Origin of the sequence: Mycoplasmopsis gallinarum DSM 19816, assembly GCF_000621085.1 — a bacterium.
Taxonomy (GTDB): Bacteria; Bacillota_I; Bacilli_A; order Mycoplasmatales; family Metamycoplasmataceae; genus Mycoplasmopsis; species Mycoplasmopsis gallinarum.
In genome coordinates this window covers 1-57,671 of sequence record NZ_JHZE01000005.1, presented here as the reverse complement: position 1 = coordinate 57,671, position 57,671 = coordinate 1, and the positions used below count along the sequence as shown (strand labels likewise).

Here is a 57,671-nt window from a genome sequence, read left to right as displayed (position 1 = left end):
CTCAATTATCAACGAACTCATTATTTTAAACAAACAAGCTAAAACTATGCTTGAAAGAGTAAATGATGATTTAGTTGAAATTTAATTCAATGATTGCAAAGCTAAATGCTTTGCTTTTTTTATTGAGATAATAAAAAATCATAAAGTCCAATACTTTATGATTTTTAAATTATTAATCTTCGTCTTTAACTTGAATATTACGACGTTTGATAATTTCATCAGCAATATTTTTAGGTGCTTTTTCATAGTGATCAAATTGCATTTGGTATGTACCACGACCTGAAGTCATACTACGTAAGTCGGTTGAGTAACCAAACATTTCACTAAGAGGTACTAAAGCACGAATAATGCTTGCACCATCATTTCTAGTTTCATTTTCTTGTAATTGACCACGACGACGAGTTAAGTCACCCATAACATCACCGAAGTAATCTTCTGGAATAACAACAGCTACGTCCATAATTGGTTCTAATAATACTGTTCCTAATTGATCTTTAGCTCTAGTTAAAGCTTTAGAAGCAGCAATTTTATAAGCCATTTCTGATGAATCGACATCATGGTATGATCCATCATAAAGAGTAGCTTTAATATCAATCATTGGGTAACCAGCTAAAATACCGGCTGCCATTTTGTCTTCAAGACCTTTTTGAATTGGTTTAATGTATTCTTTAGGAATTTTACCACCAACAATTTTGTCGATGAATTCAAATCCGCCATCTGGGTTTGGTTCAAATTTAATTCATACGTGACCGTATTGACCTTTACCACCAGATTGTTTAACGTGTTTACCTTCAACTTCAGCACTCTTAGTAATAGTTTCACGGTATGAAACTTGAGGGGCACCAACTTTAGCCTTAACGTTGTGTTCTCTTCTTAAACGATCAACAATAATATCTAAGTGTAACTCACCCATACCAGCGATAATAGTTTGACCAGTTTCTTCATCTGTATAAGTTCTGAATGTTGGGTCTTCAGCAGCTAATTTTTGTAAACCTAATGCTAATTTTTCCATAGCATCTTTTGATTCAGGTTCAAGTGCTTGTGAAATAACAGGTTCTGGGAACACCATTTTTTCTAAAATGTAGTGTGGTGATTTTTCGCCAACTAAAGTATCACCGGTTGTGGTTGATTTAAGACCAACAGCGGCATTAATATCACCTGCATAACATTCATCAATTTCTTGACGACTATTAGCATGCATTTGGATAATACGTCCAATTCTTTCTTTTACATCTTTAGTTGAGTTATATACATAACTTCCTTTTTTAAGTACTCCGGCATACACACGGAAGAAAGTTAATGAACCAACAAATGGGTCAGTCATAATTTTGAAAGCAAGAGCAGCAAAATCATGATCATCAGTTGCAGGAATATCTAATTCTTCACCATTTAATTCTGCTTTAATTGCAGGTACATCAAGTGGTGATGGTAAGTAGTCAACAACTGCATCAAGCATTTTTTTAACAGCTTTGTTTTTGAAACTTGTTCCACAAACTACTGGGAAAAATTCTGAAGTTAAAGTTGCTTTTCTAATTACTCTTTTTAATTCTTCTTCTGATGGATTAACACCTTCAAGAATTTGCATCATGAAGTCATCATCAAAAGTTGAAACAGCATCAATTAATTCTGCTCTTTTTAATTCTGCTTGTTCTTTTAAGTCAGCAGGAATTTCAATTTCTTTAGCAATTTCTTCAGCATTTCCGTCATAAACGTAAGCTTTCATTTCAACTAAATCAACAATTCCTGTAAAGTTGCTTTCAGCTCCAATTGGAATTTGAATTGCAACTGCATTAGCATTTAATCTTTCTCTAACTGATCTAACTGACATAAAGAAGTCAGCACCAGCTTTATCCATTTTGTTTACATAAACAATTCTTGGAACTTTATAGTTAGTTGCTTGTCTTCAAACAGTTTCAGTTTGAGGCTCAACCCCACTTTGTGCATCTAAAACTGCGACAGCACCATCTAATACCCGTAATGAACGTTCAACTTCAACTGTAAAGTCAACGTGTCCCGGAGTATCGATAATGTTAATTCTTTTTCCTTTTCAGTAGGCTGTAGTAGCAGCTGAGGTAATGGTAATACCTCTTTCTTGTTCTTGCTCCATTCAGTCCATTTGGCTTGCTCCATCGTGAGTTTCACCAATTTTGTGAATTTTACCTGTGTGAAGTAAAATTCTTTCTGTTGTAGTAGTTTTTCCCGCATCAATGTGGGCCATAATACCGATGTTACGGTAGTCTTTTAATTCATATTCTCTAGCCATAATATCTTAATTTCCAATTATCATCTAAAGTGAGCAAAAGCACGGTTAGCTTCAGCCATTTTGTGGGTGTCTTCACGTTTTTTGATTGCTCCACCTGTTTTATTTGATGCGTCAATAATTTCATTAGCTAAACGCACATCCATAGTTTTTTCATTTCTTAAACGTGCGTATTGAACTAATCATCTTAATGATAAAGTTTGTTTTCTTCTTGCAGAAACTTCAGTTGGAACTTGATAGTTTGTTCCACCAATTCTTCTGGTTCTAACTTCTAATTGAGGAGTAATATTTTCAATTGCTAATAAAAATACTTCCATTGGGTCTTTGTTAGTTTTTTCTTTCACAATTTCAAATGCAGAGTAAAGGATTTCTTGAGCGATAGATTTTTTACCGTCTAACATAATGGTGTTAATTAATTTTGTAACTACTACTGAGTTAAAAATTGGATCAGGTAATACTTCTCTAATAGGTGCACTATTTTTTCTTGACATAAATTCTCCTTAATAATAACTAAGTATTAGTTTTTCTTTTCTTTTTTGGTTCCGTATAATGAACGGCCTTGTTTACGGTTATTAACACCAGCTAAATCTTGGGTTCCACGTACGATGTGATATCTAACCCCAGGTAAATCTTTAACTCTTCCTCCACGAATAAGCACAACTGAGTGCTCTTGTAAGTTATGTCCTTCTCCTCCGATGTATGCGGTTACTTCCATTCCGTTTGATAATTTAACACGGGCATATTTACGCATAGCTGAGTTAGGTTTTTTAGGTGTCATAGTTGCCACACGAGTACATACACCTCTTTTAAAAGGTGCTGGCAACTTACGAGATTTTTTAGTAAGAGTATTTTGTGATAAGTTCAAAGCAGGTGCTTTTTGTTTACGAACTTTTGATACTCTACCACTTGTAACTAACTGGTTAGTTGTTGGCATTGTTATTCCTTTCGTTGTTCTTAATAAATTAATATAAAATAATACTATATAAAAGTATGCTTTAAATTATAAAACAACTTACCCGGTGTGCTAATAAAAAAATAGAAATTTTTTATATGCAAAAAATAGTAAAAATTTTAAGCTTAAATGCTGTAAATTTTATTTAGTTTTTTAATTTATTTTATAATTATTATGAGGTTTAAAATTTTTTTGAGATTCGTTTTAAACCTCACTATTTTATAATTTATCATGTGTCGGGTTCTGTTTACAGAACCCTTTTTTATATTTACAACAAATAAATCAAAATTAATTCATTTATATAAATTAATATAAAGACATTCTTATTTATAGAAATAAAAAATTTATAATTAATTTTAAGATGAAAACAACAAATAAATATCCAAGAATTGTCATTAATGAAACTAAATTTAAACAAAATATTCGAAGAGCAATAGAAATTTGTAAAGAAAGCAATATTGAAGTTTTAGCAGTAACTAAAGGTTTTGTAGGCAATCGTAGAATGGCAGAAATTTACAGTGAATGCGGAATTAAAATGTTTGGAGATTCACGAATTGAAAATTTTAAAGTTTATAGCGATATTCCAGGTCATAAGCAATTATTGCGTTTACCTCAACTAGAAGAAATTCCCGAATTATTAACATATTGTGATTCATCTTTAAATGGTGATTTAAAGATGATTAAAGCAATTAGTGATTATGTAGTTAGTCACAATTTAAAGCCACATAAAATTGTCTTGATGATCGATTTAGGCGATCGTCGTGAGGGAGTATTACCTGAAGATGTAGATTTTACAGTCCAAGAAATTCTGAAATTAAAAGGAGTTGAACTTTTTGGTTTAGGCTGCAATTTTGGATGCTACGGAGCTAGAATTCCTTCAGTAGAAGCTATGAATTTATTTATCCAAATTAAAAATGAAATTGAAGCTAAATATCATATTACTATTTCACATATCTCTGGAGGTAATTCTTTAAGTTTACATATGGTTTGAGAAAAAACTATGCCTAAAGAAGTTAATGTTTTAAGAATGGGCTTCAGTATGATATTTGGCACTGAAGATAAATATCGTCTAACCATCGAAGGAATGCATCGCGATGCCTTTCGTTGTGAAGCAGAAGTGGTTGAAGTAGATTATAAATCTTCTTTACCTATTGGTCCAGCTGGTATAGATGCTTTTGGTAAAGAACCTGTTTTTGTTGATGAAGGTGATATTAAAAGATTAATATTAGCAATTGGCAAATTAGACACTTCTTTTGATGATATGTATCCATATGATTCTGATTTAAAAGTTTTAGGCGGTTCAAGCGATTTAATGATTTTGAATGCAACCAAAAGTAAAAATAATTATCAAATTGGAGACATTATTACTTTTGCTTTAGATTGAGGCAGTTTGTTGTATTTATTTAATTCAAGATTTGTTGACAAAGTGTTTGAGATTTAAGTTAAAAAAATAATTTAAATTAAATAAATTTATTTGTAATATTGGAAAAATTAGGAAATTAATTTAATAATATAATTTATTTAAATAATTTTATTTTCATAAGCTTAATATAAGGGGTTAATTAGTAATGGAAAAAGAATTTAATGAAAAAACAAGAGTTCAATTGCCTGCACTAGTTCATTTAACAAGATTAGGTTATAAATATTTTGGAAAAGTTTCAAAAGAAGATGTTGGGAAAACATATGATGAGGATACCAATATTTTAATCAAAGTTTTTGGAGAACAATTTAAAAAACTAAATCCTAATTTTAAAGGCGACATTAGTCAAATTTTAGCAGAAATTAAACAAGAATTGAATAATGATGATTTAGGTCAAAGTTTTTATAAAAGATTACTTTCAACAAACACAAAATTAATTGATTTTGTAAATATAAACAATAATGTTTATCATTTTACCGCTGAATTTACTTATAAAAATGGGAATGATGAATTTAGACCAGATATAACATTATTTATTAATGGTTTGCCACTTGTTTTTATTGAAGTAAAAAAACCTAATAATGAGGGTGGAATTATTGCTGAAGTTGAAAGAATGAATGAAAAAAGATTTCCAAATCCAAAATTTAGAAGATTTATTAATATCACGCAATTAATGATATTTTCTAATAATATGGAATATTCTGCGCAAAACGGTGTTGTTCCAATTGAGGGTGCATTTTACTGTACTGCTTCAAAAAATAAAGCTTTTTTTAATTCTTTTAGAGAAGATTCAATCAAAAATGATGAATATTTTTATTATAAAAATTATTCATATTTAAATATTAACTCTGATGTTGAAAAACAAATTTTAAGTGATTTTAATAATTCAGAATTAAATACTGAAAAAGAATATAAAACTAATTTAGACATTCTTACTCCAACAAATAGAATAATCACTTCTTTGTGTAATCCTGAAAGGCTTTTGTTTTTAATTAAATATGGTATTGCATATGTAAATTCAACAAAGGAGGTAGATGGAAAAATAGTTTCTATTTATCAAAAACACATCATGAGATACCAACAAATGTTTGCAAGTTTTGCAATTAAAAAAAGTCTTGATAAAGGAATAAAATCTGGAATTATTTGACATACTCAAGGTAGTGGTAAAACTGCTTTGTCATTTTTTCTTGTGAAATATTTAACAGATTATTTTGCAAGCAAAAATAAAGTAGCAAAATTCTATTTCATTGTAGATAGATTAGACTTATTAGAACAAGCAAAACAAGAATTTGATGCAAGAGGATTGAGTGTTAAAACTGCTGATAATAGAGATGAATTAATGCAACAATTTCGAACTAGTCATTCTATGGAAGGCAATAGTGGAAATTTGGAAATTACAGTTGTAAATATTCAACGTTTTAAAGAAGATAATACCAATGTGGATTTACCTAAATATGCAACGAATTTACAAAGAATATTTATTGTTGACGAAGCACATAGAGGTTATAAACCAGAAGGTAGTTTTTTGAGTAATTTATTTAATGCGGATATCAATTCAATTAAAATCGCTTTAACAGGAACACCACTTTTAAAAGAAGAAAGAGCTTCATGAAAAGTGTTTGGTGACTACATTCACACTTATTATTATGATAAATCAATAAGAGATGGATATACATTGAAAATTATTCGTGAAGATATTGAAACATCATATAGAGAAAAACTAACTAAAATTTATGATGAATATAATCTCAAAATTCAAAAAAAAGATATTACAAAATCTCATATCATAGAACATACTAAATATGTTAAAGAACTTACTAAATATATTATTGAAGATTTAAAAAAGTTTAGATTACTTCATGATGATAATACACTAGGCGGAATGGTTATTTGTGAAACTAGTGAGCAAGCAAAAAAGATTTATAGTATGTTTAACAAAGTACAAGAAGAATTAAATGTTAATTCTACATCTCCATCTTATTTCAGGGCAGGCTTGATACTTCATAACTATGAAAATAAAGATAGTAGATCAAAAGTTATTACAGATTTTAAGAAAAACTTTACAATCGATATATTGATTGTATTTAATATGTTATTAACAGGATTTGATGCACCAAGATTAAAAAGATTATATTTTGGAAGAAAATTAAAAGATCATACTTTATTACAAGCAATAACACGTGTTAATAGACCATATAAAGATAATAAATATGGATTTATTATTGATTTTGCCGATATCAAGAAAAACTTTGATGAAACTAATGCTGCGTATTTAGAGGAACTTGAGAGATTTAATGAAATTGATAAAGATAGAATAATTAATACTTATAAATATGTTTTAGAAGATCACGAGGAATTAATTTCTCAAGTTGAGAATACAAAAGAATTTTTATTTAAATTCAATACAGATAATTTAGAAATTTTTAGTGATGAAATTTCGCAAATTACAAACAAGAAAGAATTATTAGAATTAAAAAATTTTTTAGTTTCTGCAAAAAATGTTTTTAACATTGTAAGATCTTTTGGCGATAAGGAATTGAAAGAAAAATTTAACACAATAAAAATAGAAAATATATCACAAATGATTTCTGAAGTTAGTCATCGAATTAATATTATTAATTTAAGAATGGCGATTGAACAAAATGAAAATATTAAACAAATAATCAATGAAGCAATGTTGAACATTGAATTTAATTTTAAAATAAGATCAAAGGAAGAATTAAAAATAATATCTCAATACGATTTTAAAGATAAATACGAAAAAGTTCTATCTGCTTTTAATGAAAATATTGATAAAAAAGACCCTGAATTTATTCAAATTTGAGATTTGTTTTGACAAAGATTTAAAGAAAAAAATTTCACTATAACTTCTGTGCAAGAATATAATGAAAATTTAAAATATTTAGACTCAGTCATAAAAACATTACAAGAGTTACAACGAAAAAATGAAACTTTTTACGACAAGTACAATGAAGATTCAAAATTTGTAAGAATTCATAAAAGAATAAAGGAAGAAAATAAAAAAAGAGAAAATAAATTTCTTAACCCTATTATTTCAAATAAGGATACAAAAATTCAAAATGTTCTTTTTGCTGTTAAAGAAGATATAGATAAACAAATTTATAATAGAAGTGATATTTTAAAACAAGATGAATATTTTAAAGGAAAGGTAATAAAGGCTTTGGTCTTCGCATTAGAAAATCAAAATATTGATTTTGAACAAGATGATATGTTGTTTATTGCAGATAAAATTAAATTTGAATATTTAAATCAATATAATTAAATATAAAACTTAATTTAATAATATGTATTAATCGAAAACACGAAATATTAATTGTTTATATCTCGTGTTTTTGTTTATATGGAGGTTATTTTGAACTTACAAGTAAAAGAAAAAACAATTAAACTAATTGATGAATTAAAATCAATATGCCAAATTTATGGAATGGGGAATGATGGTAATGAATATAAAATCATTACTCAAATTTTTCTTTATAAATTTATCAATGATAAATTTGGTTATGAAATTAAAAAAGTAAGTAATAAATTAAAAAATTCACAAAAATGAGATGAAACTTATAGTCAAATGGATGAAAATTCTAGGCTTAAATTATTATATAAATTAGATGATGTGCCCAAACTTGATCCTGAACATCTTATTTTCAATCTATGAAATCAACAAACCAAAGATAATTTTGCTGAAATTCTTGATCAAACAATGGTTGATATAGCTCTAAAAAATCAGGATATCTTTTTTATGCAGACATCACAAAATACTAGAATTCCTATCTTTGAAAAATTAACCATATTTGTTACTGATGAAAATGAACGTTCAAATTTTGCAAGAGCTTTAATTGATAAATTAGTGAATTTTTCATTTGAAGAAGTTTTCGATGAACATTATGATTTCTTTTCTTCAATATTTGAATATTTAATTAAAGACTATAACACAAATGGTGGTGGAAAATATGCTGAATATTATACACCTCATTCAATTGCTACTGTTATGGCTAAATTATTAGTTGGTGATAATAAAAATCTTCATAATATTGAAATTTATGATCCTTCAGCTGGTACAGGTACCTTACTTATGGCTCTTTCACATCAAATAGGCGAAGACAAGTGCACAATATTCGCACAGGATATTTCTCAAAGAAGCAATAAAATGCTTAAATTAAATCTTATTTTAAACGGCTTAATTTCGTCATTAAGTCATGCTATTCAAGGCGACACATTAGTAAATCCATATCATAAAAGTGATAATAATGAAGATTTGAGACAATTCGATTTTGTGGTTTCAAATCCTCCTTTTAAAATGGATTTTTCTGAAAATAGAGAAAAATTAGCGGCTATGCCTGCAAGATTTTGAGCTGGTATTCCTAATATTCCAAAAACTAAAAAAGAAAGTATGGCAATTTATACTTTATTTATTCAACACGTTATAAATTCTTTAAAATCTAAAACTGGAAAAGGAGCAATTGTGGTTCCTACTGGATTTATTACATCTAAGTCTGGTGTAGAAAATAAAATTTTAAAAAAAATCGTAGAAGATAGAATTGTATCTGGTTGTATAAGTATGCCATCAAATGTGTTCGCAAATACAGGAACTAATGTATCTGTTTTATTTTTCGATAACGCAAGAAATCATGACAAAGTTATATTAATTGATGCTTCAAAGCTTGGAGAAGATTATCAAGATGGAAATAATAAAAAGAAAAGACTCACAAATGATGATATTAATTTAATTATTAATACATTTAACAACCAAGAAGCAGTGAGTGATTTTTCTATTGCTGTTACTTATGATGAAATAAAAGAGAAGAATTACTCTCTTTCAGCGGGTCAATATTTTGATATAAAAATTGATTATATAGAAATGACACCTGAAGAATTTCAAGAAAAAATGAAACAATACAAAAAAGAATTGAAAGAATACTTTGCAGAAGGAGAAAAGTTGCAAAAAGAAATTATGGAGCAACTTGAAAATTTAAAATATGAGTAAAAAATACATTATGGAAGAAGCATTAGAATATATTATTGATTACAGAGGAAAAACACCAAAATCATCATTGCAAGGTATACCAACTTTAAGTGCTAAATCAGTTAAAAATAATTTTATTGATTATTCTAAATGCTACTATATCTCAAAGGAAGAATATGATAAATTTATGATTAGAGGTTTCCCTAAAAAAGGAGATATACTATTGACTACGGAGGGTCCATTAGGACAAGTAGCAAAATTAGATAGGGAAGTTGTAGCTGTAGCTCAAAGATTATTAACTTTAAGAGGAAAAGAAAAAATTTTAGATAATGATTTTTTATTGTATTTTTTGCAATCAAAAAAAGGCCAATCATTATTAAAGGTTAGAGAATCTGGGAGCACGGTGTCAGGAATAAGACAATCCGAATTTAGAAAAATAATTATTGATCTCCCAGAATATAAACTTCAATTAAAACTAGTTCATATTTTAAAAGTTATAGATAATAAAATATATTTAAATAAAAAGATAAACGATAATTTATTTAATCAATTAAGTACATTATATAATTACTGATTTATTCAATTTGAATTTCCAAATAATAACTTTAAGCCTTACAAGACTAATTTTGGAAAATTTATTTATAATGAAATTCTAAATAGAAATATTCCTGATAATTGGAAAGTTGAAACGCTACTTAACAATTCAATTTCTTCGATAATAAAACCCGGTATAGAAAAATTTAAGTATAAAACTTATTATGCAACTGCTGATATAAATAACAAAAATATATCTGAAGGAAGCAAAATTGCATATAATAATCGCAAAAGCAGAGCTAATATGCAACCTATTAAAAATTCAGTGTGATTTGCTAAAATGAAAAATAGCATTAAACATTTGTTTGTTACAGATAATATGAGTTTTATGATTAATGATGGTATTTTGTCTACAGGTTTTTATGGCTTAAATTGTAATGAATTATCTTTTGAATACATTTCATCCTTCATATTAAGTCCATATTTTGAAATTAAAAAAAATATTCTATCTCATGGAGCTACACAAGAAACCATTAATAATGATGATTTAAACTCTATTAACATACTAATTCCTGATAAAGAAACTTTGTTAAAATTTCATAAAATAACAAACCCAATTTATAAGAAAATTACTGAAAATATTTGTTCAAACAGGAAACTTCAAGAAATTAGAGATTTTCTTCTCCCATTACTTATGAATGGACAAGTAATTATTGAATAAATGCTAAATTATCGTTTATCTTACTATTTACAATAATTTTGTTATCAATTGAATTTAATAAAATCAAAATTTTCTTTTGAATGACTAAATCAGGTATAACAATAGAGGCATTATAATATGAATCTAATGTCATTTTTGGTTGTGTTGTCCCTGAAGTTTTTGAAGATAAATTTATTGATTTTAAACAAAAATATAGGTATTTTGGGTATACCAATTCAGTATTTATTTCTGCATAGTACATATTGTCGGATGCTCAAAAATTATGATTTGCATACATAATGTTAGATAAAGTCCCAACTCTTGGTAATAAAACACTTTCTTTATTAAACAAATGTTGATTTACATATGCTATTATTCCGCTTGATGAATAAACAGGAATATTTCCATTATTTAATTTTTTATAATCTTTACCGGTTTTTAATCTTAATAATTCTCTAAGTTTATACTTTTTCATTTAATTGTTCCTATCCTATATACTTTTGATGCGCTGTTTTTACATTGCTTTGTTTAACCATTGCATATTTTAAAGTAGTATCTATTTTTTCATGACCTAAAAGTTTTTGAACTTGTTCTATAGGCATCCCTTTATCAATTGCTATAGTGGCAAGAGTTCTTCTAAATTTATGGGGGTGCACTTTTTTTATATTCAATTTTTTGCCTATTTTTTTAAGTATACATTCTATTCCATTTATCCCAATTCTATTATATGGTGATTTTAACCCAACAAATAAAGCTTTATTTGTATCTTTTCTTGAATCTAAATAATTTTTCAAATGAATTTTCGTTCTTGCATCAAAATATACTATTCTTTCCTTATTTCCTTTACCAGTTACCAAACATTCTCTTTCATTAAAATCAATATCTTCTATATTTAATTTTACCAACTCTCCCACTCTCATTCCTGTTGAAGCTAAAATATCTATTAAAGCTAAATCTCTATAATTCTCCACATTATCTCTCATTATTTCCAATTCTTCATCAGAATAAGTTTCTTTTAAAGTAATAGGAGATTTGACTTTTTTTATTCTTCTTACAGGACTTTTAACAATATAATTTTCATCTTCTAATCATGAAAAAAAACTAGATAATATTCTTCTAATATTATCTATAGTAACTTTGCTAGATTTATTTTGTTCTTGATAATTGGATAAGTAATTTCTTAAATCGCTTGTATCTATTTCATTAATTGATTTAGATAAATAAGCCAGCATTAGATTAATTGTAGAAAAATAATATTTAATTGTATTTTCTGAACAACCTTCTAATTTTTTTGAATCTATAAATAACGATACCAATTGTTCATTCGTTTTTGTTTTGTCTTCTGTACCATCAAATATTGTTATTAATTCAAATTGCAATGTATTTTCAAGCATTTTTAACTGTTTATTGTTCAATGTATTTTGCATTTTTTGAATTATTTTTTTTATAATTTTGTCTTTCATTGTTTAATTCTCCAAATAATAATTAAAATTTAAGACTTTTGTTTTTTATCGATGTCTTAAAATAATTTATTTTAGTTTTAAATTATTTTAAATAAATAAACGATAATTTAGCATTTATTCAATAATTACTTGTCCATTCATAAGTAATGGGAGAAGAAAATCACGAAGTTTAACTAGTCTTTCTATTTCTCTTGTATTATTAGAAATATTATTAAATAAAGGTTTAACAAAATTATTAAATTTTTTTAATTCAGCCTTTGTTGGTATGTAAATCTTCTTGTTTCTTAAAAAATCTTTTTGCAAATGTTTTAAGCCTGTTCCTTGAAAATATTTTTTATTTAATTCTTCCTTAGTTGTTGATAATAGTAGATATAAATAATCTGTCATATCATTTTTTGAATAAATGCATCATGTATCAGTTGAATATGCAGATTTACCTATATAAAATTTGACATCTGCATTACCACCAGTATTAAGAAAGCAATATCTACCATTTACGAAATATTCCTTTCATTTTAATATTGAAGCCCCACTGGTAAAAAAAGGATATTTACCATTACAATTTTTAGCATCACTCACTTGAACTTTTGATTTGTCTGCTTCAAAAATAATATCATCTAATATTCCGTTTGGAGTTTTTTTGAAAAAGTAATTCATATAAATATCTTGAGCCATATTTGCTAAATTATCGTTTATCATATTGTTTTTATCTTTTATTTAATGAAAATAGTTATTTTTTATGATATTTATATAAAAAAATTGAAGTTTTAACTTCAAAATTAAAAATTTATTTAAAAATTTTTTTAATATTAATTAAAAGTCTTCTAATTCTATATTAATTAGAATTCAAATTGTTCTTAATAATCTATAAAAATATTAATTATATTAAAATCAAATTTATAATAAAGATGAAGGAATTATTTATATATTAGGAGGCATATTTGAAGCAACAAGAAAATTATATTAGAGAAACTTTTATGAGTGTGGTTTGAACTCACAAAATACAAGAAAAAGCAGCAGATAAACTTCTTCAAAAATATAAAATTTTTGAATTTTTTAGGGTTGTTTGCGATACATTGATAACAATAGGTATAACAACAATCATTTTTACCAATGAATTCTATATAAAAATAATTTCAGCAATAATAACTGGAATTAGTTCAACAATTGGTTTAATTTTTCGTTCTTTTGATATTCCAAATAAAATTTATAAACACAAACAAACTGCTAATTTACTTTTAACAGTTAGAGAAAGATTGAAATTATTATTATTAGAAATTAAATTGAAATACAAATCAACATCTCAAATAAAAAAAGAATATGAAATATTACTAAAAGAATTACATGAAATATACAAATCTGCCCCAAATACCACAAAAAGTGCTGTAAAAGAAGCAAGTAAATCTCTTAATATTATAAAAGATAATGAATTCAAACAAGATGAAATTAATATCAATTTACCTGATAGTTTAAAAAAATAAAGGAAATAATAAAAATGAGAAATTTAATTGATAATTGTTCAATAAATTTAGAAAAAAGAACAAAAATTTCAAATCGTTACAAACAAATAACAAAAGCCATAAACAAAGAATTTTGAAATTCTTTAAGCGAAACGAATAATAGTTTATATGTTGGTTCATACGGTAGGAATACTGCTATTTCTTCCAGCGACATAGATATACTAGTTATTCTTCCAGCAAAAGAATTTGATTGAGCAAATAATCTTAAAGGAAACTCTCAGTCTCGTTTATTGCAAGCAGTAAAATTGGCAATTAAAGACGCATATTCAACAAGCGAAATAAGAGCAGATGGACAAATAATTAAAATCAATTTTAGAGATGGAATTGTATTTGAAATTTTGCCTGCTTTCGAACAATTTGATAAAAGTTTTGTGTACCCAGACACAAATAAGGGTGGTAAATGAAAAATAACAAATCCAAGAAAAATACAAGAAGCAATGAAAGAAAAAAATAAAATGTCTAATGATTTATTAACATTTACTTGCAAAATCATTAGGATTATTAAAGACAAATATTTTCAAAGCTATAAATTATCGGGAATAGTTATAGATAGTTTTGTGTTTCATTCAATTGATCAATGACGTTTTTTGCCTTCTTATTGTGTACCAAATATTAATTTTGAAATTTATATAAATCATTTGATAACAATATTTGAACAAAATTATTGAAAATGATACATAAATGGCTTAGAAACACCCGGAAGCAAAGAATTAGTAGATTTTGAAAATAGTTCTTCTTGTCTTGGGAAAGTACTTCAATTTTGATATGATAAAGCTCGAAATCATAATTTTTAATAAATGATAAATTAATCTTCAACATAAAAAAATGAAATATTTATAATTTATGTTTTTTGTATAGGAAAATATATGAAACAGTTAAAACAGCATGAATGACTCGAACTGTTTTCAAGTTATCATCATTATAAAAAAGTTTGATTGCAAAAAATGATTTTGAAATTAAATTTCTTTCAATCAAAAGAATTAGCTTTTCGATAAAAAATTCAAAGAACTGAAAAGGTATTTTATTAGAAATTACAAAATACATAATTTAAGTATGACTAATTTAGAATCTCAAACAGGTAAATCTTATAAAAAAGCAAGAACATAGAGGACCTAAAAGAAAAAATATAACTCCAATTGAAATTGTAAACTAGGACACACTTTGGGTGTGTTTTTTATTAAAATTAAAAATAAATTATGTTCTTAAACAACACAATTTAGTAAATTAATTTCCCGAGTTTCCAAGTTGAATTTACTAAAAAAACATAAACATCTATAAATAGGGAGTTTAAAAAATTTTATTATTAAAATTAGACACATAGAAAATGCCTACAAGCAAAAAAAGCAGTGATTTTTTGTTTAAAACAATAAAATAATTATGACATAAACGAAATTTTTTATTCTTTTTTAATAAATTTTTGAACAAAATAAAAAATTTTTAAATTAATTTTCATTTTTTGTTTTGATTTTTTATGTAAGTAATGATACTTAAATAAAAGGTTAATTCCCCTATAAATAAGTACTTTATCATTGAAAATGGCATTCAACTTGGAAACTCGGGAAAAAATATAACTCCAATTGAAATTGTAAACTAGGGCACACTTTGGGTGTGTTTTTTATTAAAATTAAAAATAAATTATGTTCTTAAAAAACATAATTTAATAAATTAATTTAAATTTAAAATTTAATTTTCTGGATTTTTAAAAAATACATTAGCTATATCATCAATTCAAAAACCTACTTGGTTGTTTTTTGCTTCATTTTGTGCGGCAACAATAAGATCATAATATGTTTTTTCTAAATCAGTTTTTGCATAAAAAATAGATTCAGGAACCAAATCAATATATTGTACTCTGGATAAACCTAAACTAACCATTCTTTTCCCTCACTCATCATTTAAGTTTTCGCTAGAATTACTAAAAAATAGGCCAATTCAACGTCCATAATAGCCATTATTTATTTTTTTAAAGTAAAATACTCCACCATTTTCTATAAAAAATTCATTAAAAGTTTTTTTGGCCATTTCTGCTCATTGAGCTTCATGAATTGCTAGTTTTTGATTTGGATTATTTGGTTTTTTAGTTTCGGGGGTATCTGTTCCTCTAGTTCTATATGCTGTTATAGAACCAATTTTAATTCCTTCAGCCCGTGCTTCTTCTACTTCTGGATACTTTTCTATATTATTTTCATCAATATATTTGATTTTATAAATAGTATCGCCGTCTGCTACTATGTTATCTTGATTATATTCTAAAGTATATGAATAGCCAGTAGGCAAAATGTTTTCATTACTTTCGTTATCCCTAATTAAATAATTTTTTCAATAATTAAAAATTTGTGCTCTTAAATTAGTAAGAATTTCTAAATTTGGCGCAATTAGAGAAATTCCGTCATTTATGTCAAAAAGATTCAAAATCAAAGCGTTCATTTGATTAACATTGGCTATTAGTTTATCATAGAGATTTTTCTTTTGATTATAATTAATGTCATTAGAATCTAAATCTACATTGATAAAATGCTCATAAAGATTTTGTAAATTTTGTTTTTGTCTATATAAGCTAGTTCACATCGTAGCAATTTCTGAATTATAAATATCACTTTGCTTGTTAAATACTAAATTTAAATTATGCCAAATTTGATTAATTCTTCTTTGATTATATTTCATTGTTAAAGAATCAACATTTTGGCTTTTATTTAAAGCATCATCAATAAAATTGATGAGGTTGTTGATTTGTTTATTTAAATCGTAATTTTCCAAGTTTTCTTGAAAATTAATTACTTTTGTTTTTGTTGTAGTTAAGAAATTAAAATACTCAGTTCTTATTTCTTTATTTTTATCATCTTCTTGTTTTCGACAAGAAATAGCAACTGGAATAAGTAACGTACTTAAAATAGGACTAAATTTAAAAAAGAAAGATTTAATTTTTTTCATAGTTTAATTATATCTTTTAAGAAAAAAACACCTTAAATAAGGTGCTTTTTTCAAATCATATGACTAAAAATTTTAGTCTTTGTAAGATTTTTAAATGATAATCAAGTTATCTCTTGTTTCATAATTTTTTTAATTAAATTTAAAAATGCATTTGTAAATAAAATCATAAAAGTTGCTATTCAAACATAAGCCATTGCTGTTTCTGGTCTAAAAGCTTGTGTGTCTAAATAAAAACTAATTTGTGTTCCAATAATTAAATTACCCCTTGATAAAGCACTATAAGTAATAGAATTACGCAAGCAAATATCGAAAGTTACACATAATAGAGAAAAAAAATCATATTTAATTGAAGGCAGAACAAAGTGAAAATAAATTTTGATTTTTGATCAACCCATCATTTTTAAATTATTAATTTGTGCTTGTTCTAAATTATCCACACTTTCTCATAATTGTTTTACCAGTGCTGTTGTTTCATTTATAGATAAAATAATTAATAAAAGAGCAATTGGCGAATTAAAAATTGGATTAAAAATGTAAAAAATGGCTAAAGTTGGCATTGCTCTTCAAAATAAATTAATAAATCTAGTAAAGAAAATTATGTAATTATTACTTGTTTTAAAAGCTAAAAAAGGCAAAACTATAGTTGTTAAAAAAATCACTAAAATAACTATAAGAAAGGCAAAAGCTAAAGACTGAAAAATAAAATAAAATGGATTAGTTTCATTTTTATTTAAATCAAAATGACTTCAATTAGGGTTTCAAAAACTTTTTAAAAATCTTTGCGCAATTTCGAAATTTAGTACATTCCAATTCAAAGTAATTAACACATAAATACTAAAAACTGCAATGATTAGAAAAAGCACAATTTTAAAATAAGTTTTTCAATTATGAAAATGAAAAATTTTTGACTTGATTTTTTTCATTTCATAATTTTTACTTTTATTTTCAAAAACTATTTTTTTTAATCAAATATTAATTAATTCCAAAAGAAAAATAAAACTAATTAAAACGCTTAATGGAATTCCTAATTCATTAAAACGGTAACTATTTTCTCCTGCATATTTAATTAAAACTCCAATTCCACTTACTCCTAAAGTAGCCAAAATTGAAGCTCAACGCATATTTGATTCAAAAGAATAAAGAAATAAAGCAACAAATCGATTAATAATTAAAGGTCAAATTTGTTTATAAAAAGCATTTAACCTGCTATTGCCCTGATTTAAAGCAATATAAAAACTTGACCAATCTAAATTTTCTAAAATTTCTAAATAATATTTGTGTAATCAAAGCCAAGAAAATCAAGCAAAAATTGCAAATAAGGCAAGTTCTGCATTTAAAAATTTAGTAAAGAAAGCAATAAAAACTAATTCAGGAAAAGCTCTTAATAATAAAAGAAAACTTTTTATCAATCAATTAATTTTAATAGGAAAAATATTTTTAGAACTAAGGCTTGCAGTTAAGCATGCAAAAAGAAAACCGATAAAGGTACCAACAATTGCTGTTTTAATAGTTAAATATAATAATTTGAAACTATAAAAAGTTAAATTACTTACATAATAAGTACTAAAATTATCAAATTGAAATAATTTAGTAATTGATTTTTTAAATTCAATTGCTCCATATTCATTAAAAGATCAATTTTCTTGAGCGATTAAAAGGAAGAATATTAAAAGGAGTAAACAAATAAGAAGGTGTTTAAAAATTGGTCTTAGTTTGAAAGTGGTACTTTGATTTTGCCCTTGATATTGATAATAAAAAAATTTTTTAATTTTTTGTTTCATGATTATTTAATGTAATCTTGCAATTGTTTTAAATTTAGGTTTTCTACTTCAGAATCTAAAATTAATTTCCCTTTTGACAAAATTAAAACTCGATCAAAATAATCATTAATCAAGGATAAATCATGAATATTGACAATTGTTGTAATTTGATTTTCCTTAGTAATCTTTTGTAAAATATTTAATACTTCATTGGCAGTTTTAAAATCTAAACTAGCAGTTGGTTCATCTGCCAAAATAATTTTGCTTTCTTTAATTAACAATTTAGCAATTTCTACTCTTTGTTGCTGTCCACCACTTAATTCATCAATTCTAATAAAAGTTTTATCTAAAATATTTAATTTTTCTAATGCATTATAAATAGCTTGTTTTTGTTTTTTATTCAAAATCCCTAAAAATTGAAACAATCTATTTGAATAATTATTAACTATGTTTCTTTTAATATTGATATAAACATTGTCAAAGGCAATTAGATTAGGTTTTTGGGTTAAAAAACCAATGTTTTGCAATTCATGACGTCATTTACTTTTTTTAAAATTATTAATGTTTTCATTAAAAAGTTTAATTTGTCCACTAATTGGTTTTAAATTTCGAACAATGGCTTTAAAAATGGTGCTTTTACCAACTCCAGATTGACCAATTATTGCTACCATTTCGCCAGCTTTTAATTCAAAATTTAAATTAGAAAGCACATTTTGTCCGCTTTTAGGATATTTTAAATTAACATTTTCAAATTTAATTACTGATTTAGGCATATTAGTTAAGTACTAAAGAATGTTCTCTACCTTCAGCTTTATGTTGTTGTGCAAGATATTTTTTAAATTCTTGTAAAGTGGTAGCTTTAAATAAGTTAAAACCTGTAAAAATACCATATGTATTTTGTTCTTTGGTTAAAGAAGCTAAAACCTGTTGCATAATTTCATTTTGTTTAGCATTCATTCCTCTTCTAGCAAACATTATGTCATATGGTGCTCAATCAGTAGTTGTCATTACTCTTACTACATCATTGGTTTCACTATCATATGCTTGTTTTGCAACAAAATTAGTAGGTTTGAATAATTCAGTTCCTCAAGATTTAGCAGTTCAGTTAAATGAACCATTGTCATCAAATGCAATGTGATAAACTTTTCCATTTTCTTGACTTTTACCTAAAGTTCCTGAAACATCATTACCTTTTAATACATTTGGATTATTATCTTGAATAAAGTATTGATGTACTTCTGCTAATGGTTTATTGAAATGTTTTGCTAAACGGTTAATTTGATATTTATAAGCTCCACCAGAACTTGTCTTTTTGAAAGTAATTCCAAAAGCAACAAATTGATCTCAATTACGAGCATCTCAGGCTGCTTTAATCTTATCTCTTGTTGCTTTATTTCCTGAAATTAAAATTGAACCTGAATAAAAATCAATGGTGTCATCAGCATAAAATACTGCATATTTTGAACCGTCAAATTTTAATCTTGAATCATCATCTTTTCAATCAGGAAATTCCCCATAAGCTTTGAATTGTTGCTCATTTTCATTTTGGGCTTGCAAGTCAAAGTATGATTCTTCAGTGTGTGCAATATATGCATCCTGATTATTTTCTTTTGGAGTTCAAATGAATCTTAAAGTTGAAGTTTGCACAGTTAAAGGTAAATTAAATTCTGTTAATTCAGCTTCATTTTTAATTTCCTCTGCAAATGTGTGATAAGGTAGAATTCCAAAGTCAGCATCTAATTTATTTGATTTTAAATCTTGCAATAATTGACTTTTACTGTATTCGCCATTAATTGAAATAGTTACATCAGGTAAAGAAGCTAATTTTGGATCTTTATTTTTGATTTCATTAAATTTAGCAGTAACTAATTTTAAAAATTCAGTTTCAATTTTGGTTCCTTTAAAACCTGGATTAATTCATCCATTATTGATTACTAAATTTTTGTCTCAATTTTTAAGTGAATCATCATTAGTTTTTTTAAGTGAATCATCATTAGTTTTTTTAAGTGAATCATCATCAGTTTTTTCTGTCTTTTGGCACCCAGCACTAATTAAAGCTAATGGTGATAAAAATGTTAAAGGTAAAAATGCTAATTTTTTCATAAATAAAAAATATCCTCTCTTTATTTTAGATTAATACAAGGGGGATATTTTGTTTAAGTTTAATACTTGCAACGCATGAATTACCATGATCTGCTTGAAGGTTTGATCTCAGCCTTGCGGCACCCTTGTATTTTAATCTAATTAAATTTTACTTTATTTTGTAAAATAAATAAAAAAACTCCTTTTTATAGGAGTTTTAGTCACTTATGTGAAATGGTGCGAACGAATGGACTTGAACCATCGACCTCACGATTATCAGTCGTGTGCTCTAACCAGCTGAGCTACGCTCGCTTATGCCAATGAATTATACCATAATTCATTGGAAAGAATAAATAATTTTTAAAAACTAACGTTTTGAGAATTGACGAGCACGACGAGCAGCATTAAGACCAGGTTTTTTACGTTCTTTAATACGCGCATCTCTTGTTAACATACCTTCTGGTTTAAGTTTAGCACGATATGAATCACTTGCTACTAATAAAGCTCTTGCAATACCTAAACGAATTGCTCCTGCTTGTCCACTTAAACCACCACCACGTACATTAACAATAATGTCAAATGTACCTTTTGTTTCTGTTAAAACTAATGGTTGTTCAGCATCTTGAATGTATAAATCAGAAGTCAAGTATTGTTTTGCATCACGGTTGTTAATTGTAAATTTACCTGTACCAGGTTTTAAAATAACACGTGCTGTTGAAGATTTACGACGTCCTAATCCACGGTATAAAATTTGATCAGCCATATTATTTCACCTCTAAACTTTCTGGTTGTTGTGCTTCGTGATTGTGTGTTGAGCCAGCGTATACATAAAGATTTTTACGTTGTTTGTTTCCTAATTTAGTATGAGGAATCATACCTGAAATTGCTTTTTCAACCAATGCAGTTGGTTTTTTAACTCTTAATTTAGCAGCTGTAATGCTTTTTAAACCACCAGGGTATCCTGAGTGGTGGTGGTACATTTTATCTTCTTCTTTGTTACCTGATAAAACAATTTTATCTGCATTAATAATAATAACATTGTCACCCATATCAGCATTTGGAGTGAATGTTGGTTTATTTTTACCTCTTAATACAGAAGCAACAAAAGTAGCTAAACGACCTAAAATTTGTCCTTGAGCATCAACAACATATCATTTTTTATTTGCTTTTTCACGATTAATAATTGTAGTTTGTCTCATGACTTCCTCCTTTAACGTTAGTTTAATTAAAAAAATGCTTTCACATTATAATATATAAATAATATTTTAATGTGAAATTTATTTATTTTCTTTATACATTTCTATTTTTTATCAAAGTATGGATTTATTCTACCACAAAAATCAAGGAAAAATAAATATAAAAGCACTTTAATTTTGTCAATTTACTTTAAGAAATAAAAAATCATAAAATTTAGTAAAAATGGGCAAAAAAATTAAATTTTTTGTATTTTTTGTATTTATCAATAATATAAAATTGCTTTTATGAAACAAATTAGAAATTTTTTTCCTTTATTAAAAGATATTGTTTACTTTGATAATTCTGCAATGGCTCAAAAGCCCTCAGTGGCAATTCAAAAAATGAATGAATTTTATACTCAATATGCAGTAAGTACTAGAACCAGTGAAAGTACAATTGGAATTGAAAATAAAAATAAAATTACTACTTTAAGAAATCAAGTGCGTAATTTAATTAATGCTAATGAAAATGACAAAATTATTTTCACTTCTGGAGCAACTGATTCATTAAATAAAATTGCTTTAATGTTAAAAAATTGAATTCAAACTGATGATGAAATTTTACTTTCTGCTTATAATCACTCTTCTAATATTGGTCCGTGAATTAATATTGCGAATGAAAAAAAAGCTAAAGTTGTTTTTAGTGAAAACATTTTGGATGCTATTAATCCAAAAACCAAAATCATTGCTTTTAGTCAAAAGAGTAATTCTTTATACGAAACAATTGATATGAAAGCAATTTACGCTAAGGCTAAATTAAATAATATTTTAATAATTAATGATGCAGCTCAAGCAATTATTTCTGAACCTGTCGATTTTAAGCATTCAAATGTAGTTGTTTTTAGTGCTAATAAATTTTATGGCCCCACTGGTTTTGGTATTCTTGCAATCAAAGAAGAATTAAGTAAGCAACTTACTCCTGCTTTTGTAGGTGGAGGAGTAGTTGATAAGATTGATGCTTGCGGTATTATGCAACTAAAAAATAATGACAGCAGTTTTGAACCAGGCACTCCTGATTTAGCAGCTATTTATTTTTTCAGTGAATCAATTAACTTTTTTAATTCTTATATTGGTTATAATTTCACGCAAAAAAGACTGAAAGAATTAAGTAATTATGCTTATGAAAAATTACAAACAGTGCCAAATTTAACTTTATATAATCCTAAAGATGACCATATTATTTTATTTACAATCAAAAATACTGGTACTCAAGATATTGCACATTATTTAGCAACTAAAAATATTTATGTACGTTCAGGAATTTTTTGTGCTCAATATTTAAGAAATATTAATAATAATGAATCATTTGTTAGAGTTAGTTTGGGTGTTTATAATACCGAGGAAGAAATAGATATATTAGTAGAAGTTTTAAAAGAAGGTGGTGATTTTCTTGTTTTATAACGATCAACAAAAAAGAGAAATTTTAATGCAACATTATTTAAAGCCTAATAATAAAGTTGCTTCAATTGCTGAGAATAAAATAGAAAAATTTGGTGAAACTTGCTCTGATCACTTACAATTAAATTTAAAAATTGACAATAATCAAATCACAGAATTAAATTTTGCTGGTGCAGGATGTGTTTTCTTTTTAGCATCAACTGATTTATTAATTGATAGATTAAAAGGCTTAAATATTTCTCAGGCACAAGAATTATTAATGAAATATGAATTAATGATTAATCAAGAATTAGATTTAAATGAAGCAAATATTGAGTTTTTAAATAAATTATTAGTTTTTGAAAATATTAAAGTGCATCAAAATCGAATAAATTGCGTTTTAATGTTACCAAGAGCAATCAAACAATCTTTAACAAATGTATAAAAAAACCATTTTTCACATCGACTTCGATTCTTATTTTGTCAGTGCTCATCGTAGTGTTGAACCTAATTTAATGAATAAACCCGTTGCTGTTGGGCGTAAATTAAGTCGCTCAATTGCAACTTCAATTAGTTATGAACTTAAAAATAAGGGTGTAAAGGCTGGTTGACCAGTTTATCGAATTTTACAAGTTGAATCGAAAACTATTTTTGTTGAGCCTGATTTTGAACTATATACCACTATATCGAATCAAATATTTCAATTTGTTAAGGAAAAATTTACAGATAAAATGGAAATTTTTTCAATTGATGAATTTTGATTAGATGTAACCGACATAATTAATGAAACAGATCCGTTAATTCTAGCAACAAAAATTCAGAAGGATATTTTGTACAAATTCAAAATTCCTGTCACTGTTGGAATTAGTGAAAATAAATTTTTAGCTAAAATGGCTTCTGGTCTTGGTAAACCTTTTGGTTTAAAAGTTATAGATAATACCAACTATAAAAGCGAAATTTGACCTTTAAATATTGGTGAATTTTTTGGCATTGGTAAAGCAACTGAAAGTAAATTAAAAAAATTAGGTTTTAATACAATTGGACAATTAGCTAATGCTAATCCTAATGATTTGGAATTAAACAATTTATTTCGTTCACGTTTAAAAATTGTTTTAGATGAAGCCAATGGTAAAGGTTCTTCTTATGTTAATAATGCAGTAACTGAAGCTAAAAGTTTGGGAGCTGATTATACTTTTCCTTACTATAATATAGATGAATTTGAAGATTTATTAAAAATGGCTAGATCATTAGCTACTCGAGTTACTAAACAAGCACAAGATAAAAATTTATTAGCATATGTTGTAGCTATTAATTTACGTGATGTTGATAAACATTGACATTCTAAACAAGAAAAATTGGAATTCCCGACTAATAATTTAGATGAAATTATGCATCATTTAATTTATTTACTTCATTCACTTTGAAATGGAGAAGGTTTAAGAGGAATTGGAGTTAGACTAATGAATTTAGTTAATGCTTCAGAAGTTGGCATTCAACTTAAATTGTTTTCAACTAATCCTTATGATATAACAATTGATTCTTTTGTGGAAAATCCCAAAATAAAAAAAGTAAAAAGTATAATTAAAACAATAAATCGTCAATATCATAATGCTAGTTTAAATACAGCTGATGTTTTAGTTAACAAAGCTAAAACTAAACATTTAAGATTTTTTAGTATTCCAACTCTAGAAGATAAAAAGGAGAAATAAAATGAAAATTGGACTTTTTGGAGGTTCATTTAACCCCATTCATGAAGGGCATTTAAAAATTGCTCAATTTGCTTTTGAACAGTTAAATTTAGATAAATTAATTTTTATTCCTGTGGCAGCTAATCCATTTAAAAAAAATAAAAAATATGCTCCTAGTAGTGACAGAATTAAAATGATTCAATTAGCTATTGAAGATAAACCACATTTTGAAATTTCAGAATTTGAAACTAAAAGAGGTGGTGTTAGTTATACTTTTGAAACAATTCGTTATTTTAAAAACAAATTTCCTAATGATGAATTATTTTTTTTAATGGGTAGCGATCAATTGCCAAAATTAAATAAATGAGAATATATTGATGAAATAAGTCAAAAAGTACAATTGGTTATTTTTAAACGTTCTAACAAAATTAATAAAATTAATGCTAAAAAATATAAGGCAATTATTTTAAATAACCCTATTTATCCAGAATCGTCAACATCTATTCGTGAAGGTAATTTAATTTATACTCCTGAAAAAGTAAATGAATATATTGGAAATAATTATTTATATGCTTCTGAAATTTTACATAACATTTTAAAAGTTGATCCAACAAGAGCTAAACACTGTAAACAAGCGGCTGAATTTGCGGCTGAATTAGCTAAAACTGTTAAATATGATGCCAAAATTGCTTATTATGCTGGACTTTTTCATGATGTTGCTAAGAGATTATCAGAATCTGAAAGTCGTGAATTTATGCACTTCTTTGGTTTAGATGCATATGATAAAAAAACTTATCCTAATTTTAAATTGCATCAAATTTGTGGCGCTCTTTGAGTTGAATTTGTTTATAAAAATAGCAACAGAGACCTAATTAGAGCAATTAGTATTCATACAACCTTAGATTTGGAACTCAATACTTTAGATAAAATTTTATTTATTGCAGATAAAATTTGTCAAGGCCGTGCTTTCCCTGGAGTGCAAAAATTAAGAGAATTAGTAATGTCTGACTTTGAAGCCGGTTTTAAAGCGGTTTTAAAACATAATTATGATTATAATATTAATAAAGGAATTACTTTTGACAGCGAAGCTCTAGCTATTTATAAAAAATGAATGGAATAAAATGGAAAGAATACAAAAATTAATAGCCCAAAGTGGTTATTGTTCAAGAAGAGAAGCTGAAGAATTAATTAAAAAAGGCAAAGTTTTGGTTAATGGTACAGTTGCTAAATTAGGTGATGTTGCTGATTTAAACGCAATTATTAATGTTAAGGGACAAATCTTAAATTTAAAAGATAATCAACTAGTTTATTTTCTTTTAAATAAACCTAAAAAAACTGTAACTACTGTTAAAGATCCTTTTAAAAGACAAACTGTTGTTGATTTAATTGATACTGAATACCGTATTGTACCTGTTGGTAGATTAGATTATGATACTACTGGCGCTTTATTACTTACAAATGATTTAGAAATTGTGAATAAATTAACACATCCAAAATATGAAATTCCGAGAACTTATCGTGCAAGAATTAATGAGCCTTTGAGTCGAAATGAATTAAAACAAATTAATAAGGGTGTGATGGTAAATGGCAAAATTTCGCATCAATATGTAGATCAAGTGGATAATAAAAGTTATTTAGTAACTTTGCATGTCGGTTCATATCACCATGTTAAAGAGTTATTTAAAGCTTTTAATAAAAAAGTGATTAATTTAAAAAGATTAGCTTATGCGAATTTAACAGTTGAAAAATTACCGGAAGGTTATTATCGCCCTTTAAAACTTAAAGAACTAAAAGATTTAAAATACATTATTAGAATGCAAGAACAAAAATATGCACAGAAACAAAAAGAAAATAAGAATAATTCCTAAACTTTGACTTTTTAAAATAGCAACACCTTGTGTTGCTCTTTTTGCTATTTCTTGTCAAAGCAGTTTTGATAAATTAGACAATTTATTAAATATCGAATTTAATAAAGAACTAAGGGAAAATGAAAGTAGTTATCAAACTAATTTTCAAAATTTATTAACTTTTTTCACAGGTAATCAAAGTCTAAGTGAAATTAATGATTACGGAAATGAAAAAAATTATCTAGATTACTATTATCGTTGATATGTAAAAATTAAAAATATTACTAATTTATGATATGAAAATTTAGGTTTGAATTCCAAAATTCAAAATTGATTACAAAATGCAGAAGAAATCAAAAACATTGGTTATTTTGCTAATAATGAATTCATTAATTTGAATCAAGATTATGAATGATTAATTTCTTCATTAACTTATGATACAACTTCTAACAATCAAAATAAAATTAGTAATCAAGTTCAAAATTTGTTTCGTTTAAATAATGAAATCAATACTTTATTTAATGATTTTGCTTCGAGATTAAAGAATCAGTCGCCTTTTAATGAATATAAAAATATTTTTCTTCCTGAGGGAGATTTTCCTAGTGATTGACCTTTTTTTAAATCTCAAGGTGCAGAAGCGTCTGATGTAGAAAATTATTTTTTCGATAAATTGATTGAAATTGCAGAAAATTTAGAAATTGAATATGACACTAAAATTTTTGATAAAGAAAAATTAATTTTGACTACTCCAAATTAGGCTCAACTGGTTCATCAGACGGTTCCTATGGCCACAGTCATGCTGTAATCAATATTTGAAGAGAGTGAAAAAATAATGTTTATTTATATAAATCAAGTGATTCTGAATATCAAGCAGAATTAAGGAAAAATAATAAATATTTGCAAATGCAAAATTTTGTTGATCAATATTTTGCACAAAATCAAAATAATTATAATTTGGTTTTAGTTAATAATCAAAATGAAGTGATTTTTGAGCTTAATCAATTTATGACTAATTTAAAAGAGACTCTTTTAAATAATCGTTTGCCAGAAATTGAAATTAATCCTGTCAATAAAAACGTGATTTTAGACTTTAAGCAACCAATGGATAAATTTGAAGAAAATGTTTTATATTTTGCTAATGCCATGCTTAAAAGAGCTAAATCCATTACTTTATTAATTAAAAATTATCGTTCATCTTAAAATAAAAAATAGCGAATTTGACTTGTTTATAGCCATATTCGCTATTTTTATTATTAAACTAATTGATCAAAAATATCATCACCTGTTTCAGATACGATAGCTGCTCCAAAGTTTCTTGCAATAATATTTCCAGAAGTTCCTAAACCTCTTACATCATTTAAAACTTTAGGGTCTTTAAATGATTTAGAAAAGATAGTTAATGGTAATAATTCTCTAGTGTGGTTAAATCCTGGATAAAGTGGATCATTACCATGATCACTAGTCATAATTAATAAATCATCTTCGTTCATTACGTTAATTAATTTACCAATTTTACTATCTAATAAAGCAATATTTGAAGCATAACCGTCAACATCTCTTCTGTGTCCATAGTGTGAATCAAATTGCACTAAATTAGTGAAAATTAATTTCTTATCACCAGCTTCTTGAGCTAATTGGATTGTAATATCCATTCCATCGCCATCGCCATTTGAAGGATAATGTTTTGAAATTCCTTGCCCTACATAAATATCGTTGATTTTACCAACACTAATTACTTCTACACCTTGTTTTTGTAATTCGTTTAAAATCATTTCTCTTGGTTGATTTGCATAGTCATGACGATTAAATGTACGTTTATATTTGCCATTTTCATCAGTAATGAAAGGTCTAACGATAATTCTTCCTACATTTCATTCAGGTTTTGATGAACAAATTTCTCTAGCCGCTTTACCATAACGATAAAGATTTTCTAAACCGATTCATTCCTCATGAGCAGCAATTTGTAGAACTGAATCATTTGAAGTATAAACAATAATTGCTCCGGTTTCTTTTTGTTCTTGCGCTAATTCATCAATAATTTCAGTTCCTGAAGCGGCTTTGTTTCCAATAATTTTACGGTTATCAAAAGCCTCTTCTAATGCCTTAATTAAATCAGCTGGGAAACCGTTTTCAGTAAAAGTTGGAAATGGTACTTCAGTTTTAATTCCCATCATTTCTCAGTGGCCAGCTAAAGTATCTTTTGCATTTGAAACTTCTTGCACTCTGGCCATATATGCTAATGGTTTTTTCACATGATAATTACCATCTAAGGTAGTAATATTTCCAATTCCTAATTTTCTTCATGTATCAATGAAAAACATTGAACTTTTTGAAGCAGATAAAATAGTATTTGCCCCTTTATCTCCAAAGGCTTTTTGATCTTTATCTGGCCCAATTCCAAGCCCATCAGTTACAATCATAAAAACTCTGTTAAATTTTGCCATAATTCCTCTTATTTATTATTTTCTTCTTTTCATCTGATAACTTCTTGATTACAATCCGCTATTACATCAGGGATTAAATCAAATGATTCTAAAATTGATCCTGAAGCTCTTTCGTGGCCTCCACCGCCTCATTTAAGAGCAACATTTCTTACAATTGGACCATTTGAACGGTATTCAACTCTAATTTTGCCATTTTCTTCTTCAATAAATTGAACTCAAAATGGATAGCCTTTTAAATTACCAATTAAATTTGGTCTAACAACTTCATTTGGCTTTTTACCCAAAGAATTTGCAGTTTTTACATCAATTCATGTATAAACTACTTGCCCAACAGTTTTCATATTAGCCATTAAAATGCCTTGTAATTTTAAGTCTTCTAATGAACTTTCTGCTAACCCTGCAAAAATTTTGTCAGCTTCTAAACCATTTTTATATAAATGAGCAACTAATTCATGAGTATTTGCTGAAGTGTTTGAATAAGTGAAACGTCCACTATCAGTTACAATACCTAAAAATAGGTAGGAAGCTGCTTTAGAATCGATTTTTCAATTATTTCGATAAGCTAATTCGGTAATCATTTCATCCGCAGCAATTTTAGATGAATCAACTCATCTTGTACAATTATCTAAATCATCTTCATTCGGATGGTGATCAATTCTAATTGTTTCAGGAAAAAGATTTTTATCTAAAACTTCTCTGAATTCAATTCTTTCTTTAAAGTTAGCATCCACAATAATCCCTAATGATTGTTTTAAAATTTCATCACTAGGAATTTCATCAAAATCGAAAGTTAAAAAGTTGCTAAAACTTCCCTTACTATCACCAATGGCATAAACTTTTTTATTTGGATAATTAAGTCTAATTAATTCTCTTAATCCAAATTGGCTTCCTAAACAATCTCCATCGGGTCTAATATGATGAAAAATTACTAAGGAATCATAAGCTTCGATTTTTTTAGTAATTTCTTGTCAATTTCCAATTAACATTATTGGTCCTCTCAAACTTTAATGCACTCATTTAAATCAGCTAAAACTTGTGGAACCATTGCAAAAGATTCAATAGTAATTCCGGCAGCATTATCATGTCCACCACCATTGTATTTTTTTGCCACTTCATTAACTTTAGGTCCATTTGATCTTAATCTACCTCTTACCTTGCCATCTGCTAATTGTATAAAGAATGCTCAACATGAATTGTCTTCAATATTTGCTAATTCACCAACAAATATCGCAGCTTCTAAATCATTCATATTAAATTTATTCATTACTTCATTAGTAACTTCGTAATATAAAACACGTCCTTCTTTTTTGAAATTAGCTAAAACTTCACCTGTAAATTTAAGATCTTTTAAATTTCTTTTATTTAACTCTTTAAAAATCGCACTTGGTTCTAAATTAGCTTCATCGTATAAGAAAGCAACTAATTTATGAGTTCGACTTGAAGTATCTGGATACATAAATCTTCCACTGTCAGTTACAATTCCTAAATAAATATGTTCTGCAGCTTTTTTAGTTACTTCTCAATTTGCGTCATAAGCAATTTGAGCAATCATTTCAGCAGCTGCTACATAGTGTTCATCAACTCATAAATAGTCATATTCAATATCACTACCATTTGGATGGTGATCAATTCTTAATTTAGCAGTTGTTTTATTTTCTAATAATAAATTAGCGCATTCAATTCTATCACTTGATGAAGCATCAACAACAATGGCTAAAGAATTATTAAAATCAATTTCTTCTTCTTTATCAAAGTGATAATTCATAAAATTAAAATTATTCATATTATTTCCTGGAGTAAATACTTTTTTCTCTGGGAAATTTTTTCTAATTAATTCAGCTAAACCTGATTGACTTCCTAAACAGTCACCATCAGGTCTAATGTGGTGAAATATGACAATATTGTCATATTTTTTAATTGCATCAATTGCAACTTGGCTTGAACCAATTTTCATTTTTTCTCCTTAGTTAATAAATTAAATTAATTTAATAAAAAAATATTTTGTTAAAGTCATTTTAATTATAAAAAAACATTTAATTATTGTTAGACTTTCGCAAAATATTTATTAATTTATTTCATTATTTCCACTAGGTAATTTGATATTTAAAATGATTGGTGCATGATCACTAGTTGCGGCAGCAACAGTTAAATTCGTATTATCTTTAAAAGTTTTGTTTAAAGCTGCTCATTCTTTTAAATCGGTGTTTTTATCTCAAACATTATTATTATATAAATCAACAATATCTATTTTATAAGGGCTATTGGCTTCAATAATGATATTTTTTTCTAATTCATCTTTAAACAATCACTTATCATAAGGATTAGCATATTTTCTTTTAACAACTCCATTTGAAGTTTTACTTAAAGAAGTGTTATATCAAGTATCATCCAAACGATTAGCAAAATCTACATAGGCACTATAAATTTGATTATATTTAAAGTTTTCGAAAATTTCATTAGCTTTAACTTTTAAATTAGTATCTCCACCAAAAACAATGTCGACATTTGGACTAAGTTCATTTAATTTGTCAAAAATAACTTCTTTCACTTTGGTTGCTTCTAAAATTTCTTGTGAACCATTATCATTATATTCTGTTGCCGCTTCGCCATTTTTTTCATTAACTCCTGGTGCATCAAAGTGGGCAATTACATATCAAAATTGATAATTAGTTGCTTTATGTTTAAACAAGGCACCAAAAGGAGGACGAACATAAATATTATCTTGAGTAAATAAATGAGTATTTTCAATACTAAATTCATTTTGATTATAAATAAAAGCATAATTTTCTCTACTATTTAGAAAATTAGGATTAATTGCTTTTTTAGAAATTTCATAATTAAAATTTTCACCAATTAATTTAGTTAAATTTCTTACACTTCTTACAACAGCGTTATCATCTCTTTTTTCGTCTGGACTATCAATAAAATTAATTTCAGTTAAACCGATGATTGAGGCATTAGCATATTTAATTGCTTTAGCAATATTTTTAGTTTTAGGTGAAGTTGCTGTTGAAACATTATTACCTCCAAAATTTAAAATGTTTCAATTCATAATTCGGAAATTATTGGAAGGGATATCTAAAACACTGGTTGGTTGAATTTCTTTAATTATTGAATCTTTTTGTGGATTTTTATTAGTTAATTTATCTTTATTTTTTCAAGCATAAAAAGCACCCGCAGCGGCACCTGCCACAACAATGGTTGATGATAAAATTGCAGATAAATTTTTAGCTAATTTATTTTTTTTAGTTTTTTTAGCCATAATTTCTCCTCTAAAATTTATGTAATTATTTATTTTATCTTAATTTGCTGAAATTAAATTAGCATTACATTCCATTTATAAATTAAGATAAATAAAAACCGTTGTTTTTTAACAAATCTTTTAATTCTTCATAGATGAAATTATTTACATCTTGATCAACAAAATTAATATAACTTTCTAAATCTAATGCTAAATGATAATATGCTTTTAAATGGCGTAAAATTTTGCGATTATTTCCGGCGCAATTTATACATAAATATCCGCCTTTGGCGAATTGAAAATCAACTATTTGATTATTTTTATTACATTCACTGCAATTAAAATAATTAGTTCCTAATCCAATAAAGGGTAAATATTGAGCAAGAAAATAAGTCAAAATATAGGGATATTTGCTTATCTCAAATTGATTAATTTTTTGCAAAATTTCTAAATATAAATTAAATAAGGAAATTCTAGATTCATTTAAATTTTTAATTATTTTAGTTAATTCTTTAAATAATTTAATTTGTTCTATTTTTTCAAAATTAATGTTTATTAGGCTATTTGCTCGCATTAATTTACTCATACTCTTAGTCAATCTTGCTCTAAAAAATTCAATTTCACAATATGAACCAATTAATAAATTGAAACGATTTTTAGAATTTGGCTTATAAATTCCTGGTGCATATAAACGAATAATTTCTTTAGGGGTTCAAAAAATAACAAATCCCGCTGTATCATTGGATAAATCTTGTTTAACTTCGAGAACAATCCCTTTTGCTAAAGATGCTGCCATTTTAATCTCCCATTTAAATAAACATTTATTAAAACCAATATGAAATATATTTGCATTACTAAGTATTATTTTTATTTAATAATATAAAAATAATAGTTTTTTTGTTAAAATGTTTAAAAAACTTTTATTCTAGGGGAATAATGTTAACTATTGATGTAATTAAAATTTTTGTTGATGTTTTAGAAAAAACACCTGGGATTAAACAAATTTTAGATGAAAATAATTCTGAAAAATTAGCTTATCCTTTAAGTGCTGAACTCATTGATAATCGTTGAAATTTTACAGTTTCAATTGTGATTTTAAAAAACACTAATTGTAAAGATTTATTGCTTTCAATTAATAAGAGTTTAGATTATGTTTTGAAACAAAAACAACAAAAAATGGGAAAATTAAATATTTTTATAGAAGGAATTGCAAATGAATAATTTGATGGATGGAAAACTGTTTGCTTCATTATTGCTTTCGGGTGCCAATAATTTAATTAATAACAAAAATAAAATTGATGCTTTAAATGTTTTTCCAGTCCCAGATGGTGATACTGGAACTAATATGTCTAATACCATTCAGGCTGCAATTAAAACTTTAGAAAGTAATCCAACTAAAAATTTAGGTGACTTAAGTGCTCAAGTGGCAAAAGATATGCTTTTTGGAGCAAGAGGAAATTCAGGAGTTATTTTAAGTCAAATTTTTAAAGGTTTTTCACTTGGATTTGCCAATGTTGAAAGTGTTGATGTTTTTGGTTTACTAAAAGGATTTCAAGAAGCTACCAAAAAAGCTTATGGTTCAGTTTTAAAACCAATTGAAGGAACTCTTTTAACTGTTATTCGTGAAACTACTGAAAATTTAGAAAAAGCTATCAATAATCAAACTACTTTTGAAGAATTTTTTAATTTAGCAGTTAATTTTGCCAGAAAATCATGCAATGAAACACCAAATAAATTAAAAATTCTTAGAGAAGTTAATGTAACTGATTCAGGTGGAGAAGGTTTATTCACTATTATTTATGGAATGCAACAAGCAATTTTGGGAAATCCAATTGCTATTAGTAATGAAGTAGTTGAAGTTGATAAATTCTTGAGCGATACTGAAGTTTATGAAGGCGAATTTGGTTATTGCACTGAATTCATCGTTGAATTAGATGATTTTGCTAAATTTGATAAGGTTGCTTTTGAAAAAGCTTTAAGTAAAAAAGCTAATTCATTAGTTGTAGTACAAGATAACGAAATTTTAAAAGTTCATGGACATGTTGAAAGACCAGGTGATTTATTAAACTTTGGACAAAAATATGGTGAATTATTAAAAATTAAGTCTGAAAATATGACAAGACAAGCTAATGAATCAAAAAATAAAAATGTCAATCAAAATAAATTAAATAATGATGCAACTTTAGTCAATGAATGTGGTATTGTTTCATGCAATCTTGGTTCAGGTTTAATTCAGAAAATGAAAGATTTAGGTGCTGATTTTGTAATTGAAAGTGGACAAACCCAAAATCCTTCTGCACAAGAAATTTATGATGCTATTAATGCAGTTAATGCAAAAAATGTGTTTATTTTACCAAATAACTCAAATATTTTTATGGCTGCTCAACAAGCAGCACAAGCAATTAATGACAAAAATGTCTTTATTATTCCAACTAAATCACAATTACAAGGTTTAATTGCTACTCAATATTTTGATCATTCAGTGAATGCTAAAACTAATGAAGAAATTTTATTAGATCTAATCCAATTAGTTTCAACAGGGGAAATTACTCAAGCGGTGCGTGACACTAAAATTGATGGTATTAAAATTAAAAAAGATAATTTCATTGCTATTTTAGATGGCAAAATTAAAAATGCTAATAAAAGTGTGATTGATTGTGCAAAAGAGTTAATTGATTTAGTATATAAAAACAATCCCGAATTACAACAAATTACTATTTATACTGGTGTTGATGCTAATTCAAATGAAACTGATGAAATTGAAGCTTACATTAGAAGCCAGTATGAGATTGAAGTTGAAATTTATGCAGGTCAACAACCAAATTATCCATATTTAATTGGCTTTGAATAGGAACTATTATGAAATATAAAATTGCTTTTGATTTTAACGGAAATGATTTAGGCACTCTTGAATGCTTGTATGCAAGCATTCAATTTTTAAAAGAAAATCCTGATTATTTAATTTATGCAGTTGGTAATGAAGAAGAAATTATTGCAGGTTTAAATCAAATTAAAGATAATGAAGTTAAAAAAAGATTATTAATTGTAAATAATTTAGCTGTCCCAAGTGATAAAAAAAATGTAAGAAAAAGCTTACATGAGAAAACCTCTATGTCTGATTGCTTTGATTTATTAACAAATAAAGAAGTTGATGCAGTTTTATCAGCTGGTGATTCTGGAATTTTACTATCAATGGCAACTTTAAAAGCAAAAAGATTAGATAATGTGGCAAGACCAGCATTTATGCCAATTGTACCAACTATTAATCAAAGTAAATTTTTCTTACTTGATGCTGGTGCTAATTTAGAAACTAAAGCCGAATATTTACAAGATTGAGCTATTATTGCTAATGCTTTTGCCAAAGTTTTATTAAAAATTGATAACCCAAGAGTCGCTTTAATTAATATCGGAACCGAAGATTATAAAGGAACTCAAGTTATCCAAGAAGCTCAAGCTTTATTAAAAGAAAATCAAAATATCAATTATGTTGGTTTTCAAGAACCAAGAGATTTATTAGCTGGTTCTTGTGATGTGGCTTTAATTGATGGCTACGGAGGTAATTTAATGCTCAAAAGTACCGAAGGAGCTATTAAAAATTTTGCTAAATTACTTAAGAGAAATTTATTAGCTTCTTTTATTACAAAAATTGGTGCTTTATTAAGTAAAAAAGCTTTTAAAACAACTGCGGAAGTATTGGATTATCGTTCAGTTGGAGCAGCTTGAGTAATTGGAGTTAATGCTTTAGTTGCTAAAGCCCATGGTGCTTCTGATCGAAAAGCATTTTATAATGCTTTAAAACAAATTAAATTAGCTTTAGAAAATGATATTTTAAATAAAATCAAAAATGAATTAGGAATTGATGTTTAAAGAAGATAAATTTATTGAGTTTTTAGCCAAATTTAAAATTGTCCCTAATGACTTAAAATTTTATGAACAAGCATTTATGCATTCATCATATGTAAAAAATAAAAGTAATTTAAAATCATATGAAGAGTTAGAATTTTTAGGTGATTCAATTTTACAATTTACAGTTAGCTTCTTTCTTTTTACTAAATATCGTAAATTGAAAGAAGGTAAATTAACTTTATTAAGATCAAGAATGGTTAATACAACTAATTTGAATAAAATTAGTGAAGAGTGAAATTTAAAAGAATTTTTAGTAACTGGCAAAGGCCAGATGCATCAACAAGTTCTTCAATCTGATAAAGTTGGAGCTGATATTTATGAAGCTTTAGTGGCAGCCATTTTTCTTGATCAAAGAAAAATGCAAACTGTTCAAGATTTTTTAGCTTTAACTTTATTTCCTTCTGCTAATTACTATTTAAAAGAAAATAGTTTAAAAGATCCTAAAACTCAATTGCAAGAATATATGCAAAGTTTAAGTAAAAAAGCAGTTATTTATGAAACTGAAAGAGATAATAATGAACCTAATTTATTTATTGCAAAAGCAATTCATGAAGGCAATATCTATGGAGTAGGTTCTGGTTCATCAAAAGCAATTGCTGAAGAAAATGCAGCTCAAGATGCTTTAGATAAAATGAGTTTATAAATATTATTTTAAAATCGAAATAATTAAAATTTCGATTTTTTATTAATTCAAAACGATAAAAAGATAATTTAATAAAATATAATAATAAATTATTTACATAAAAAATATAAGGAGCAACTTTATGAAATTAATTAAAGTTGAAGCACATGGTTTTAAATCATTTGCCGATCCAATTACTTTAAAATTTGATGGTGGAGTTGCCGGAATTGTGGGTCCTAATGGTTCTGGTAAAAGTAATATAAATGATGCCATTAAATGAGTATTAGGAGAAAGAAGTGCTAAAGAATTACGTGGTGATAACATGGCTGATGTTATCTTCGCGGGTTCTAAAACTGCTAAACCAATGGATAAAGCGGTTGTTACTTTAACTTTCGATAATAAAGATGGTTTAAGTAGCTTGCCTCATCAAACAATTACAATTAGTCGGGTATTAGAGCGTAATTCTGGTATTAATCAATATTATCTTAATGGTGAAGTGTGTCGTCAAAAAGATATTAAAGATATTGCGATGGAAAGTGGAATTGGTAAAAGTTCTTTAGCTATTATTTCACAAGGAACAGTTAGTGATATTGCTGAAGCAACCTCCGAGGAAAGAAAAGCAATTTTTGAAGAAGCTGCTGGGGTTTCTAAGTATAAATTTAGAAAAAAAGAAGCTTTAAGTAAATTGGCTAAAACTGAAGAAGGTCTTGAACAAATCAGAATTAGAATTAGCGAAATTGAAAGAAAATTGATTCCTTTAAGAAAACAAGCAGAAAAAGCCAAAATTTATATTGCTAAAGCTGAAGAATTAAAATCAGTTGAAGTTGGTTTATTAGTTGATAACATCAAATTCTTTGGCAAATTGTACAATGATTTAAAAATTGAACTTGAAGGAGTTGATGAAACCAGACAAGATTTGGAAGAAAGAATTGAAATTCTGAGTTCAAAAATTTTAAATAATAATCAACAAAAAAGTGCTTTAAGTAATGAACTTAAAACTCTTTCTGTTGATTTTGATACTGTTAAAGAGCAATTAAATAAATTGGATATTTTACTTGCCAAAGAAGAAGAAAGACATAAATTAATTGCCGATGGAATAAATAATAGCAATACTGAAGAACAAATTAAATCTTACCAAGAATTAATTAAACAATATGGGGCTAGAATTAATGCCGCTATCAAAGATATTGAAATTATTGATCAAAAAATTAGTACAAATAACCAACAAATTGATGATTACAACGCTCAAATTAACGAATTAAGTGTTAAAATCAACAAACAAAGAACTGCACTGGTTCAATCAGAAACCACTTTAAGCTTGTTATTACAACAAAAGGAAAATAGTTCATTTTTACACAAAGGAACTAAAACTATTTTAGATAATAAAGCTTTATTCGGTAAATCTTTAAAAGGAACTGTGGCAGATTTAATTAAAGTTCCAAAAGAATATGTAACTGCAATTGATACTATCTTAGCTTCTTCGGTTCAACATTTAGTAGTTGATAAGGCAGAAACTGCTGTTAAAGCCGTTAATTTCTTGAAAAATAATAATGGCGGAAGGGCCACTTTTATTCCTTTAGCCTCAATTCAGCCAAAAAGTGTGAGAGACGACCATTTATTAGCAATTCAAAGTTATTCAGGTTTTATTGGAGTAGCTAGTGATTTAATCGAAGCTCCGGTAGAATATACACTTTTAGTGAAATTTTTATTGGGTAATGTTTTAGTTTCAGAAACTATTGAAGATGCTAAAAATTTATCAAATATTTTGGAAAAAAGATACTTAGTAGTTACTTTAGATGGTGATACAGTAAGAGCCGGCGGAGTAATTTCTGGTGGAGCTAAAATTCAAAACCAAAGTTTATTAAATATCGAAGATAAGATCAAAGACTTAGAAACTATTATTCCTGGAATGAAAGGAACAATTAGAACTATTCAAGAGCAAATTGATGAAATTACCAATAAACGTAGATATGCTTATGAATTAGATAGTCAGTTTAAACAACAAAAATCGGGTTTAGTAACTGCTAAAGCAACAAATCAAGACCTTTTTAATGAATATAATCAAAAATTAACTTCATTAAATAGACAACAAAGTATCAATTTAAATGAAATTAATGTTGAGCAAAATTCTAATATTGCTAATCGTGAAGTTTTAGAAAATAGAAAATTAGCCATTGAAGCTGAATATCGTGCTAAATATGGTGCTTTACAAAATATAAGTACTGAATTAAATAATAATCAAATGCTTAAAGATGATTTAGAAGCAACTTTAAGAAAAATTTTAACCTCTTACTCTAATAAAACTAGTGAAAGAGATAAATCAAAATTATTATTAGAACAATCAAGAGAAAGATTAGCTTCACATTATAAAATGACACTTGAAACAGCCGAATTAAACTATAAATTAGAACTTAAAAGAGATCAGGCTGAAGAAATTGTTCATCAATTACGTGAAGAAATCGAAGCTTTAGGAAATGTTAACTTAGAATCATTGGAAGCCTTAGTTGAGGAAGAAGAACGTTATAACGAAAATACTAAAGGTGAAGCTGAATTAACTAAAGCTAAAGAAATTTTAGAAAATGCAATTGCTGAATTTGACAAAATTATTATTTCAAGATTAAGCAATATTGTGAATGATGTTAATGAAGAATTTAACAATGTATTTCAATCAATGTTTGGAGGTGGAAGAGCTAAATTACATTTCACAGATCCTAATAATATTTTAGAATCAGGTGTAGAAATTGAAGCACAACCCCCAGGTAAAAGCATTAAAAACTTGAAATTGTTTTCTGGCGGTGAAAAGTCATTGATTGCCATCTCATTGCTTTTTGGAATCTTAAAGGCAAGACCTTTACCATTATGTATTTTGGATGAGGTTGAAGCAGCATTAGATGAAGCGAATGTGGTTCGTTATGCAGAATACTTACAACAATTAAAACCAAAAACTCAATTCCTTGTTATAACTCATAGACATGGAACAATGAGTAGGGTGGATTCGCTTTTTGGTGCTACAATGCAAAATAGAGGTGTAACTACATTTATTTCTTTAGAATTATCAGAAGCTAAGAAATTAGTTGAAGATGAGCAAAAAGATTATGATGATTTAGAAAAAGGTAGTATTTTAACTAACCAAAAATTAGAAAACGAAAATAAAACTGAAAATAATTAATATTGAGTGCCTAAGTATAATACTTAGGCGCTTTTTATTTATTTATAAATAAATTGTAATTTTAAAAATCGAAAATTAAAAAAGGAGATATTTTTTGTTATCTCCTTATTTTTAATTGAAATTTTTTTAAACTAAATTTAAATTATTTGAATAATTCATTATAAATTTCTTCATAATGTTTAACTGGAATAAATTTAATATTATCTTTTACTTCTTCTGGAATATCAACTAAATTTTTTTCATTGTCATAAGGAATGAATACTTTATTAATTCCTTTTTTGTAAGCAGCAAAAGATTTTTCTTTTAAGCCTCCAATTTCTAAAACTCTTCCTCTTAAAGTGATTTCTCCTGTCATAGCTACGTTTTGAGCAACAGGTTTATTGCTTAAAGCAGAAATTAAAGCAGTAGTAAAAGTTACACCAGCACTTGGTCCATCTTTTGGAACTGCTCCTTCTGGAACGTGAATATGAATTTCATTTTCCTCGAAAATACTTGGATTAATGCCAAATTTGTCTGCGTTAGCTTTTACATAAGTTAAAGCAATAGAAGCTGATTCTTTCATTACATCTTTTAATGAACCAGTTAATTTCAAACCTTTTTCTTTACTTTTGAATGAAGTTACTTCAATTTGCAATGTTGAGCCACCGAAAGCAGTATATGCTAATCCATTTACTACTCCAACTTGAGGTTCTTTATCTCTTTCTGAATCAGTGAATTTAGGAACTCCTAACATTTCTTTTGCTGTTTTTTCGTCAATTACAAATTTTTCAATTTTTTCACCTTGAATAATTTTGGTAATAATTTTTCTTGCAATTTTGTCAAAAGTTCTTTTTAGACCACGTACTCCAGCTTCTAAAGTGTAATGTTTGATAATAAATTCAATCACTTGATCTGAAATTTGGAATTGTTCTGGTTTAAGACCAGCTTGTTCAATAACTGTTTGAATTAAATGTTCTTTGGCAATTTGAATTTTTTCACTAATTGTATAACTACTCAACTCAATTAATTCAACACGATCCAATAATGGTCTTGGGATATTATGCAAATCATTTGCAGTTGCAATAAACATTACTTTTGATAGATCATATTCATGTTCAAGGTAATTATCTTGGAATTTAGTGTTTTGTTCCGGGTCTAGAACTTCCAACATTGCACTAGATGGATCTCCTCTAAAATCAGCAGCTCCCATTTTATCAATTTCATCTAATAAAATTAATGGGTTAGATACACCTGCTTTTTGAATAGCTTTAATTAATCTTCCTGGCATAGCACCAACATAAGTTTTTCTATGCCCTCTAATTTCAGCTTCGTCTCTTACTCCGCCTAAACTAATTTTTATATAACTTTTGTTTAGAGCTTCTGCAATTGCTCTTGCTAAAGAAGTTTTACCAGTTCCTGGTGGACCTACTAAAGTTAGAATTGGTACATTATTAAAGTTTTTTTGAATTTTATTTGGATTGCTATTTTCCTTAAATAAAGCCATATCAATTTGATGAGTATCATCAAGTTTGATCAAATCTCCTGCATTTCTTTTTTCTGATAATTGTCTATGATTAATAATTAAAGCAAGATATTCAATAATTCTTTCTTTTACTTCTGAAAGTCCGTAATGATTTTTTTCCAAAATTTCTCTAGCTTTTTTGATATCTAATGTTTCAATTTCAACTTTTCTTCATGGTAATGAAACTAAAGTATTAATGTATGTTTGCGTTACATTGCTATCAGGAGTTCCTGCCATCATTCCTTTTAATCTTTCTTGTTCATTTTTAACAAGTTTAATTACAGAATCAGGATATTGTTTAGACTTTTTAGGGTCTTTTAAAGTCTCTGCAAATTCATTATTTTCGCCAGAATCAGGATTAATATCTGATAATAATTTTTTAGTTGCTTTTAATTTTTCTCTAAGCATAAATTCTTTTTGTTGCTTAGACATATTGCGATTAATTTCTTCATGAATTTCGTTTTCTATTTGTCTACTTAAATTTTCTTCATTTTTCAATTGTTCATCAGTTTTAGGTAATTCTTTTTTTGGTTGTGATTTTTTATCTTCTTCTTCAATTTCTTCTAAAAGTTCTTTAAACTCATCATTTGAATTTTCTGCCATTTTTCTCGCTTTTCTTTTTGGATAAAATTCATCTAAAATCTGATTATTCATTATGTCTTCGAAAAATTTAAATTCAGGATAAAAATGTTCTTTTCCCGCATAAACATAGGTACTATCAAGGGCTGCTATTTCATTTCATTTTTCGCCTCATTTTCAAAATTTGTCTAAAAGTTTTTCATCTTCTTTTGAAAGTTCATATTCATTAAAAATTTCGAAAATAGTATTAGCAACATAATAAGCTTGGTGAATAGTCATATCAAGATTTAATAGTGCAAATCTTTCATAATTATTTAGAATACCCACAATCACAAGCATATTTAGTAAAGCAGATCAATCTTCATGAATATCTTCTCTATTTGGAGAATTTAAAACATCTGACAAGGTTTGAACTTGTGCTCTAAACAATTCATCATATTGAATTAAAGAAAGTGTGCTTGGATTATTTGTGCGATCAAGAATAATTCTACGATGTAAATCGTTTGAAATAAGTCTAGTTAATATATCTTGATATTCTTCAATTACTCTTAAAAGTTTATTATTTTCTTTTTGATTATTTAACCCTCTAAATTTAAAAATCTTATAGTCGATGTTCTTAATTGCATTAATGGTTTTATCTTCTTTGAATAAAGGATTATTTTTGGGACCTAAATGAGCAATTTCAAATCCATTAACTTTGGTAATTTCTACTGTTTCAAATCCTAAATAATCAATTCTAAATTTAGTAACTTTTTCACTTAATTGAATTTTTTTGACACTTTTAACATTAATTAATGAAGCTCTTTTAAAAATAGATCAAGATTTTTCTTTATTATTTACTGCTGTTTCAAATCCATAAAACTGAGTAGTTGTTTGTCCAATTTGAGCAGTGTAAAGATCTTCAGTAATTGCTCCAATTATCATTTGCACATTATTCTTTTTATCATTTCAATTTAAATTAGCTAATTCTTCTAAATTGGCTAATGATAAATTGTATTTTTCATTATTAGCAAATAAATAAGGATTATCTGTATAAATGTCAATGAAACCATTACTATTTGGAATTGGCATTATTCCAAAATTCATTGGTCATCATATATTCATTAGTCCGAAATAAACTTTGCTCTCATTGTTGTTTATTTCTTGTTGTTTGCTTGTTATTGACATATAGTGTCCTCCTAAATTATTAATTAATTATATAGTAAATTTAGCACTTAGGTCTAAAAATTGCTAATATTCTATAATTAAATTTTCTTTTTTTAATTTTTTTAAAAAAATAGATAAAAAAATATTTTAAGTGCTTTTTCACACTTAAAATACATTGGCCCTTAACTTAATACAAAGTTAATCATTCTCTTTGGCACATAAATTTCTTTTTTAATTTCAGAAGTTAAATATTTTGCAACTTCTTTTTTAGCTTTTTCAAGAACTAACTCTTTATTGTCGTTTTTTATTTCAACTTCAATTTGTCCTCTTAATTTACCATTTACACTGATTGGATAAACTACTTTGTCATCTTCTAGAGCTCTTGGATCATGTGCAAAATTACTCAAATTTTTTAAATCAAAATAATTTTGACTAATTTCTCATGCTAAATGAGGAATATAAGGTTCTAAAATATTCATTAAAACATAATACATTTCCGAAATTAAAACTTCATTTGTAATTTGATCATAAGCATTGAAAACTTCCATGCTTCAAGCCACTAAAGTATTGAAATTAAAGTTATTTTTGGTTGCATCAAAAACTTGTTCTTGTTTGATAAAACTTTGATGAAGTTTTTTTCTTGCTTCTTTAGCTTTTGCATCTAATTGATTAAAATCAAAAGTTTTTAAATAATTCAAGTAATCAAAATTTTTCTGAATTAAACTAGATTTTTCAACTAATTTTTTAATAAATTTATAACTACCTTCAATTCCGCTTGTAGTTCATTCTAAATCTTTTTCAGGTGGTGCTGCAAAAACAATAAATAATCTAATTGTATCAGCTCCATATTTATCAAGCATTTCAATTGGGCTTACAATATTCCCTTTTGATTTAGACATTTTTGCTCCATCTTTATTAACCATCCCTTGAGTTAATAAATTATCAAAAGGTTCTCTAAAATTAATAATATTTAAATCAGCAAGCACTTTAGTGAAAAAACGTGAATAAAGCAAGTGCAGAATTGCATGTTCAACTCCACCAATATATTGATCAACTGAATTTCAGTAACTTAATGATTTTTGATCAAACATTACATCATTTCACATCTCTTTTGGTGTTGTATATCTTAAGAAATATCAACTTGATTGGAAAAAGGTATCAAAAGTATCTGATTCTCTAGTTGCATCTGACCCACAATATGGACATTTAATATTTAATCATTCATTATTAGTCAAAATAGGGTTTCCTTGGCCAGAAAAAGTTACTTGTGCAGGTAATTTTACTGGTAAATTAGAAATTTTTTCTGGTTTAATTCCACATTTTGAACAATGAATAATAGGAATTGGCGCTCCTCAATATCTTTGCCGACTAATTCCTCAATCTTGCAAATTAATTTTTGAAGTTTCAATTAGTTCTATTCCTTTTAAATTAATTTTTTGGTTAGTTAGAGAAATATTATTTTTAACTGCAAATTCTTCATAACTTTTTAATTTGTTAATATTAATTAGCATTACATTGTCGCTGCTGTTTGCAGAAGCAAAATCGGTTATATAAATATCATAAACATAGTCATTTTGATTTGCAAAACTCAATTTCAATGGTAATTTAAAACTTAATTTTTGACTAAAATTTTTTGTTTTAGCCATTGAAGTAATTTCATTAATTTGGGCTAATTCTTCATCATTAATAATATTTTGTTTTTTTAAAAAATCAATCAATGGATGAGTTGAAGCTATAGCAACAAAATCAAAATTTTCTAATGTTGTTTTTTCTTCAATAAAAGTAGACAATGGAAAATCTAAAAGCTGATTATTGAAATTGAGATCAAAAGCAACTTTAAAACCTTTACGATAATCGATTCAATTTTTTTGCATCAATAACACATTTTCTGGTCAATGATTTTTCAATAAATTTAAATCTTCTTGAAGCTCTTTGGCATAATTTGTAATCTTTAAATAGTATTGTGGCATTTCCTTTTGAACAACTAAATTTCCACAACGTCAACATTTACCGTTTTCTACTTGTTCATTCGCCAAAACAGTTTGATCGTTTTCACATCAATTTAGAAGTGAATTTTTTCTATAAACAAGACCTTTTTCTCACATTTTAATAAAAATTTCTTGTTCTCATTTGGTATAAATTTCGTCGGCGGTAATTACCATTCTATTTCAGGCAAAAGAAATTCCTAAATCCTTTAAAGTTGGATTCATTTTTTCAATATTTTCATAAGTTCATTTTTTAGGATGAATTTGATTTTTAATAGCTGCATTTTCTGCTGGCAAACCGAAAGCATCTCAACCGAAAGGATGTAAAACATTAAAACCTTTACGTCTATAAAAACGTGCAAAAACATCCCCTAAAGTATAATTTCTAACATGTCCCATATGCAAATTGCCGCTTGGATAAGGAAACATACTTAAAATATATTTTTTAGGTAAATCAAAATTATTTTTGGGTTCAAAATAATTAGTTTCGTTTCAATAATTTTGTCATTTTTTTTCAATTTTGTTTGCTTGATATTCTTTCATATTATTCCTTATCTGATAAATTTGTTTTTCGTATTTATTGTTATTAAAATGTAAATTAGAATTGAGTTCAAACTTAAATTAAGTAGGTTAAAAATAAAATAAATTAGAATTGTAGCTAAGTAATAATTTGGGATATTCAGAAAAATGGCTTGATAGTTTTTTCAATTTTGAGCTAAAGTAATAAAACTTGAATCTGGACTAATTTTATACAATCAGAAATAAACTGGTGTTGTAATTAAAACATTCAAAATAGTAATAATTAAAGAACTTAAAACTACTGTAATAAATAATTTGCTAATTAAAAGTCGGTTAGTTTTTGGTTTTTTGGTGCAATTTAAAGTGCTAACTTGGTATTTCAATAAATTAGCTTTTAAATAAAATTTAATTTTATTTTTTTGATATGGCGAATAAATTGAACTAAATACAAAAGTAAAGATCAATTGCAATGTTATTAAAACCAAATAACCAAAAAAATTACTTATTTCATATCCCTTAGTGCTAAAACTCGGAGCAATTAAAACAAAAATAAATGCAACTATTAAAACAAATTTTTTATTAATATATAAAGCAATCATTACTAAGGAAATTAAACTAAAATCAAATTTTAGAAAATTTAAAAAAGGTAAGTGAAAATAATTAGAACTAATTCAATTTAAAATTAATGCAATTGCAAGTAATAAAGCACTTTGAATTATTTTAATAATTGTTCTTTTAGAATAATAAATATTATTTCTTTTATTTTGTCCCGAAAATTCTATCACCTGCATCCCCTAAACCTGGTTCTATGTAATTTTTTTCGTTTAATTTTTCATCTAAAGCAGCTAAATATATTTTAAAGTCTTTCCCAAAGGTTTTTTCTATTTGTTCTATACCATAATTAGTGCCAATTAAACAAATTAATTGAATATTAGTAAAACCATTTTCATATAGTTGCTCTATAGCTTTAATTGCACTACTTCCTGTTGCTAACATTGGATCAACAACAAAGATTGAACTTTCTTTTGTTACTTTAGGAATTTTGTAAAAATAACTTTTTATTTCATTATTTTCTTCATCCCTATATAAACCAATATGCCCTACTTTAGCTTCAGGTATTAAATTTAATAATCCATCTATCATTCCTAGTCCTGCTCTTAAAATTGGAACAAAAACAATATCTTGATTAAAAGTTTTACCAATAAATTCAATGTTTAAAGGTGTTGTTACTTTTAAAACTTTAGTTTCATAATTGCGCAAAATTTCATATGTCATTAGTGAAGCAATTTCATTTAAATTTTTTCTAAATTCATGATGAGGAGTGTTTTTGTTTCTCATATGAGTTAATTTAATTTCAATTAGAGGATGATTTAAAAGATGCAACATAATAACCTTCTTTAATTTTGTTTTTTATTAACTTTATGTTTTTCAATTCATCTTCCAATTAAAAAATTGAAAAATAAAGTTGTGGCAATTACAATTATTAAAACAATAATAATTTTTATATATAGCGCTAAATCTGGAATGTAAGACAAAGCAATTATTGAAATAAACAAAATTGCAATTGGAATTGAAAAATTTAAACTTTGTAATTTGATTTTGTCATACTTTATTAATAATCAATTAATAACGAAGGCAATAACTGTAATTATTGCAGCATAAATAATTGTTAATCATTCAGGTTTAATTAATTGATTGCCCATATCTTTTGTCCCTAAAATGTAGATGATAAATAGGGGGATAATCAAAGCAAATGCTATGAATAAAAAAGTATATAATGGTCGATAATTTGTTGAATATTTTTTCTTATTCATATTTATTTTTAAGTTCTAATAACATTAAAGCAAAATCTTTCAATGGTAAAGTGGTGCTTTCTGTTTTACCATATTCACGATAAGTAATAGTCTTATCTTTCATTTCTTTTTCACCAAGAATTATTTGGAATTTTGATTTAGATGTTTGAGCATCACGAATTTTTTTATTTAATCTTTCATCACGATTATCCAATTCGCTTCTAAATCCAAGATCAAATAAATAATCATGCACTTCTTTTGCGTAAACTTGATTTTCTTCATTGTTAACTGGAATTACAGTAATTTGTTTAGGAGCCAATCAAAATGGTAAATTACCTTTTGTTTGCTCTAATAAAATTGCAACAAATCTTTCATATGTTCCAATTAAACCACGGTGAATCATTACAGGTCTTGCTAAAGATCCATCTTTATCTACATAATTAATATCAAAGTTTTTAGGTTGTAAAAAGTCTAATTGAATAGTTGAAACTGTCAATTCATGTCCTAAAGCAGTATCTATTTGAATGTCAATTTTGGGACCATAGAAAGCAGCTTCACCTTCAATCGCCTCATATTTTACATTCATATCGTCTAACGCTTTTCTTAACATTGCTTCTGATGAATTTCACATTTCATCATCATCATAGTATTTTTCTTTATCATTTTTATCTCTTAAAGATAGTGAAATATAACTAATATCAATTTTGAAAATTTCCAAAGTTTTTTGAATTAATTCAAACATTTTTCTAATTTCATCTTCAATTTGATCTTGTCTAACAAATAAATGTCCTTCAGTTAAGAGCATTCCTCTAACTCTTTCAAGTCCAGTTAAAGCACCTGATTTTTCATATCTATATAATTGGCTTTGTTCTGAATAACGGATTGGCAAGTCTCTATATGATCTCTTCTCCATTTTGTAACATAAAATATGATGAGGACAAGTCATTGGACGTGGAATTAATCTTTCTTTCTCCACTACTAATGGACTAAACATAACATCTCTATAATGATCTAAATGGCCACTAATTTTATATAATTCTTCATTTCCAAAATGAGGGGTTAAAACTTCTGTAAATCCGTATTTACGATCCATTTTTAAAACTAAATTTCTAATTTCATTATGAATATACATTCCATTTTCTAATCAAATTGGTAACCCTTGACCTGATAAATAGTCAAATGCAAAGATTTTCATTTCTTTGCCTATTTTACGGTGATCTCTTTCTTTTCTTTCTTTTAACAAGTTTAAATATAATTCAAGCTCTTCTTTAGTGTCTCAACTTGTTCCATAAATTCTGGTTAATTGAACATTATCACTATTTCCTCTTCAATATGCACCTGCAATATTTAATAATTTAAAATTTTTAATTTGCTTAGTACTTTCAATATGATTACCCGCACATAAGTCCTTAAAAACAATTTCTTTATTTAATGGATCTTGTAAAGCATAAAAAGTAATAGTTTTACCTTGGGCTTTTAATTCATCATATAACTCTTTTTTATACGGTTTATTTGTAAAATCATATTCAGATTCATCAATTTGAATAGTCACTAAATTTCTTGCAGCAAGTTTTTTCATTAATTTTTCAATCTTTGGCAACTCTTCCACACTTAATGGTTGTTCAAAGTCAAAATCATAATAAAAACCTTCGTCTGTTGCTGGACCAAAACCTAATTTTACGTTTGGATATAATTTTTCAACAGCAGCTCCTAATAAATGACTTGTAGTATGGTTTAATTTTTTATCTGCTTGTATTTTCATTTTTTCTCCTAATTAAACCCCATATGTTTTTTTAATTTTTGAACTATTGGAGCACAAATTGAATGAGCTTTTTCAGCTCCTTTTTTTGTTACCTTGTCTACCAATAATTTTGCTTCTTCATAATTTTTCTGAATTTTGTTTAATTCATTCTTAACAATTTCAGCAACAGCTTGTTTAAATTCTGCATAATTGCTATTTGAAAATTTGGTTTCTGCTTCTTCTAAAGAGATTTCTGCTAATGATGCATAAATGTGTAATAAATTTAAAACCCCTGGCTTATCGTTTGAAATATAAACTTTATTTTCTGAATCAGTAACTGCTTTCATAATTTTTTTATATGCAACTTCTGGATCGTCATGTAAATAAATAGTGGCTTTAGAACTTTTGTCACTTTTTGACATTTTTGCAGTTGGATCAGTTAAAGATTTAATTCTAGCTCCAACTGGAGGCACGATACCTTTTGGAATTTTAAAATTCATTTGATAATGAGCATTTAGTCTTTCGCCAATTGTTCTAGTTAATTCCAGATGCTGTGTTTGATCTTCTCCAATCGGCACTACATCAGCGTTATAAATTAAAATATCAGCCGCCATTAATACTGGATACATTAAAAGTCCAACCGGAATTTTTTCAGTTCCATTATCTTGTTTAATGGCTTTTTGGCTTTTGTCTTTAAACTGGGTCATTCTATTTAATTCGCCTATTGAAACTTCGGATGTCATTAATCATTGTGCTATTGAATGTTCTGCTAAATCAGATTGAAAGAAAATAGTTGATTTTTCGGGATCTAAACCGCAAGCTAAATACATCGCCACAATTTCATTTCTAGCTTTATATAGCTCATTTGGATCAACTTTTCCAGTTGTTAAAGCATGTAAATCAGCTACAAAATAATAACCTTCGTATTTTTCTTGTAATTTAACAAAATTTTTTAATGCACCGATATAATTTCCCAAAGTTAAATCGCCTGTTGGTTTAATCCCACTAATTAAACGTTGCTTCATAAAACCTCTTTATTTTTATTTTCTAATATATTTATTATTTATTTTAATACATCAAAATTAAAAAAAATTTTTTTTGCATTTTTTGCCTATTTTTTTTATTTTTTCCACTTTTTTTATTTGTATAAGCTCTAAATGTATAGTTTTTGTTTACACTTTATTAGAAATATGATTTTTTTTAATAAAATTAGACTATATAAAAGGAGATTAATATATGTCAAAACTTTCAAAATTTAGTGAACACATAAACACAATGCTTAAAGAAAAAGCGAGAGAACAGGTTTTATCTGTTTTATTCATTGATGGCGAAGATACAAGAGCAAGAGAAGCTGCTTTATATTTAAAAAATAATAATTTAGCTAAACCTATTATGCTTTTAGAAAACGCTTCACAAGTAGTAAATGATGGTTTAGAAAATATCATTATGACTGAACAAGAAGCTAAAATTAATGAATATGCTGCTAAATTAGTAGAAATTAGAAAAGGTAAAGAAGATTTAGCAACTTGTTTAAATAATTTACACACCAGACCATATTTTGGGGCAATGATGATTAGAACCAAAGATATTGATGCTGCTGTGGGAGGATTAATTTATTCAACTGCTGATATTTTAAGAGCTGCTTTTAAATGCATTGGAGCTAAGCCAGGAATTAAAACAATTTCATCAATCATAGTAATGCATAAAGATGATGAAAAATTAATTTTTACAGATCCATCAACAGTGCAAAAACCAAATGCTGAACAATTAGTTGATATTGCTGCTAATGCAATTGATTTTGCCAAAACTATGAATATGAATGACTTAGCTGGATTTTTAACATATTCAACTAATAATTCAGGCCAAGGAGAAAATCCTGATTTAGTTAGAGAAGCTGTAAAATTGGCAACTGAAAAAGGTTTAAATATCGTCCATGGAGAAATGCAATTTGACTCTGCTTATGATTTAAATGTTAGAAAACATAAATTCCCACAAGCTGTGCAAAAAGAGCTTGGAGTTTATGTTTTCCCAAATCTCGAAAGCTGTAATATTGGTTGCAAAATTGCCCAAAGATTAGGTGGATATGGTGCAGTTGGTGCAATTATGCAAGGAGTAAATGGTGCAATTAATGACTTTAGTCGTGGTGCTAAAGTACAGGATGTTATTGATGTAACTTCAATTACAATTTTAAAAGCATATGAATTTTTAAAATAAAAAATAGTAGGATAAAAATGAAAAAAATTTTAGTAATTAACGCTGGAAGTAGTTCATTAAAATGAGCTTTTTATAACGAAGATAATTTAACTTTAACCGCTTCTGGATTATGCGAAAGAATTAATTTAGACGGTAGAATAATCACTAAATATAATGGTGAAAAGTTTATTGATGAAATCAATTTGCCAAACCATAGTGTAGCTGTTGAAAATTTAATTAAATTGTGAGCTAAATATGATATTCTGCACGATTTAGACCAAATTTATGCAATTGGTTTTCGTACCCCTTTAGCTGGACATAATTTCTTATCTCCTGTCTTTTATGATGAAAAAGTAAAAGAAGGTATTGAAGAAGCTGCAAAATTTATTCCTTTGCATGCACCAGCTACTTTAGCTGCTGTAGAAGCTTTTGAAAAATATTTACCAAAAGTTAAAAAAATTATTGCGCAAGATACTGCTTTCCATACAACAATTCCAGCCATTAATTCAACTTTTGGTATTAACCAAGAGTGGGCCGAAAAATTTCACATCAAGAAATTCGGTTACCATGGATTAAGCCATGATTATATCAATGATAAAATCAAAGAAATATTGAAAAAAGACAAAAACAATATTGTTGTAGCTCACTTAGGTTCTGGTTCATCAATTTGTGCAATTAAAGATAGCAAATCATTTGATGTTACTGTTGGTTTCAGCTCATTTGATGGTTTAATGATGGGCACAAGAACTGGTGCAATTGATCCTGGTATAACTGATTATTTAGTCAGAATTGAAAAACAAGATATTCAAGAAGTTTTCGATATGATGGTTAAAAAATCAGGTCTTTTAGGTGTATCAGGTTTATCAAATGATATTCGTGATTTACATGCAGTTTATGATACTAATCCAAAAGCAAAATTAGCCATTGATTTATTTGTAGCTAAAGTAATTGATTACTTAGTGGCATATTTAAACAAAGTGGGGCCAAAAATTGATGCTTTAGTTTTCACAGCTGGAATTGGTGAAAATGATGACATTATTCGTCAAAGTGTGATTAAAGGTTTAACCGCTTATAATGTGGCTTTGGATGAGACTAAAAATTTACAAAGTTATGACGATTATGAGTTAATTTCAACTCCGGATTCAGAATTTCCTATTTATAAAATTAGGACTAATGAAGAAATTGTCATTGCTAAATATGTAAAAGAAATGATGCAAAAATAAGAAAAAATATGTGGAAATAAAATTCCACATATTTTTATTTTTAGGGGTTTATGAAATAATTTTTTATTTTTTTATATACTTTTATTGCAAGTATATTTAATTAAAAATATGCTTGCCGTTTAATTTTAAATTAAACGTGAAAAATCCAAAGCAGATTTTTCTAATTAAATTGTTTTTAATTATCTAGATTTTATATTTTTTAAACTCTTTATATTTTTAAATTTATACTCTTATTCTTTTTTATTCCAACCTACCTTTTTTAATATTGTGTTATAGTTTTAAATTGTTTAATTTTTTTGTTATCCTTTTCTCTAACTAGATTATTGTTAATATCAAATTAGATTTATTAAATGTTTTCTTAACTCTTATTATTAGATGTACCTCCTCATCTAACAAAATCAATTTGTTTACCCCTTTGATCTTATTTCTAATTCATAAGTTTTTAACATATAGTCTCCTTTCTATAATAATATTAAATACATATCGGATTTATTAGGGTTTATTTGTTTGTAATTTTAATAATGATATTTTTGTTGCTATCATATAACTTACCTTCCTTTCTGAAAATAGCAATCAAAATTAAATTTGAATAATAGAAAATAATAAAGACTGCAGCTTTATTATTTTTTTTAACTTTTAAAGTAAAATTAAAACATTATTAGGAGTCAAAATATGATTGATGAAAAAGAAATTCAGCAAAAAATTAATAATTTAGTTAATTTGCTTAATCAATGAAATTTGGAATATTTTGTTTTAAACAGTCCTAGTGTTAGTGATTTAGAATACGATAAAAAACTGCTTGAATTAGAAAAATTGGAAGCTCAATTCCCACATTTAATACGCTCTGATAGCCCTACTCAACAGGTTGGTATTTTTAATGATAAAAGATTTACTAAGGTTATTCATCAAAAACCAATGCTTTCTTTAGCCAAAGCTTATAACTATGATGAAATTATTAAATTTGTAAACAACATTAAAAAATTTGTGCCTTTTGAAGACATAAACTTTAGTATAGAACCTAAAATTGATGGTTTATCAATTAGTTTGCATTACGAAAATGGTTATTTAAAGCGTGCAATCACAAGAGGAGATGGTATAGAAGGCGAGGACGTTAGTCATAATGTTTTAATGATTAATAGTATCCCACAAGTTATTGATTTAAAAGAAAACATTGAAATTCGAGGTGAAGTTTATTTATCCAAATCAATGTTTAAAAAAATTAATGAATTTAATAAATTGCACAATCTGAAAGAATTTGCAAATCCAAGAAATGCTGCAAGTGGAACTTTACGCCAATTAGACTCTTCGATTGTCAAAGCCAGAAATTTAAGTGCTTTTTTATATGAAATTGTGAATTTTGAAAAATACAATTTGAAAACTCAAAGTGAAGTTTTAAATTATTTAAAAAAATTAAATTTTCCAGTCACTGAATATCATAAAATTGCAGAAGTTGACGATTTAGCTGAAATAATTGAAAATTTTGCAGAAATTAAAAATAGTTTTGATTACGACATTGATGGTTTAGTAATTAAATTAAATGATTTGACATACTGAAAAGACTTAGGTACAACCGCAAAATTTCCTCGGGCTGCTATTGCATTTAAGTATGATGTGGAACAAAGTATCACTAAAGTTTTAAATATTCAAACTACAGTTGGTCGCACTGGAAAAATTACTTATATTGCTAATTTAGAACCAGTTGAATTAAATCAAACTATTGTTAAAAATGCAACTTTACACAATTATGATTTTATTCAAAAATTGAATCTAAATTTAGGTGATGAAGTTGTGATTATCAAAGCAGGAGAAATTATTCCTAAAGTTTTAGATAATTATGCAAAGCATAGTACTGGAGTATATCCAAAATCTCTTTTCTGTCCGTCCTGCCATAGTCCTTTAATTCAATATGGAGATTTAGTTGATCAATATTGTTCAAATTTAACTAATTGTCCTGAAGTAATTATTAATAGTATTGTTCATTTTTCCATGCGTAAATCTTTAAATATCGTGGGGCTTGGAATCAACACTGTTAAAGATTTGTTTAAAGCTGATTTAGTTCATAAAATAGAAGATATTTTTGAACTATATAAACATAAGGAAACTTTGTTAGCTCTGCCACGTTATGCTGAACAAAAAGTGCAAAATTTGCTTGATGCAATTGAAAAGGCAAAAAACTCTTCTTTTGATAAAGTTTTATTTGCTTTAGGAATTAAAAATTTAGGAGAAAGAGCAGCAGAACTAATTGGTAAAATTTGTAATTCTTTTGCAGAATTACAAATGGAATCTAATTTAGAAAAAATAAGCAACTTAGATAATATTGGGCCTATTATTGTTCAAAATTTACATAATTTTATTAATAGTGAACAAAATCAAAATTTAATGTCATATTTAGACCAAAATTTTGCTTATACACAAAAGTCAAAGAATAATTTTATAAGCGATAAATTAAATAATTTAACTTTTGTAATTACCGGCAAACTTAGTCAAAATCGTGAATATTTTAGTAATTTAATCGAACTTCATGGCGGAAATGTATCAAGTTCTATTTCAAAGAAAACTGATTATTTATTAGCCGGCATTGACGCAGGTTCTAAATTGGATAAAGCAAAAAAATTAAATGTTAAAATAATTAATGAAATTGAATTATTAGAATTAGTTAACTAGTGAGGAAATATGAAGCAACTTTTAATTGTTGGGAATTGAAAATGTTATAAAACTTTTAAAGAAAGTCAAAGTTTTTTGGATGAGTTTTTTGATTTATACTCAAATAAATATAGTAAATATCAGAGTGTCTTAAATCAACATACTTTTGCAATTGCACCTGCGCTCTGCAATCTAGCTATTAGTCGTTTTCAAAATCCAAAGTGCGTTTTAAAATTTGCAGCGCAAAATTTAACTCAAATCGAAGAAGGAGCTTATACTGGTGATATTTCTCCACAAATGTTACAAGATTTGAATGTTTCTTTTGTAATTTTAGGGCATTCTGAACAAAGAATGTATCATCACGAAACATATCAAGAAGTCAATAAAAAAATTAAAGCTGTTTTAAAAGCTAATTTAACTCCTATTATTTGTATTGGTGAAAATTTAGCTGATTATAATGTGGGTTTAACTGATGAAATTGTTAAAGTTTCATTGCAAGAAGCTTTAGATGGAATTGACTTTAGTAAAGTAATTATTTCTTATGAACCAATTTGAGCAATTGGAACTGGACAAACTGCAAGTCCGCAATGAGCTAACACAGTTTGTGGATATATTAAAAATTTTACTGAATATAAAACTAAAGTTTTATATGGTGGAAGTGTAAAACCAGATAATATTATTGAATTAGCTAAACAAGATAATATCGATGGTTTTTTAGTTGGAAAAGCTTCATTAAATGCAGAAAGTTTCATCCAACTTCTTTTAACTAATGTTGAAGAAAAATAAAAAAAGTTTAGTTTTTGATAAAAGATTTATAAAATAAATATACTAATTATATTGATACAAGAGGTATTATGAAAAAACATATTGATGATTTGTCTTTAAAAGGCAAAAGAGTTTTAATGAGAGTTGATTTTAATGTTCCAATGAAAAATGGCATTATTACTTCTAACAAGAGAATTGTTGCTTCTTTAGCTTCAATTAAAAAGGTAATTAATGAAGGTGGAAAATTAATTTTATTTTCACATTTAGGTAGAGTGAAAAATGAAGAGGATTTAGCTTCTAAAACTTTATTACCTGTTGCAATTGAATTGTCAAGATTATTAAATAAAAGTGTAACTTTTGTTAATCAAACAAGAGGTCATGAATTAGAAAAAGCTGTTGCTTTAATGCAAGATGGCGATGTAATTTTAGTTCAAAATACTCGTTATGAAGATTTAAATAATAAAGCTGAAAGTAAAAACAATCCTAATTTAGGTAAATATTGAGCTTCTTTAGGTGAAGTCTTTATTAATGATGCTTTTGGAACTGCTCATCGTGCACATGCTTCAAATGTAGGAATTAGTCAAAACATTGAAGAGAGTGCAATTGGTTATTTAGTTGCAAATGAATTAAATGCGTTAAATAAATTAGTTAACGAACCACAAAAACCTTTCTACGCTATTGTTGGTGGTAATAAAATCAGTGACAAAATTTTAATGTTAGAAAAATTAATTCATGAAGTAGATAGAATGTTTATTGGTGGCGGAATGGCTTATACATTCTTGAAAGCTAAAGGTAAAAATATTGGAAAATCTATTTTTGAAGCTGATCAATTAGAATATGCAAAAGAATTCTATGATAAATATCAAGATAAAATTTGATTGCCAATTGACTTTAAGACTGCTACAAGATTTTCAAATGATATCCCAGTAATTCAAGAAGTTGAAATTTCTGATGAATACGAAGGACTTGATATTGGACCTAAAACAGTTACTAAATTTACAAATGCTTTAGCTAAAGCTAAAACTATTGTATGAAATGGTCCATTAGGAGTGGTAGAATTTAACCATTATAAACAAGGAACTTTAGATATTGCAAAAGCTATTAGTTCTATTCCAAATGTTTATTCAGTAATTGGGGGCGGTGATAGTGCTGCAGCCATAATCAATGCCGGGATGGAAAATGAATTTAGCCACATTTCAACAGGTGGTGGTGCTACATTAGAATTTCTAAAAGGAGCAGAATTACCTGCAATTGTTGCAATTCAAGATAAAAAATAATAAAAATCCAAAATTGTTTTATTAGCAATTTTGGATTTTTTACATTTTTTTAATTATGTTAATTTATTAAAGTTAAATCAAATTCTGAAAAGTAGCTATTTTCATTTATTTAAATAATTTTTGTAAAAATTTGAAGTTTTTCTTTTCCATTAACTTGTTTTCTCAATTTCAAAA

The 57,671-nt window shown here is 26.7% G+C and carries 48 protein-coding genes, 1 tRNA gene and 1 pseudogene (1 of these 50 running past the window's edge); 25 read left to right on the top strand and 25 right to left on the bottom strand.

The genetic code is table 4. The features are described 5' to 3' along the window. On the top strand, window positions 1–85 hold the final stretch of the coding sequence (locus Q346_RS0100325) for a hypothetical protein (RefSeq protein WP_027332563.1). The gene continues 536 nt to the left of window position 1, outside the view; only the last 85 of its 621 coding nucleotides appear in the window; its start codon lies off the left edge, out of view; the stop codon is at window positions 83–85. An 87-nt stretch (window positions 86–172) separates the two neighbouring features. On the opposite strand, the gene fusA is transcribed toward Q346_RS0100325, so the two are convergent. From fusA to rpsL, 3 genes are read right to left on the bottom strand one after another with little or no spacing between them, the layout of a single operon-like run. Continuing rightward, window positions 173–2,263, bottom strand: a complete 2,091-nt coding sequence (gene fusA / locus Q346_RS0100320; protein WP_027332562.1) for an elongation factor G — start codon at window positions 2,261–2,263, stop codon at window positions 173–175. Between the two features lie 17 nt (window positions 2,264–2,280). Beyond that, window positions 2,281–2,751, bottom strand: coding sequence for a 30S ribosomal protein S7 (gene rpsG / locus Q346_RS0100315; protein ID WP_027332561.1), 471 nt, complete (start codon window positions 2,749–2,751; stop codon window positions 2,281–2,283). Window positions 2,752–2,777: 26 nt separating this feature from the next. After that, a complete protein-coding gene (rpsL, locus tag Q346_RS0100310; RefSeq protein ID WP_027332560.1) occupies window positions 2,778–3,194 on the bottom strand; it encodes a 30S ribosomal protein S12 in 417 nt (138 codons plus the stop codon). A 379-nt stretch (window positions 3,195–3,573) separates the two neighbouring features. Here rpsL and Q346_RS0100305 point away from each other — a divergent pair, with 379 nt between their 5' ends. The 4 genes from Q346_RS0100305 to Q346_RS03705 all read left to right on the top strand — a co-directional run bounded on the left by Q346_RS0100305 (window position 3,574) and on the right by Q346_RS03705 (window position 10,868). Continuing rightward, the gene (locus Q346_RS0100305) at window positions 3,574–4,653 is read left to right on the top strand and encodes an alanine/ornithine racemase family PLP-dependent enzyme (RefSeq protein WP_036437802.1); all 1,080 of its coding nucleotides are present in this window, start codon (window positions 3,574–3,576) and stop codon (window positions 4,651–4,653) included. A 127-nt stretch (window positions 4,654–4,780) separates the two neighbouring features. After that, on the top strand, window positions 4,781–7,915 hold the full coding sequence (locus Q346_RS0100300; RefSeq protein ID WP_027332558.1) for a type I restriction endonuclease subunit R: 3,135 nt from the start codon (window positions 4,781–4,783) through the stop codon (window positions 7,913–7,915). 78 nt (window positions 7,916–7,993) lie between these two features. Continuing rightward, window positions 7,994–9,634: an HsdM family class I SAM-dependent methyltransferase gene (locus Q346_RS0100295; protein WP_027332557.1), complete on the top strand. Its 1,641-nt coding sequence runs from the start codon at window positions 7,994–7,996 to the stop codon at window positions 9,632–9,634. Next, a complete protein-coding gene (locus tag Q346_RS03705; RefSeq protein ID WP_051521766.1) occupies window positions 9,627–10,868 on the top strand; it encodes a restriction endonuclease subunit S in 1,242 nt (413 codons plus the stop codon). The genes Q346_RS0100295 and Q346_RS03705 overlap by 8 nt, the downstream gene beginning before the upstream one ends. On the opposite strand, the gene Q346_RS0100285 is transcribed toward Q346_RS03705, so the two are convergent. From Q346_RS0100285 to Q346_RS03700, 3 genes are all read right to left on the bottom strand, one after another. After that, window positions 10,858–11,322, bottom strand: coding sequence for a restriction endonuclease subunit S (locus Q346_RS0100285; protein WP_027332556.1), 465 nt, complete (start codon window positions 11,320–11,322; stop codon window positions 10,858–10,860). The genes Q346_RS03705 and Q346_RS0100285 overlap by 11 nt on opposite strands. 10 nt (window positions 11,323–11,332) lie before the next feature. Beyond that, window positions 11,333–12,310 (bottom strand): site-specific tyrosine recombinase/integron integrase, encoded by a 978-nt coding sequence (xerA, locus tag Q346_RS0100280; RefSeq protein WP_027332555.1) that lies wholly within the window; start codon window positions 12,308–12,310, stop codon window positions 11,333–11,335. Window positions 12,311–12,424: 114 nt separating this feature from the next. Next, entirely contained in the window at window positions 12,425–13,009 is a 585-nt protein-coding gene (locus Q346_RS03700; protein WP_051521765.1) for a restriction endonuclease subunit S, read from the bottom strand. A gap of 242 nt (window positions 13,010–13,251) precedes the next feature. On the opposite strand from Q346_RS03700, the gene Q346_RS0100265 reads away from it, so the two are divergent. The 3 genes from Q346_RS0100265 to Q346_RS04220 all read left to right on the top strand — a co-directional run bounded on the left by Q346_RS0100265 (window position 13,252) and on the right by Q346_RS04220 (window position 14,825). Next, window positions 13,252–13,791 carry an SLATT domain-containing protein gene (locus Q346_RS0100265; RefSeq protein ID WP_027332554.1) on the top strand — a complete coding sequence of 180 codons (540 nt, stop codon included), beginning with the start codon at window positions 13,252–13,254 and terminating at the stop codon, window positions 13,789–13,791. Window positions 13,792–13,805: 14 nt separating this feature from the next. Next, on the top strand, window positions 13,806–14,624 hold the full coding sequence (locus Q346_RS0100260; RefSeq protein WP_027332553.1) for an SMODS domain-containing nucleotidyltransferase: 819 nt from the start codon (window positions 13,806–13,808) through the stop codon (window positions 14,622–14,624). 72 nt (window positions 14,625–14,696) lie between these two features. Further along, the gene (locus tag Q346_RS04220; RefSeq protein ID WP_280513010.1) at window positions 14,697–14,825 is read left to right on the top strand and encodes a hypothetical protein; all 129 of its coding nucleotides are present in this window, start codon (window positions 14,697–14,699) and stop codon (window positions 14,823–14,825) included. A 688-nt stretch (window positions 14,826–15,513) separates the two neighbouring features. Here the strand turns inward: Q346_RS04220 and Q346_RS0100245 are convergent. The 7 genes from Q346_RS0100245 to rplM all read right to left on the bottom strand — a co-directional run bounded on the left by Q346_RS0100245 (window position 15,514) and on the right by rplM (window position 21,802). Continuing rightward, window positions 15,514–16,761 (bottom strand): thermonuclease family protein, encoded by a 1,248-nt coding sequence (locus tag Q346_RS0100245; protein ID WP_027332552.1) that lies wholly within the window; start codon window positions 16,759–16,761, stop codon window positions 15,514–15,516. 32 nt (window positions 16,762–16,793) lie between these two features. Beyond that, window positions 16,794–18,542 (bottom strand): ABC transporter permease subunit, encoded by a 1,749-nt coding sequence (locus tag Q346_RS03695; protein WP_051521764.1) that lies wholly within the window; start codon window positions 18,540–18,542, stop codon window positions 16,794–16,796. A 2-nt stretch (window positions 18,543–18,544) separates the two neighbouring features. Next, window positions 18,545–19,294, bottom strand: a complete 750-nt coding sequence (locus Q346_RS0100235) for a phosphonate ABC transporter ATP-binding protein (protein ID WP_027332551.1) — start codon at window positions 19,292–19,294, stop codon at window positions 18,545–18,547. A gap of 1 nt (window position 19,295) precedes the next feature. Then, window positions 19,296–20,624 (bottom strand): ABC transporter thiamine pyrophosphate-binding lipoprotein p37/Cypl, encoded by a 1,329-nt coding sequence (gene cypl, locus Q346_RS03690; RefSeq protein WP_036437799.1) that lies wholly within the window; start codon window positions 20,622–20,624, stop codon window positions 19,296–19,298. A gap of 214 nt (window positions 20,625–20,838) precedes the next feature. Continuing rightward, a tRNA-Ile gene (locus Q346_RS0100225) sits at window positions 20,839–20,915 on the bottom strand. 55 nt (window positions 20,916–20,970) lie between these two features. Beyond that, entirely contained in the window at window positions 20,971–21,366 is a 396-nt protein-coding gene (gene rpsI, locus Q346_RS0100220; protein WP_027332550.1) for a 30S ribosomal protein S9, read from the bottom strand. Between the two features lies 1 nt (window position 21,367). Beyond that, complete coding sequence (gene rplM, locus Q346_RS0100215; protein WP_027332549.1) at window positions 21,368–21,802, bottom strand: 50S ribosomal protein L13; 435 nt, start codon at window positions 21,800–21,802, stop codon at window positions 21,368–21,370. Between the two features lie 282 nt (window positions 21,803–22,084). Between rplM and Q346_RS0100210 the strand changes: the two genes are divergently transcribed. The 7 genes from Q346_RS0100210 (at window position 22,085) to Q346_RS0100180 (ending at window position 27,950) form a co-directional block, all read left to right on the top strand. Beyond that, window positions 22,085–23,239 carry an aminotransferase class V-fold PLP-dependent enzyme gene (locus Q346_RS0100210; protein ID WP_027332548.1) on the top strand — a complete coding sequence of 385 codons (1,155 nt, stop codon included), beginning with the start codon at window positions 22,085–22,087 and terminating at the stop codon, window positions 23,237–23,239. Between the two features lie 25 nt (window positions 23,240–23,264). Then, window positions 23,265–23,660, top strand: coding sequence for an iron-sulfur cluster assembly scaffold protein (locus tag Q346_RS0100205; protein ID WP_051521782.1), 396 nt, complete (start codon window positions 23,265–23,267; stop codon window positions 23,658–23,660). Beyond that, window positions 23,653–24,924, top strand: coding sequence for a Y-family DNA polymerase (locus Q346_RS03685; RefSeq protein WP_051521763.1), 1,272 nt, complete (start codon window positions 23,653–23,655; stop codon window positions 24,922–24,924). Before Q346_RS0100205 ends, Q346_RS03685 begins: the two co-directional genes overlap by 8 nt. A gap of 1 nt (window position 24,925) precedes the next feature. Beyond that, window positions 24,926–26,023: a nicotinate-nucleotide adenylyltransferase gene (locus Q346_RS0100195; RefSeq protein WP_027332546.1), complete on the top strand. Its 1,098-nt coding sequence runs from the start codon at window positions 24,926–24,928 to the stop codon at window positions 26,021–26,023. Between the two features lies 1 nt (window position 26,024). Further along, window positions 26,025–26,771: a pseudouridine synthase gene (locus tag Q346_RS0100190; protein ID WP_036437793.1), complete on the top strand. Its 747-nt coding sequence runs from the start codon at window positions 26,025–26,027 to the stop codon at window positions 26,769–26,771. Continuing rightward, entirely contained in the window at window positions 26,734–27,507 is a 774-nt protein-coding gene (locus Q346_RS0100185) for an MAG0770 family lipoprotein (protein ID WP_027332544.1), read from the top strand. Before Q346_RS0100190 ends, Q346_RS0100185 begins: the two co-directional genes overlap by 38 nt. A gap of 146 nt (window positions 27,508–27,653) precedes the next feature. Further along, window positions 27,654–27,950 (top strand): hypothetical protein, encoded by a 297-nt coding sequence (locus Q346_RS0100180; RefSeq protein WP_027332543.1) that lies wholly within the window; start codon window positions 27,654–27,656, stop codon window positions 27,948–27,950. 53 nt (window positions 27,951–28,003) lie between these two features. Here Q346_RS0100180 and Q346_RS0100175 read toward each other — a convergent pair whose 3' ends face one another. The 5 genes from Q346_RS0100175 to recO form a co-directional block, all read right to left on the bottom strand. Beyond that, the gene (locus tag Q346_RS0100175; RefSeq protein WP_027332542.1) at window positions 28,004–29,194 is read right to left on the bottom strand and encodes a phosphopentomutase; all 1,191 of its coding nucleotides are present in this window, start codon (window positions 29,192–29,194) and stop codon (window positions 28,004–28,006) included. 8 nt (window positions 29,195–29,202) lie between these two features. Continuing rightward, window positions 29,203–30,180: a DHH family phosphoesterase gene (locus Q346_RS0100170; RefSeq protein WP_027332541.1), complete on the bottom strand. Its 978-nt coding sequence runs from the start codon at window positions 30,178–30,180 to the stop codon at window positions 29,203–29,205. Beyond that, window positions 30,180–31,148, bottom strand: a complete 969-nt coding sequence (locus Q346_RS0100165; RefSeq protein WP_027332540.1) for a DHH family phosphoesterase — start codon at window positions 31,146–31,148, stop codon at window positions 30,180–30,182. Before Q346_RS0100165 ends, Q346_RS0100170 begins: the two co-directional genes overlap by 1 nt. A 111-nt stretch (window positions 31,149–31,259) precedes the next feature. Continuing rightward, window positions 31,260–32,456 (bottom strand): MnuA family membrane nuclease, encoded by a 1,197-nt coding sequence (locus Q346_RS0100160; protein ID WP_027332539.1) that lies wholly within the window; start codon window positions 32,454–32,456, stop codon window positions 31,260–31,262. Between the two features lie 82 nt (window positions 32,457–32,538). Beyond that, window positions 32,539–33,231, bottom strand: coding sequence for a DNA repair protein RecO (recO, locus tag Q346_RS0100155; RefSeq protein ID WP_027332538.1), 693 nt, complete (start codon window positions 33,229–33,231; stop codon window positions 32,539–32,541). Window positions 33,232–33,371: 140 nt separating this feature from the next. On the opposite strand from recO, the gene Q346_RS0100150 reads away from it, so the two are divergent. From Q346_RS0100150 to Q346_RS03680, 5 genes are all read left to right on the top strand, one after another. Further along, the gene (locus tag Q346_RS0100150) at window positions 33,372–33,656 is read left to right on the top strand and encodes a hypothetical protein (protein WP_027332537.1); all 285 of its coding nucleotides are present in this window, start codon (window positions 33,372–33,374) and stop codon (window positions 33,654–33,656) included. Next, complete coding sequence (locus tag Q346_RS0100145) at window positions 33,649–35,286, top strand: DAK2 domain-containing protein (RefSeq protein ID WP_027332536.1); 1,638 nt, start codon at window positions 33,649–33,651, stop codon at window positions 35,284–35,286. Before Q346_RS0100150 ends, Q346_RS0100145 begins: the two co-directional genes overlap by 8 nt. Window positions 35,287–35,294: 8 nt before the next feature. After that, the gene (plsX, locus tag Q346_RS0100140) at window positions 35,295–36,302 is read left to right on the top strand and encodes a phosphate acyltransferase PlsX (RefSeq protein WP_027332535.1); all 1,008 of its coding nucleotides are present in this window, start codon (window positions 35,295–35,297) and stop codon (window positions 36,300–36,302) included. Then, window positions 36,295–36,984, top strand: a complete 690-nt coding sequence (gene rnc, locus Q346_RS0100135; RefSeq protein WP_036437790.1) for a ribonuclease III — start codon at window positions 36,295–36,297, stop codon at window positions 36,982–36,984. The genes plsX and rnc overlap by 8 nt, the downstream gene beginning before the upstream one ends. A 121-nt stretch (window positions 36,985–37,105) precedes the next feature. Beyond that, complete coding sequence (locus Q346_RS03680) at window positions 37,106–40,132, top strand: AAA family ATPase (RefSeq protein ID WP_051521762.1); 3,027 nt, start codon at window positions 37,106–37,108, stop codon at window positions 40,130–40,132. Between the two features lie 142 nt (window positions 40,133–40,274). Here Q346_RS03680 and lon read toward each other — a convergent pair. From lon to trpS, 7 genes and pseudogenes are all read right to left on the bottom strand, one after another. Further along, a pseudogene (lon, locus tag Q346_RS04275) lies at window positions 40,275–42,221 on the bottom strand (endopeptidase La); the annotation flags it as partial. A gap of 1,319 nt (window positions 42,222–43,540) precedes the next feature. Continuing rightward, window positions 43,541–45,886 carry a class I tRNA ligase family protein gene (locus Q346_RS0100120; RefSeq protein WP_027332533.1) on the bottom strand — a complete coding sequence of 782 codons (2,346 nt, stop codon included), beginning with the start codon at window positions 45,884–45,886 and terminating at the stop codon, window positions 43,541–43,543. 8 nt (window positions 45,887–45,894) lie between these two features. Then, the gene (locus Q346_RS0100115) at window positions 45,895–46,647 is read right to left on the bottom strand and encodes an MPN527 family putative ECF transporter permease subunit (protein WP_027332532.1); all 753 of its coding nucleotides are present in this window, start codon (window positions 46,645–46,647) and stop codon (window positions 45,895–45,897) included. Continuing rightward, complete coding sequence (gene upp / locus Q346_RS0100110; RefSeq protein ID WP_027332531.1) at window positions 46,622–47,248, bottom strand: uracil phosphoribosyltransferase; 627 nt, start codon at window positions 47,246–47,248, stop codon at window positions 46,622–46,624. Before upp ends, Q346_RS0100115 begins: the two co-directional genes overlap by 26 nt. Before the next feature lie 11 nt (window positions 47,249–47,259). Further along, the gene (locus Q346_RS0100105) at window positions 47,260–47,676 is read right to left on the bottom strand and encodes an MAG3450 family membrane protein (RefSeq protein ID WP_162148274.1); all 417 of its coding nucleotides are present in this window, start codon (window positions 47,674–47,676) and stop codon (window positions 47,260–47,262) included. Continuing rightward, window positions 47,669–49,417, bottom strand: a complete 1,749-nt coding sequence (gene thrS / locus Q346_RS0100100; protein WP_027332529.1) for a threonine--tRNA ligase — start codon at window positions 49,415–49,417, stop codon at window positions 47,669–47,671. Before thrS ends, Q346_RS0100105 begins: the two co-directional genes overlap by 8 nt. Before the next feature lie 8 nt (window positions 49,418–49,425). Beyond that, window positions 49,426–50,421 (bottom strand): tryptophan--tRNA ligase, encoded by a 996-nt coding sequence (gene trpS, locus Q346_RS0100095; protein ID WP_027332528.1) that lies wholly within the window; start codon window positions 50,419–50,421, stop codon window positions 49,426–49,428. A gap of 211 nt (window positions 50,422–50,632) precedes the next feature. Between trpS and Q346_RS0100090 the strand changes: the two genes are divergently transcribed. The 5 genes from Q346_RS0100090 to Q346_RS0100070 all read left to right on the top strand — a co-directional run bounded on the left by Q346_RS0100090 (window position 50,633) and on the right by Q346_RS0100070 (window position 57,497). Next, entirely contained in the window at window positions 50,633–51,610 is a 978-nt protein-coding gene (locus Q346_RS0100090) for a phosphate acyltransferase (RefSeq protein WP_027332527.1), read from the top strand. Between the two features lie 17 nt (window positions 51,611–51,627). Continuing rightward, on the top strand, window positions 51,628–52,812 hold the full coding sequence (locus Q346_RS0100085; RefSeq protein ID WP_027332526.1) for an acetate/propionate family kinase: 1,185 nt from the start codon (window positions 51,628–51,630) through the stop codon (window positions 52,810–52,812). A gap of 675 nt (window positions 52,813–53,487) precedes the next feature. Next, window positions 53,488–55,476 carry an NAD-dependent DNA ligase LigA gene (gene ligA / locus Q346_RS0100080; RefSeq protein ID WP_027332525.1) on the top strand — a complete coding sequence of 663 codons (1,989 nt, stop codon included), beginning with the start codon at window positions 53,488–53,490 and terminating at the stop codon, window positions 55,474–55,476. A gap of 9 nt (window positions 55,477–55,485) precedes the next feature. Next, a complete protein-coding gene (gene tpiA / locus Q346_RS0100075; RefSeq protein WP_027332524.1) occupies window positions 55,486–56,241 on the top strand; it encodes a triose-phosphate isomerase in 756 nt (251 codons plus the stop codon). Window positions 56,242–56,309: 68 nt separating this feature from the next. Further along, window positions 56,310–57,497 carry a phosphoglycerate kinase gene (locus Q346_RS0100070; RefSeq protein ID WP_027332523.1) on the top strand — a complete coding sequence of 396 codons (1,188 nt, stop codon included), beginning with the start codon at window positions 56,310–56,312 and terminating at the stop codon, window positions 57,495–57,497. The last annotated feature ends 174 nt before the right edge of the window (window positions 57,498–57,671 follow it).